Origin of the sequence: Kitasatospora sp. NPDC048296, assembly GCF_043201815.1 — a bacterium.
GTDB lineage: Bacteria > Actinomycetota > Actinomycetes > Streptomycetales > Streptomycetaceae > Kitasatospora.
In genome coordinates, this window is the sequence record NZ_JBICZB010000051.1 from 1 (window position 1) to 54775 (window position 54775).

58 protein-coding genes, 1 pseudogene and 1 riboswitch (1 of these 60 cut by a window edge) are annotated in these 54775 nt (G+C 72.9%); of the genes and pseudogenes, 32 read left to right on the top strand and 27 right to left on the bottom strand.

The features are described from left to right. Positions 1-120: 120 nt before the first annotated feature. The 7 genes from ACGF12_RS26125 to ACGF12_RS26155 form a co-directional block, all read right to left on the bottom strand. Positions 121-420, bottom strand: coding sequence for a hypothetical protein (locus ACGF12_RS26125; RefSeq protein WP_380612222.1), 300 nt, complete (start codon positions 418-420; stop codon positions 121-123). 234 nt (positions 421-654) lie between these two features. Continuing rightward, a complete protein-coding gene (locus tag ACGF12_RS26130) occupies positions 655-975 on the bottom strand; it encodes a multidrug efflux SMR transporter (RefSeq protein ID WP_355672618.1) in 321 nt (106 codons plus the stop codon). A gap of 7 nt (positions 976-982) precedes the next feature. Continuing rightward, the gene (locus tag ACGF12_RS26135; protein ID WP_393034720.1) at positions 983-1687 is read right to left on the bottom strand and encodes an HAD family hydrolase; all 705 of its coding nucleotides are present in this window, start codon (positions 1685-1687) and stop codon (positions 983-985) included. Positions 1688-1781: 94 nt separating this feature from the next. Beyond that, a complete protein-coding gene (locus tag ACGF12_RS26140) occupies positions 1782-2867 on the bottom strand; it encodes an ABC transporter ATP-binding protein (RefSeq protein ID WP_393034723.1) in 1086 nt (361 codons plus the stop codon). 31 nt (positions 2868-2898) lie between these two features. Beyond that, positions 2899-3708 carry an ABC transporter permease gene (locus ACGF12_RS26145; RefSeq protein WP_380612306.1) on the bottom strand — a complete coding sequence of 270 codons (810 nt, stop codon included), beginning with the start codon at positions 3706-3708 and terminating at the stop codon, positions 2899-2901. Further along, positions 3708-4703: an ABC transporter permease gene (locus ACGF12_RS26150; protein ID WP_393034726.1), complete on the bottom strand. Its 996-nt coding sequence runs from the start codon at positions 4701-4703 to the stop codon at positions 3708-3710. The genes ACGF12_RS26145 and ACGF12_RS26150 overlap by 1 nt, the downstream gene beginning before the upstream one ends. Positions 4704-4709: 6 nt before the next feature. Next, positions 4710-5876, bottom strand: a complete 1167-nt coding sequence (locus ACGF12_RS26155) for an ABC transporter substrate-binding protein (protein ID WP_393034729.1) — start codon at positions 5874-5876, stop codon at positions 4710-4712. A 327-nt stretch (positions 5877-6203) separates the two neighbouring features. On the opposite strand from ACGF12_RS26155, the gene ACGF12_RS26160 reads away from it, so the two are divergent. Beyond that, complete coding sequence (locus ACGF12_RS26160) at positions 6204-7013, top strand: GntR family transcriptional regulator (RefSeq protein ID WP_393034731.1); 810 nt, start codon at positions 6204-6206, stop codon at positions 7011-7013. A 34-nt stretch (positions 7014-7047) separates the two neighbouring features. Here the strand turns inward: ACGF12_RS26160 and ACGF12_RS26165 are convergent, their stop codons facing one another. Beyond that, positions 7048-8631, bottom strand: coding sequence for a phosphonate degradation HD-domain oxygenase (locus ACGF12_RS26165; RefSeq protein ID WP_393034734.1), 1584 nt, complete (start codon positions 8629-8631; stop codon positions 7048-7050). A gap of 179 nt (positions 8632-8810) precedes the next feature. Here ACGF12_RS26165 and ACGF12_RS26170 point away from each other — a divergent pair, with 179 nt between their 5' ends. Continuing rightward, positions 8811-9446: a hypothetical protein gene (locus ACGF12_RS26170; RefSeq protein ID WP_393034737.1), complete on the top strand. Its 636-nt coding sequence runs from the start codon at positions 8811-8813 to the stop codon at positions 9444-9446. A 69-nt stretch (positions 9447-9515) separates the two neighbouring features. On the opposite strand, the gene ACGF12_RS26175 is transcribed toward ACGF12_RS26170, so the two are convergent. Both ACGF12_RS26175 and ACGF12_RS26180 read right to left on the bottom strand, forming a co-directional pair. Then, positions 9516-9725 carry a hypothetical protein gene (locus ACGF12_RS26175; protein ID WP_393034739.1) on the bottom strand — a complete coding sequence of 70 codons (210 nt, stop codon included), beginning with the start codon at positions 9723-9725 and terminating at the stop codon, positions 9516-9518. Next, positions 9722-10321 carry a hypothetical protein gene (locus tag ACGF12_RS26180; RefSeq protein WP_393034742.1) on the bottom strand — a complete coding sequence of 200 codons (600 nt, stop codon included), beginning with the start codon at positions 10319-10321 and terminating at the stop codon, positions 9722-9724. Before ACGF12_RS26180 ends, ACGF12_RS26175 begins: the two co-directional genes overlap by 4 nt. A gap of 105 nt (positions 10322-10426) precedes the next feature. Here ACGF12_RS26180 and ACGF12_RS26185 point away from each other — a divergent pair, with 105 nt between their 5' ends. The 5 genes from ACGF12_RS26185 (at position 10427) to ACGF12_RS26205 (ending at position 13845) form a co-directional block, all read left to right on the top strand. Next, complete coding sequence (locus tag ACGF12_RS26185) at positions 10427-11260, top strand: helix-turn-helix domain-containing protein (RefSeq protein WP_393034745.1); 834 nt, start codon at positions 10427-10429, stop codon at positions 11258-11260. Continuing rightward, entirely contained in the window at positions 11253-11456 is a 204-nt protein-coding gene (locus tag ACGF12_RS26190) for a DUF397 domain-containing protein (RefSeq protein ID WP_393034748.1), read from the top strand. The genes ACGF12_RS26185 and ACGF12_RS26190 overlap by 8 nt, the downstream gene beginning before the upstream one ends. A 17-nt stretch (positions 11457-11473) precedes the next feature. Further along, positions 11474-11680, top strand: a complete 207-nt coding sequence (locus tag ACGF12_RS26195; RefSeq protein WP_393034751.1) for a DUF397 domain-containing protein — start codon at positions 11474-11476, stop codon at positions 11678-11680. Positions 11681-11788: 108 nt separating this feature from the next. Beyond that, entirely contained in the window at positions 11789-12112 is a 324-nt protein-coding gene (locus tag ACGF12_RS26200; protein WP_393034753.1) for a DUF6087 family protein, read from the top strand. A gap of 92 nt (positions 12113-12204) precedes the next feature. Continuing rightward, on the top strand, positions 12205-13845 hold the full coding sequence (locus ACGF12_RS26205) for an APC family permease (RefSeq protein WP_393034755.1): 1641 nt from the start codon (positions 12205-12207) through the stop codon (positions 13843-13845). Positions 13846-13900: 55 nt separating this feature from the next. Here ACGF12_RS26205 and ACGF12_RS26210 read toward each other — a convergent pair whose 3' ends face one another. After that, positions 13901-14524, bottom strand: a complete 624-nt coding sequence (locus ACGF12_RS26210; protein WP_393034758.1) for a TetR/AcrR family transcriptional regulator — start codon at positions 14522-14524, stop codon at positions 13901-13903. Between the two features lie 107 nt (positions 14525-14631). On the opposite strand from ACGF12_RS26210, the gene ACGF12_RS26215 reads away from it, so the two are divergent. After that, positions 14632-15750, top strand: a complete 1119-nt coding sequence (locus ACGF12_RS26215) for a Gfo/Idh/MocA family protein (RefSeq protein ID WP_393034760.1) — start codon at positions 14632-14634, stop codon at positions 15748-15750. Between the two features lie 52 nt (positions 15751-15802). On the opposite strand, the gene ACGF12_RS26220 is transcribed toward ACGF12_RS26215, so the two are convergent. Further along, complete coding sequence (locus ACGF12_RS26220; RefSeq protein ID WP_393034763.1) at positions 15803-16888, bottom strand: pyridoxal-phosphate-dependent aminotransferase family protein; 1086 nt, start codon at positions 16886-16888, stop codon at positions 15803-15805. Between the two features lie 174 nt (positions 16889-17062). On the opposite strand from ACGF12_RS26220, the gene ACGF12_RS26225 reads away from it, so the two are divergent. The 8 genes from ACGF12_RS26225 to ACGF12_RS26260 all read left to right on the top strand — a co-directional run bounded on the left by ACGF12_RS26225 (position 17063) and on the right by ACGF12_RS26260 (position 23921). Beyond that, positions 17063-18154 carry an amidohydrolase family protein gene (locus tag ACGF12_RS26225; RefSeq protein WP_393034766.1) on the top strand — a complete coding sequence of 364 codons (1092 nt, stop codon included), beginning with the start codon at positions 17063-17065 and terminating at the stop codon, positions 18152-18154. Positions 18155-18201: 47 nt separating this feature from the next. Then, a complete protein-coding gene (locus ACGF12_RS26230) occupies positions 18202-18879 on the top strand; it encodes a uracil-DNA glycosylase (protein WP_393034769.1) in 678 nt (225 codons plus the stop codon). Between the two features lie 143 nt (positions 18880-19022). Further along, entirely contained in the window at positions 19023-19991 is a 969-nt protein-coding gene (locus tag ACGF12_RS26235; protein WP_393034771.1) for an SCO1860 family LAETG-anchored protein, read from the top strand. 219 nt (positions 19992-20210) lie between these two features. Next, the gene (gene glnII / locus ACGF12_RS26240; protein WP_393034773.1) at positions 20211-21233 is read left to right on the top strand and encodes a glutamine synthetase GlnII; all 1023 of its coding nucleotides are present in this window, start codon (positions 20211-20213) and stop codon (positions 21231-21233) included. 296 nt (positions 21234-21529) lie between these two features. Further along, positions 21530-21985 carry a cupin domain-containing protein gene (locus ACGF12_RS26245; protein ID WP_393034776.1) on the top strand — a complete coding sequence of 152 codons (456 nt, stop codon included), beginning with the start codon at positions 21530-21532 and terminating at the stop codon, positions 21983-21985. Positions 21986-22045: 60 nt separating this feature from the next. Beyond that, positions 22046-22579, top strand: a complete 534-nt coding sequence (locus tag ACGF12_RS26250) for an HAD domain-containing protein (protein WP_393034779.1) — start codon at positions 22046-22048, stop codon at positions 22577-22579. Further along, positions 22576-23112, top strand: a complete 537-nt coding sequence (locus ACGF12_RS26255; RefSeq protein WP_393034782.1) for a hypothetical protein — start codon at positions 22576-22578, stop codon at positions 23110-23112. The genes ACGF12_RS26250 and ACGF12_RS26255 overlap by 4 nt, the downstream gene beginning before the upstream one ends. After that, the gene (locus ACGF12_RS26260) at positions 23106-23921 is read left to right on the top strand and encodes an MOSC domain-containing protein (protein WP_393034785.1); all 816 of its coding nucleotides are present in this window, start codon (positions 23106-23108) and stop codon (positions 23919-23921) included. The genes ACGF12_RS26255 and ACGF12_RS26260 overlap by 7 nt, the downstream gene beginning before the upstream one ends. Here the strand turns inward: ACGF12_RS26260 and cobC are convergent. Together cobC and ACGF12_RS26270 are read right to left on the bottom strand one after the other, a co-directional pair. After that, positions 23908-24954: an Rv2231c family pyridoxal phosphate-dependent protein CobC gene (gene cobC, locus ACGF12_RS26265; RefSeq protein ID WP_393034788.1), complete on the bottom strand. Its 1047-nt coding sequence runs from the start codon at positions 24952-24954 to the stop codon at positions 23908-23910. The two genes, ACGF12_RS26260 and cobC, sit on opposite strands and share 14 nt — an antisense overlap. Continuing rightward, complete coding sequence (locus tag ACGF12_RS26270; protein WP_393034790.1) at positions 24951-26210, bottom strand: cobalamin biosynthesis protein; 1260 nt, start codon at positions 26208-26210, stop codon at positions 24951-24953. Before ACGF12_RS26270 ends, cobC begins: the two co-directional genes overlap by 4 nt. A 262-nt stretch (positions 26211-26472) precedes the next feature. Here ACGF12_RS26270 and ACGF12_RS26275 point away from each other — a divergent pair, with 262 nt between their 5' ends. The 4 genes from ACGF12_RS26275 to ACGF12_RS26290 all read left to right on the top strand — a co-directional run bounded on the left by ACGF12_RS26275 (position 26473) and on the right by ACGF12_RS26290 (position 30759). Then, complete coding sequence (locus ACGF12_RS26275; protein WP_393034793.1) at positions 26473-27408, top strand: alkaline phosphatase family protein; 936 nt, start codon at positions 26473-26475, stop codon at positions 27406-27408. A gap of 5 nt (positions 27409-27413) precedes the next feature. Beyond that, the gene (locus ACGF12_RS26280; RefSeq protein WP_393034795.1) at positions 27414-28733 is read left to right on the top strand and encodes an MFS transporter; all 1320 of its coding nucleotides are present in this window, start codon (positions 27414-27416) and stop codon (positions 28731-28733) included. Positions 28734-28752: 19 nt separating this feature from the next. After that, positions 28753-29778, top strand: coding sequence for a TolB family protein (locus ACGF12_RS26285; RefSeq protein ID WP_393034872.1), 1026 nt, complete (start codon positions 28753-28755; stop codon positions 29776-29778). A gap of 93 nt (positions 29779-29871) precedes the next feature. Then, positions 29872-30759 (top strand): hypothetical protein, encoded by an 888-nt coding sequence (locus ACGF12_RS26290; protein WP_393034798.1) that lies wholly within the window; start codon positions 29872-29874, stop codon positions 30757-30759. 94 nt (positions 30760-30853) lie between these two features. On the opposite strand, the gene ACGF12_RS26295 is transcribed toward ACGF12_RS26290, so the two are convergent. Then, complete coding sequence (locus tag ACGF12_RS26295; RefSeq protein WP_393034801.1) at positions 30854-31804, bottom strand: EamA family transporter; 951 nt, start codon at positions 31802-31804, stop codon at positions 30854-30856. A gap of 128 nt (positions 31805-31932) precedes the next feature. Here ACGF12_RS26295 and ACGF12_RS26300 point away from each other — a divergent pair, with 128 nt between their 5' ends. Then, on the top strand, positions 31933-32445 hold the full coding sequence (locus tag ACGF12_RS26300; RefSeq protein ID WP_393034803.1) for a MarR family winged helix-turn-helix transcriptional regulator: 513 nt from the start codon (positions 31933-31935) through the stop codon (positions 32443-32445). A gap of 61 nt (positions 32446-32506) precedes the next feature. Further along, the gene (locus ACGF12_RS26305; protein ID WP_393034806.1) at positions 32507-34063 is read left to right on the top strand and encodes an SMI1/KNR4 family protein; all 1557 of its coding nucleotides are present in this window, start codon (positions 32507-32509) and stop codon (positions 34061-34063) included. Here the strand turns inward: ACGF12_RS26305 and ACGF12_RS26310 are convergent. Then, the gene (locus tag ACGF12_RS26310; protein WP_393034808.1) at positions 34056-34262 is read right to left on the bottom strand and encodes a DUF397 domain-containing protein; all 207 of its coding nucleotides are present in this window, start codon (positions 34260-34262) and stop codon (positions 34056-34058) included. The genes ACGF12_RS26305 and ACGF12_RS26310 overlap by 8 nt on opposite strands. Beyond that, a complete protein-coding gene (locus ACGF12_RS26315; protein ID WP_393034811.1) occupies positions 34259-35089 on the bottom strand; it encodes a helix-turn-helix domain-containing protein in 831 nt (276 codons plus the stop codon). The genes ACGF12_RS26310 and ACGF12_RS26315 overlap by 4 nt, the downstream gene beginning before the upstream one ends. Positions 35090-35215: 126 nt before the next feature. On the opposite strand from ACGF12_RS26315, the gene ACGF12_RS26320 reads away from it, so the two are divergent. The 3 genes from ACGF12_RS26320 (at position 35216) to ACGF12_RS26330 (ending at position 36404) form a co-directional block, all read left to right on the top strand. Then, a complete protein-coding gene (locus ACGF12_RS26320) occupies positions 35216-35416 on the top strand; it encodes a hypothetical protein (protein WP_393034814.1) in 201 nt (66 codons plus the stop codon). Between the two features lie 16 nt (positions 35417-35432). Next, positions 35433-35873 carry an NUDIX domain-containing protein gene (locus ACGF12_RS26325; RefSeq protein ID WP_393034817.1) on the top strand — a complete coding sequence of 147 codons (441 nt, stop codon included), beginning with the start codon at positions 35433-35435 and terminating at the stop codon, positions 35871-35873. 78 nt (positions 35874-35951) lie between these two features. Then, positions 35952-36404 carry a hypothetical protein gene (locus ACGF12_RS26330; protein WP_393034820.1) on the top strand — a complete coding sequence of 151 codons (453 nt, stop codon included), beginning with the start codon at positions 35952-35954 and terminating at the stop codon, positions 36402-36404. A gap of 7 nt (positions 36405-36411) precedes the next feature. On the opposite strand, the pseudogene ACGF12_RS26335 reads toward ACGF12_RS26330, so the two are convergent. Beyond that, a pseudogene (locus tag ACGF12_RS26335) lies at positions 36412-37067 on the bottom strand (class I SAM-dependent methyltransferase). 116 nt (positions 37068-37183) lie between these two features. Between ACGF12_RS26335 and ACGF12_RS26340 the strand changes: the two are divergent. Both ACGF12_RS26340 and ACGF12_RS26345 read left to right on the top strand, forming a co-directional pair. Beyond that, complete coding sequence (locus tag ACGF12_RS26340) at positions 37184-37645, top strand: prevent-host-death family protein (RefSeq protein ID WP_393034822.1); 462 nt, start codon at positions 37184-37186, stop codon at positions 37643-37645. Then, positions 37642-37998, top strand: coding sequence for a hypothetical protein (locus ACGF12_RS26345; RefSeq protein WP_393034825.1), 357 nt, complete (start codon positions 37642-37644; stop codon positions 37996-37998). The genes ACGF12_RS26340 and ACGF12_RS26345 overlap by 4 nt, the downstream gene beginning before the upstream one ends. Before the next feature lie 41 nt (positions 37999-38039). Here ACGF12_RS26345 and ACGF12_RS26350 read toward each other — a convergent pair whose 3' ends face one another. After that, positions 38040-39215 (bottom strand): FAD-dependent monooxygenase, encoded by a 1176-nt coding sequence (locus ACGF12_RS26350; protein ID WP_393034827.1) that lies wholly within the window; start codon positions 39213-39215, stop codon positions 38040-38042. Positions 39216-39358: 143 nt separating this feature from the next. Here ACGF12_RS26350 and ACGF12_RS26355 point away from each other — a divergent pair, with 143 nt between their 5' ends. Then, positions 39359-39952, top strand: a complete 594-nt coding sequence (locus ACGF12_RS26355; RefSeq protein ID WP_393034829.1) for a TetR/AcrR family transcriptional regulator — start codon at positions 39359-39361, stop codon at positions 39950-39952. A gap of 51 nt (positions 39953-40003) precedes the next feature. Continuing rightward, entirely contained in the window at positions 40004-41674 is a 1671-nt protein-coding gene (locus ACGF12_RS26360) for a serine/threonine-protein kinase (protein ID WP_393034832.1), read from the top strand. Positions 41675-41692: 18 nt separating this feature from the next. Here the strand turns inward: ACGF12_RS26360 and ACGF12_RS26365 are convergent, their stop codons facing one another. From ACGF12_RS26365 to ACGF12_RS26395, 7 genes are all read right to left on the bottom strand, one after another. Beyond that, on the bottom strand, positions 41693-42169 hold the full coding sequence (locus ACGF12_RS26365) for an OsmC family protein (protein ID WP_393034835.1): 477 nt from the start codon (positions 42167-42169) through the stop codon (positions 41693-41695). A 65-nt stretch (positions 42170-42234) separates the two neighbouring features. After that, positions 42235-42777: a chloramphenicol phosphotransferase CPT gene (gene cpt / locus ACGF12_RS26370; RefSeq protein WP_393034838.1), complete on the bottom strand. Its 543-nt coding sequence runs from the start codon at positions 42775-42777 to the stop codon at positions 42235-42237. Positions 42778-42786: 9 nt separating this feature from the next. Beyond that, positions 42787-44172 (bottom strand): cobyrinate a,c-diamide synthase, encoded by a 1386-nt coding sequence (locus ACGF12_RS26375; protein WP_393034841.1) that lies wholly within the window; start codon positions 44170-44172, stop codon positions 42787-42789. 10 nt (positions 44173-44182) lie between these two features. Further along, complete coding sequence (gene cobO / locus ACGF12_RS26380) at positions 44183-44788, bottom strand: cob(I)yrinic acid a,c-diamide adenosyltransferase (RefSeq protein WP_393034845.1); 606 nt, start codon at positions 44786-44788, stop codon at positions 44183-44185. A 6-nt stretch (positions 44789-44794) separates the two neighbouring features. After that, positions 44795-46915 (bottom strand): putative cobaltochelatase, encoded by a 2121-nt coding sequence (locus tag ACGF12_RS26385; RefSeq protein ID WP_393034847.1) that lies wholly within the window; start codon positions 46913-46915, stop codon positions 44795-44797. Further along, a complete protein-coding gene (locus tag ACGF12_RS26390; protein WP_393034850.1) occupies positions 46912-48426 on the bottom strand; it encodes a cobyric acid synthase in 1515 nt (504 codons plus the stop codon). Before ACGF12_RS26390 ends, ACGF12_RS26385 begins: the two co-directional genes overlap by 4 nt. Next, positions 48423-49544 carry a cobalamin biosynthesis protein gene (locus ACGF12_RS26395; RefSeq protein WP_393034853.1) on the bottom strand — a complete coding sequence of 374 codons (1122 nt, stop codon included), beginning with the start codon at positions 49542-49544 and terminating at the stop codon, positions 48423-48425. The genes ACGF12_RS26390 and ACGF12_RS26395 overlap by 4 nt, the downstream gene beginning before the upstream one ends. A gap of 98 nt (positions 49545-49642) precedes the next feature. Beyond that, positions 49643-49774, bottom strand: a riboswitch (cobalamin riboswitch). 206 nt (positions 49775-49980) lie between these two features. Between ACGF12_RS26395 and ACGF12_RS26400 the strand changes: the two genes are divergently transcribed. The 3 genes from ACGF12_RS26400 to ACGF12_RS26410 all read left to right on the top strand — a co-directional run bounded on the left by ACGF12_RS26400 (position 49981) and on the right by ACGF12_RS26410 (position 53960). Beyond that, complete coding sequence (locus ACGF12_RS26400) at positions 49981-50673, top strand: helix-turn-helix domain-containing protein (RefSeq protein ID WP_393034856.1); 693 nt, start codon at positions 49981-49983, stop codon at positions 50671-50673. Positions 50674-50787: 114 nt separating this feature from the next. Further along, positions 50788-51942 (top strand): alpha/beta hydrolase family protein, encoded by a 1155-nt coding sequence (locus ACGF12_RS26405; RefSeq protein WP_393034859.1) that lies wholly within the window; start codon positions 50788-50790, stop codon positions 51940-51942. Between the two features lie 692 nt (positions 51943-52634). Beyond that, positions 52635-53960: a hypothetical protein gene (locus tag ACGF12_RS26410; protein ID WP_387618198.1), complete on the top strand. Its 1326-nt coding sequence runs from the start codon at positions 52635-52637 to the stop codon at positions 53958-53960. A 97-nt stretch (positions 53961-54057) separates the two neighbouring features. Here the strand turns inward: ACGF12_RS26410 and ACGF12_RS26415 are convergent, their stop codons facing one another. Next, positions 54058-54775, bottom strand: partial view of a phosphatidylcholine/phosphatidylserine synthase gene (locus ACGF12_RS26415; protein WP_030285592.1) — the 3' portion only. It continues 161 nt past the right edge of the window; the window shows 718 of its 879 coding nt (coding positions 162-879); the start codon falls outside the window, past its right edge — the gene reads right to left on this strand; its stop codon occupies positions 54058-54060.

Below are 54775 nucleotides of genomic sequence, written 5' to 3' on the forward strand. Positions count from 1 at the left end.
GGTAGGCCGGACGCGTCCTTGGCACGATGAACTCCTCCTTGCGGGACCCAGTGTCCCAAAGCGGAAGGTTGTCCATCAAACCGGGGCAACTTCAGCCGGACCAGTCGGGCTTGGGGTCGGTCACGACTGCCCCGCCGCCGGGGTGAGGGCCTTGGTGATGCTCTTCTCGGTGCCGTCGTAGGACTGCGCGACCTTGTCCAGGCCGTCGTCGAGGACCTTGACGCACTCGCGGACCTTCTTGAGGCCGTACTCCCACTTCTCCTGGAAGTGCTTGCCGGCGTCCTCCAGGAAGTCGAAGCCGAGTCCGTCGCGGCTCGCCTCCTTGAGCGCCTTCAGCCCCTGGTCGAGTTCGTCGCCACAGCCCTTGAGGTCCTTGGCGAGCTTGGCCAGGAATTCGGGACTGACCGTGAAATCGGCCATTTTCTCCCCCGATGCGTCGGTTGTCGGACCGGCCGAGCATAGCGCCGTTGGTGCGTGGGCGATCCGCGCTGCCGGGTCTCGACCCGTATGCACACGGGATCCTTGCGCGGAGGAGGCGTGGTCTTGACGTCGGCGGCGCGAGATGCCGCGCTCTGCGGCAACGAACGGGCCGGGATGGGAAGTCGGTGCGTCCGACTCCCACCCCGGCCCGGTGGAACGTGATGTGACGATTCGTCAGTGACTGCCCTTGAGGTTGAGCACGACCACCCCGACGATCACCAGCGCGAGGCCCAGCCACTGCAGCCGGCCCAGCGACTCCCCGAAGGCGACCACGCCGATCCCGGCGACCGCCGCCGTCCCGGCGCCCGACCAGACCGCGTACGCGACCGAGACCGGTATGTGCTTGAGGGCGCGGCCGAGCAGGAAGAAGGAGAGTGCGTAGCCGATCCCGACCCCGATGCTGGGCCAGAGACGGGTGAACCCCTCGGTGAGTTTGAGGCAGCTGGTGGCGCAGACCTCGCTGATGATGGCGAGGGCGAGCAGGAGGTAGGACATGTCGCTGTCAAACCGCCGGCGCGGCGCAGAGCTTCCCGAGCAGCGCGAGGTCGACCTGCTCCAGGCTGGTCAGCAGGGTGATCCGGTCGCCGTCCGGCATCGGGACGGCGGTGGACGGCACGGCGAGCACGGCGCAGCCGGCCGCGGTGGCGGAGGCGACCCCGGTCGGGGTGTCCTCGACGGCGACGCAGACGGCCGGGTCCAGGCCCAGCCGCTCGGCGGCGGCCAGGTACGGGTCGGGCGCGGGCTTGGTGCGGGCGGTGTCCTCGGCGGCCAGGGTGACCTCGAACCAGTCGCGGCCGATCGCCGAGAGCACCAGGTCGACCACCCGGCGCGGGGAGGCGGAGACCAGTGCGGTGGGCACCCGGGCCGCGCGCAGCGCGGCCAGCAGGGCGAGCGCGCCGGGGCGCGGCACCGTCTCGGCGGCGACCTTGGTGGCGAAGGACTCGCCCAGCCGGGCGGCGAGTTCGGCCTCGCCGAGGGTGGTGCCGCTGACCTTGTGCAGGTGGGCGGCGGTGTGCTCGACGGCCTGGCCGAGCACCTCGGGGGCGTCCTGGTCGGTGAGCGGGCGGTTCAGCTCCTCGGCGAGCTCGGCGGCGGCCTGCCACCACAGTTGCTCGGTGTCGACCAGGGTGCCGTCCATGTCGAAGAGGACGGCGGAGGGGAGTGCGGGCACGGTTTCGGGCGTTTCGGGCATGGCGGTTTCAGGCATGGCGGTACCTTCGGTGCTTCTTCGGACGGTGCAGGGGCGGTGGAAGACCCTCGGCGGCGGGACCCTTCGCAGGGGATTCTCCCGTAGCGGGGGCTCAGGCGGTACGGCGGTCCACCAGCACCGGGCGCTCCGGCAGCGTGAGGTCGGCGCGCGAGCCGGCCGGCAGGGCGGCGGCGGCCTCGGTGGGCAGGTCGGCCTTGACCTCGGTGCCGTCGTCCAGGCGGACGGTGAGCCGGGTGACGGCGCCCAGGAAGGACGCGGTGATCACCAGCGCCGGGCCGTCCTCGGACGGGGTGAGGGTGACGTTCTCCGGGCGGACCAGCACCTGCAGGTCGCCGTCCGCCGGGATCGCGCCGTCCACCGCGTGCCGGCGGCCGAGCACCTCGACGCCGTCCGAGGTGCGGGAGCACGGGATGCGGCTCATGGTGCCGACGAACTCGGCGACGAAGGCGGTGGCCGGCCGGCCGTACAGCTCAGACGGGGTGGCGCACTGCTCCAGCTTGCCGGCACGCAGCACCGCGACCCGGTCTGCCATCGACAGCGCCTCCTCCTGGTCGTGGGTGACGAACAGGGTGGTGATGCCCAACTCCTGCTGCAGGCGCCGGATCTCCTCGCGCAGCTGGAGGCGGACCTTGGCGTCCAGCGCGGACAGCGGCTCGTCCAGCAGCAGCACGCGCGGCTGCAGGGCGAGCGCGCGGGCCAGCGCGATGCGCTGCTGCTGACCGCCGGACATCTGGTGCGGGTAGTGCCCGGCGCGGTGCGGCAGGCCGACCAGCTCCAGCAACTCCTCGGCGCGCTTGCGGCGTTCGGCCCTGCCGGTGCCGCGCATCCGCAGCCCGAAGGCGATGTTGTCCAGCGCGGTCAGGTGCGGGAAGAGGCTGTACGACTGGAAGACCATGCCCGCGTCGCGCTTGTGCGCCGGGATCGAGGTGATGTCCTGGCCGTCGACCAGGACCTCGCCCGAGTCGTGCTGCTCGAAGCCGGCCAGGATGCGCAGCGCGGTGGTCTTGCCGCAGCCGGACGGGCCGAGCAGGGCGACCAGCTCACCGGGGTGGACGGTCAGGTCGAGGCCGTCGAGCGCGGTGGTGGCGCCGAAGGAGCGGCGCAGCGAGCGGAACTCGACGGTGGCGCTGCCCGGGGCGAGCGCGACGCCGGTGACGGGGGCGGTGGCCGTGGTCATGACTGGTGACTCCTGGAAAGCGTGGGGTGGTTCAGGACCGGGCGGTCTTGCGGCCGCGGCCGACGGCGGACATCAGCAGCAGGACGAGCCAGACGATCAGCAGGCTGAGCATCGAGACCGCGACGGACATCTGGCCGTCGCTCTTGCCGTTGGAGTTGATCCACACCGAGAAGGGGGCGAAGCCGAGGATCGAGGCGGTGGTGAACTCGCCGAGCACCAGGGCGACGGTGAGCACGGCCGCGTTCAGCAGCGAGCTGCGCAGGTTGGGCAGGACGACGGTGAACACCGCGCGCAGCCAGCCGGCCCCGCAGTTGCGGGCGGCCTCGACCAGGGTGACCACGTCCACGCCGCGCAGGCCGGCGTCGATCGCCCGGTAGGCGAACGGCAGCGCCATCAGCACGTAGGCGATGACCAGGACGATCGGGAACTTCGGGTCCTGGATGGCCACGATGGTCTGGAAGAGCGGGGTGTCCTGGAGGTAGTCCGGGCCCCAGCGCAGCACGCCGATGATGCCGGTGGTGAGCGCGACGACCGGGACGACCAGCGGCATCGAGCACATCACCTCGATCACCGGGCCCAGCTTCGGCGCGCCGAGCCGGGCGGCGAGCACCGCCGGGACGAGCAGGAGCAGCAGCACCGCGACGGTGACGGCGGCCAGTTCGAGGCTGAGCACCAGGCTGTCGGTGAAGCCGGGGGCGTTCAGCAGCTCGGTGTAGGCGCGGAAGGTGGTGCCGCCCTTGTTGTCGTCGATGCTGAACCACAGCGAGGCGGCCATCGGCACCGCGAAGTAGATCCCGCAGATCAGCAGGACCAGGCCGCGGCCGAAACGGATGCGATTGATCAGGCGAGCCACTTGGCACTCCGGCGCTGAAGGGGCAGGTACAGGGCCATCACCAGGCAGGCGACCACGATCATGTCGAGGCCGAGGGCGAGGGCGAGGTTGCCCTGGCCGACCAGGACGTTGCCGGACAGCGCGTCGCCGATCTGCATCGAGATCAGCGGCACCGAACTGCCCACCATGGCCTCGGCGGTGGCGTACGCGGCAAAGGAGGCGCCGAACAGCAGCACGAAGCCGCCGAGCAGCGAGGGCAGCAGGACGGGCAGTGCCACGTGCCGCCAGTACTGCACTGAGGTGGCGCCGTTGTTGTACGCGGCCTCGCGCCACTGGGCCTTGAGGCCCTCCAGGGCCGGGGTGATGGTGATGACCATCAGCGGGACCAGGAAGTAGAGGTAGACCACCGACAGGCCGGAGAAGGTGTAGAGGTTCCAGCCGTGCTTGGTCAGGCCGAGCTTCTTGGTGACCTCACCGGCGTTGCCGAGGGTGGCGACGAACATGAAGGCCAGCGGGACGCCGCCGAAGTTGGCGAGCACGCCGGAGGCGGACATCACGGCCTCGCGGAAGGCCCGGAAACGGGAGGTCGCCACGGCCTGGGCCAGCGGCAGGCCGACCACGGTGGCGATCAGCGCGGTCAGCAGCGAGAGCTTCACGCTGCCCCACAGGGCGGTCCAGTACGCGCCCTGGAGGGAACCGGTGAGGTTGTCCATGGTGAAGGTGCCGCCGCCGTCGGGCGCGTCCGAGGAGGTGGTGAACGCGCCGATGGCGATCGCGACGGCCGGCAGGCCGAAGCCGATCACGAAGAAGAGCAGCAGGGGGAGGGCGGCGAGCCAGGCGCGGCTGCCGCCGGCCCGGCGCTTGGCCGGGCGGGGGGCCTTGGCGGTCGCCGCGGTGGCGGCGGTGGCCGGGGCCGGGGTGGGGGTGACGGGGCCGGCGGTGGCGCCCCCGCCGCTGTGAGCGGCGGAGGCGGTGGCCGGCACCGGGGTGGGAGCCGTGGTCATCTCAGGTCAGCCCGCGATCGCCTTGGCCCAGTTCTCGGTCACGACCTTCTTGGCCGCGTCCGTCTGGTCCTGGGTCGGGAAGGTGGTGAAGGGCTTCTCGACGGCCGGCAGCTTGGCGGCGGCGGTGGCGTCCAGGGTGCCGGCGGCCTTCATCGAGTCGAACAGGGCGGGGGTGGCGTAGCCGCCGAGGAAGCCGTTCTGGCCCTGGGCGCTGTAGAGGTACTCCTCCCACAGGCGCGCGGCGGCCGGGTGCGGGGCGTCCTTGTTGATCGCCTGGTTGTAGTACTGGGCGTAGGAGCCGTCCGAGGGGATGGCCACCTGCCAGTCGATGCCCTTGTCCTTGAACTTGTCGCTGTAGCCGGCGTTCAGGTACGACCAGTCGATGCTGATCGGGGTCTCGCCCTTCTCGATGGTCGCCGGGGTGACCTCGACCGGGTTGAAGTTGCCGGCCTGCTTGACCTTGCCGAAGAAGTCGATGCCGGGCTGGATGTTGTCCAGCGAGCCGCCGTTGGCGAGCGCGGCCGCGTAGACGGCGCCGAAGGCGGCACCGGCCTTGGTCGGGTTGCCGTTCAGGGCGACCATGCCCTTGTAGTCGGGCTTGAGCAGGTCGGCGAAGGTCTTCGGGCAGACGGACACCTTCTTGGCGTCGCAGCCGATCGACATGTAGCCGCCGTAGTCGTTGTAGCTCAGGCCGTTGGCGTCCTTCATGGTGGCCGGGATCTTGTCGAAGTCGGTCACCTTGTAGGGGGCCAGCAGGCCCTGCTTGCCGGCGCTGATCGCGAAGGCCGAGCCGAGGTCGACGACGTCGGGGGCGCGGTCCTGGCCCTTGCGGGAGGTGATCGCGTTGATCTCGTCCTGGCTGGAGCCGTCCGGGTTCTCGTCCTCGATCTCGATGCCGTACTTCGCCTTGAAGTCGTCCATCAGCTTGCCGTAGTTCGCCCAGTCGCGCGGCAGCGTGATGACGTGCAGCTTGCCCTCCTTCTTGGCGGCGGCGACCAGGGCGTCCATGCCGCCGAAGTCGGCGACGGAGGTGGCGGTCTTGGCGCTCTTGCCGCCCGCGGCGTCGCCGGACTTCGCGGAGGAGGAGCCGGCGGAACCGCAGGCGGTGAGGGACAGCGCGGCGGCGGTCAGGACGGCCGCGAAGGCGGCGGAGCGGGCGCGGTGCACGGACACGGGTCAGTCTCCTGAGAAGGGGGAACTGCAAGCGGGTGTCTTGATCGGGGGATCAGGCGAGCGGCGGTTCGGAACCGTCCGAGGTGAGTTCGGATCCGTCCGAGTTGACTAGCCAACTTCGCTGACGGGGGTAAGTACGCCGGAGTTCGGTGACGGGAAGGTGAACGGACGACTCAGAACCGGGGTCGGCTGCGGGAACGGTGGAATCCGGCCACCGGAGCGTGATCCGTTCGGTGCGATGCTCTGAATGCGCAGCGGGATACAGTCGGGACTGTCCGCGCCGGCACGGCTGCGCAGGACACCGCCCCAGGAGGGACATTGACTGACGTGGCAGTAGAGCCCGGGCGCCCCGCCGAGCGCGCTGCCGGCGACGAGCAGCCGCCGACCGAGCGCGCCGGAGCCCTGTACCGCAAGGTGGCCGCCGATCTGCGCGAGGCCATCACCACCGGCGCGTACGGCGAGGCGGGCCGGCTGCCCGCCGAGGGCACGCTGGCCGAGCAGTACGGGGTCTCCCGCGGCACCGTCCGCCAGGCGCTCGCCGTCCTGCGCTCGGACGGGCTGGTCACCTCCCGTCGCGGCACCCGCCGGGTGGTGCTCGGGGGCGCCCGGGTGCAGAGCTTCTCCGAACTGCTCAGCTTCACCCACTGGGCGTACTCGATGGGTGAGGAGCCCGGCGGCATCCTGGACTCCCTGGTGCGCCGCCCGGCCGGCGCCGCCGAGCGCGAGCAACTGCGCCTGGAGCCGGGCGCCGAGGTGTACGTGACGGTCCGGCTGCGCACGCTCTCCGGCACGCCGGTGATGGTCGAGCGCACCATCTACCCGCCACGGGTCGGCGAGATCGTCGCCGAGCTGCCGCCGGACGTGGTCTCGCACACGGAGGTGCTGCGCGAGCACGGCATCCTGTTCACCGACGCCGACCACACCATCGACATCGTCGCCGCCAACGCGGAGGACGCCCGGCTGCTCGGCTGCCGCCGGGGCGGCCCGCTGCTGCGCGAGCGGCGGCGTACGACGGACCCGACCGGCACGCCGGTGGAGTGGTCCCAGGACCGCTACCTGCCCGGGACGGTGGCCTTCAGCGTGCACAACTCGCTGGCCACGTCCGCGCTTTCGCGGCACGCCCGGGAGATGGACTGAGGTCCCGCTCCCGGGCGTCCTTCGCGTACCGGCGCTAGCGCATGAGCGCGGCGAGCAGCGGGCGGTAGTGCTCGAAGTCCGGCGTGCTCGCGCCGGCCTCCTTCGCCTGCTCGTCCCAGCGACGGACGGCCACCGCGTCCACGGCGCCCGGGAGCTCGGCGAAGGCGGCGGCCTCGCGCTCGTCCATCGGGCCGCCCTGGACCTGCAGGGTGTACTCGGAGGCCTCGGAGAGCCGGGCGCGGTAGCCGTCCTCCACCGCGCACAGGTAGCGCTTGGCGGCCACGTGCAGCCGGACCGGCTCGGTGACCTCCGGGCCGAACCAGCGGGCCAGCCAGTCGGCGCCGGTGTGGCTGTGCCGGTTGTCCTGGCCGCGCATCAGGTCCCTGCCGTGCAGGGCCCCCTGGAAGTGGCCGATGTCGTGCAGCAGCGCGGCGGCGACCAGGTGGTCCGGCGCCCCGGCCGCCTCGGCCGCGGCGGCGGCCTGCAGCATGTGCTCGGCCATGGTCACCGCCTCGCCGAGGTACTCCCCGGCGCCCTCGCCCGCGAACAACTCGGCGATCCCGTCCAGGGCGGCGGTGCGGCGGTTCAGCACGGCGAGGGTGCTGGCGAGTGAGTCGAGGTCGGCGTAGCAGCCCTGGAGGTGCCTGTGGCCGTCCTGCTGGAAGGCCGTACGGGCGTGCAGCAGGCGGGTGTTGTCGAAGACCAGGCAGTCGCCCGGGTCGAGCCGGAAGGTGAGCTGGAGTTCGGGGCGCAGGGTGATCGCGGCGAAGCGGCGGTAGGCGGCGTAGAAGGCCTCCAGGTCGCTCCCGCTTCCGCGCAGGGTGCCGATCGAGCGGTTGTTGAAGCGCACCTCGCGGATCCGGCCCAGCGGGTCCACGTCGATCAGCGGGCGGTCGGCACGCAGTTCGGTGCGGCGGTCGCGGAAGACGAAGGGGACGGGGGTGCGGGTGAGGGTTTCGAAGTCCTCGGGGGACTCGTCCCGGAGGACCGCCGCCGCCTTGAAGCCGTCCACCAGGCCGGAGTCGCCGCCGGTCGCCGAGTTCTCCAGGCAGTGCAGCAGCTGGAGGGTGGGCACCGGGTCCCGGTACGGGTTGTCGGTGTGCGGGGCGATGGCGGCGCTGGTGAAGGCCAGGTTGTTCGGGTCCGGCTCGACCCGGACGTCGAACAGCTCGCCGTAGTTGGTGACCCGGACGTAGCCGAAGCTCTCGGCCACCCGGAGGACCTGCCGCTCCACGGTCGGCACCCCGCGCAGCACGGCGAAGCCGCTGCGGCGGACGGCGGCGAGGACGGCGGCCTGCTCGGTGGGGTCGGCGAGGTAGGCCGCCCAGTCGGCCTCGGGGATGCCGCGCGCGAAGTCGGCGGCCGTCCAGAGCCGCTTGTCCAGCTCGGTGCGGCCGTCGCCGTCGGCTTCCTCGTGGAGCCAGGTGAGCGGGTAGCGGGAGCGGTGCCCGTCGGACCAGAGGACCTCCAGGTTGCCGTCGAGCTCCTTGCTCGCCGCGATGGTGAGGTCCGACGGCAGGTCGTTGATCTGGAACAGCTTCTGGCCGTTGCGCGGGTCCCGGCACTCGGCGCAGGGGCAGTTGTCGCGCAGCCAGTAGGGCGGCGGTTGCTCGGTCATGGGGATCTCCTCGGCTGGCGGTCCGGGTTGAGTTGTATAGCCAACTTCACCCGCTGGGGCGGAGCCTGCCGGGCCTCGGTGAGGTCCGGGTGCCCGTCGGATGAACGCCCGGGGAACTGTCCGTCGAGACCGCCGTCAAATCCCTTGCGTCCGCAGCCCTGACCTGCTCGGATATGCCGGTGCTCGATCAAGATCAAACCCCGGCCGACGACGTCCTGGTGGACATGACTCCCGTCGCCCCGATCCCGACCCTGCCCCCACCGCCGGGCTCGCGCAGTCGGCTCTGGCTGACTCTGGCCGCCTTCGGGTTCGCCGCAGTCATCGCCCTCGCGCTCGCCTTCGCCCACGACACGGCCGACCTCCGTGCGTACCACTACAGCCCGCCGGAGGAGTTCCTGGGACTGCCGAGCACTCCCGCAGAGCGGCTCCCCAAGGCGTCGCCGCCCCTCGGCAACGCGAAGATCAGCGGCTACCAGACCGAGGACAGGTCGCGCAGCGTCTTCATCACCGCCCGTGAACTGCCCATCATCTCGCCCTCGGCCGTGATCGACAGCCTGGTCACCCAGGCGACCACCGGCTGGCACGTCGAGGGCCTGCGTACCGTCGACCCGGGCGAACGTGGCGGCGTCATGAAGTGCGGCCACACCACCGACATGAAGAAGGCCGGGAAGCCCCAGGACATCGCCTTCTGCGTCTGGGCCGACGGCAGCATGTGGGCGGTCTACGTGGAGCACGGCGACGACATCACGCTCGACACGGACGACCTGGCCAACGACGCCCGCAAGTTCCGGCATCTCGCCGAGGTGCCGTCCTGAGCGAGTCGGCCTTGTTGAGTGGCCCGTCCTGCTCGGCAGGACGGGCCACTCAGAGACCCGGTGTGCCCGCTACGGGGGGCCGTCAGGTACCGAGTGGAGGTAGGCCTCGGCGGCGGCCTGGGTGTAGAACCGTCTGATCCTGCCCGAGGCGCCTCGCACGCGGAGGTACTGATGCTGGTCCGGGTCCCACAGGCCCCAGCACTCCATCAGGAGGAAGTGCGGGCTGCGGGAGTTGATCAGGCGGATCTCGTATCGCTTGCGGGAGAGGGTGGTGGTCATCGGGCGACCTCCGGGTCCGGGTGAGGCTGCTCGTTGGCGCTCACCCATCGCTCCGCCCGGTCGTACGAGTAGAACCGCAACGGTTCGGGGCGGGGTGGCAGCGCCTTCACCAGGTGGCCGGTCTTGCGGTCCCGGATGACCCAGACCGGGAACGAGGCCTTGTTGGGGGCATCGGCGGGAACGATCCCGTATCGGTTGCTCCATCGACGGGCCACCTGGACGAACCCGCCGGCCTTCTCGACCTGGCTGGCGAAGTCGTCGAACTCGCCGTCGATGGGGGAGACGGCCGTTTTGGAGGGGACCAGGATGGCTTCGGCGGCCTTGTCCTTGATCGTCTGCAACGCGGCCAGGAGCAGCGGGCGTTGCTCCGGGGGCTTCTCCGTCTCGTCGTCCACGACGGTGAGGGTGACGTCCCAGTTGTGGGTGAGCGCGTACTCCTCGCAGCTGCGCATCTCCAACTCGGGGAAGGCGGGGCTGGTCTTGGCGAGGTAGATCACCACCTGGAAGCACTCGGTGGGGGTCTGGCGCGAGGGAACCGTGTTGGCCTCGCGGAGTCGGGGGGAATGTGGGGCTGCCGGAGTTCGGTGCAGCTTCATAGCCAGTTCCTCTCGGTAGCGAGATGGCTACCCGGAGTCCCAACTGTGGTCTAGGATTTGGAGTACTTCAACCTTTCTTCCCGGAAGGAAGGGTCTCCAGCGATCATGAATCGCAAGGAACTTGATCCGGATGCTTCGCCCGCCGCCAAGTTCGGCGCAGAGCTTCGCGCGTTGCGAGAGGCGAGAGGCTGGACGCAGGAACGCCTGGCGGAGCTCACTGGGTACTCGGCTGTTCATGTGTCCGCCGTTGAAACTGGTCGCAAGCCTCCAACCCATCCATTCTCCAGAAGACTTGATATCGCGTTCGAGACGCCTGAGCGATTCGAACGGGAGTGGCGCAAGTCGGGGCAGAGGTTTCTGTTCGAGGGCTTTGCCGAGTACCTGCGCAGCGAGGCGGACGCGGTGGCGCTGCGGCTGTTCGAGATAAACGTCATTCCAAGCCTCTTCCAGACCCCCGCCTATGCGAGGACCTATCAAGAAGCGCGAGTTCGCCGAGGGTGGGCGACTCAGCATCAGGCCGAGGAGCGGCTCTCGCTGTTGTTGCATCGGCAGCAGCGCCTTGATCAGCATCCGGCGCCCCGAGTCCACGCCGTCATAGACGAGGGTTGCCTGCGCCGGGCCGTCGGGGGCCGTGACGTCATGGTGGAGCAGCTCCTGCATCTGGAGGAACTGTCCGCTCAACCGCAGATGGTCGTGCAGATCAGCCCGTTCTCGCTCGGCGAGGACCGGCCGCTCGCACATCCAATCACCTTGCTGACCATGCCAAACAGGACCATCGTGGGGTATGGCGAGACTCAGCGACGGGGCTTCCTTGAGCGGGAACTAGACGTATTGGCCGAGTGGGCTGGTGAGTACGATCAGCTACAAGTCGAGGCGTTGTCCCGGGCAGCGAGTCGAGAGTTCATCCGACAGGTTCGGAGAGGTTTTGAGCATGGATGACCTGACAAGCGCCTCATGGCGCAAGAGCAGCTACAGCGCTCAGGAAGGGCAGTGCGTGGAGGTTGCGGACGACTTCCTCCACCGGGTGCCTGTACGGGACAGCAAGGATCCCTACGGCCCTGCTCTGATCTTTCAGGCTGACGCCTGGTCGGCCTTCGTCTCCGCCGTGCGGAGCGGGGAGTTCGGCATCATCTGATCAAGGGGGGACCCGCCGTGACCGCCACCGAACCCGCGTGGTTCAAATCCTCGTACAGCAGCAACGGCGGCAACTGCATTGAGGTAGCAGGGAACTTGGTCGCCTCCGACACTGTTCCCGTCCGTGACTCGAAGGACCCCGAGGGCCCCTTCCTGGTCTTCCCCGCCGATGCCTGGTCGGCCTTCGTCTCCGCCGTGCGATGCGGGGAGTTCGGCACCGTCTGACCGAGCGGATGAACCGCCCCGGCCTCGTCGGCCGGGGCGGTTTGTTCTGAGGTTCGAGTGAGCGCAACGGGCTAACCTCGGGGCGATGCCGAGCTGGAGGATCAGGACGTGGTCTTTCCCGAGGACGAATCGCTCACTGAGTGGTACGGCGCCCGGGCCGGTCGGGAGCGGCCGCCGGGGACGCGGGACGCGCTGGTGCTCGCGCCCGAGGATCGGCAGGGGTTGCATCCGTTCCAGGACGTCCCGCGGCTGGTGGTCGAGTGGGACGGGCGTGCCTGGCGGCCGGTGGCCGTTGCCGCGGACTTCTCGGAGGCGTATCCGCTGATCATGCGGCGCGACGGCGAGCTGATCGAGCCGCAGGACGATACCCCGGTGGCGTTGCTACGGAAGGGGGCCGGGCGGCACCGCAGGCCTCTTCCGCCGTCTGGCTGACAGGGGTGGGCCGGAGCGCGTTGCGGCGTGGGGAGTCCAGGGTGCTGCGGCACTGTCGGGAGGATTCCCCCCGAGGTGAGAGGCGCTGTGCCATGGCCCGTCCCAATACCGCGACCCCGCCCTCTCAAGGGCAGGCCGGGCTCAAGCGCGAGGTCGGCCTCGTCGGACTGCTCTGGGCCTCGGTCGGGGCGATCATCGGCTCCGGTTGGCTGTTCGGGGCGCAGAAGGCGGCGGTGGCGGCCGGGCCCGCCGCCCTGTTGTCCTGGGGCATCGGCGCGGTGGCGATCGTCCTGCTGGCGATGATCCACGCCGAGCTGGGTGGGCTGTTCCCGGTGGCGGGCGGTACGGCGCGGTATCCGCACTACGCGTTCGGCGGGTTCGCGGGGATGTCGTTCGGGTGGTTCACCTGGCTGCAGGCGGCGACCATCGCGCCGATCGAGGTGCAGGCGATGATCAACTACGCCCGGCACTGGACCTGGGCGAACGGCCTCCTGAACGAGGACCTGACGTTGACCGGGGCGGGTTTCGTGGTCGCGGCCGTCCTGCTCGGGGTGTTCGTCGCGATCAACTTCCTGGGGGTGAGGCTTCTCGCCCACACCAACAGCGTGGCCACCGTATGGAAGGTCGCGATCCCGATCCTGACCATCTTCGCGCTCGGGTTCACCGAGTTCCACGTTTCCAACCTCACCGTCCACGGCTTCGCGCCGGGCGGGGCCAAGGGTGTGCTGGCGGCCATCAGCACCAGCGGGGTGATCTTCGCGCTGCTGGGCTTCGAGCAGGCCATCCAGTGGGCGGGGGAGAGCCGCAACCCACGCCGGGACATCCCCCGGGCCGTCATCGGGTCGGTGGTGATCGGCACGATCGTCTACGTGATGCTCCAGGTGGTGTTCATCGGTGCCCTGCCGCCGTCGGCCTTCGCGGGCGGCTGGGCCGAGCTGGACTACCCCGGCATCAGCGGCCCCTTCGCGGGCCTCGCGACGCTGATCGGCCTCGGCTGGCTGGCGACGGTCCTGTTCATCGACGCCGTCATCTCGCCGGCCGGCACCGGGCTGGTCTACATCACCTCCAGCTCCCGGGTCACCTACGGCCTGAGCCGCAACGGGTACGCGCCGCCCGCCCTGCAGTACACCGACCGCAACTCGGTGCCCTGGCCCGGCCTGATCACCGCCTGGGTCGCCGGCGTGCTCTGCTTCCTGCCCTTCCCGAGCTGGCAGCGGCTGGTCGGCTTCATCACCTCGGCCGTCGTGCTGATGTATGCGGGCGCGCCGCTGGCCTTCGGGGTGCTGCGCAAGCGGCTGCCGGAGATGGAACGCTCGTACTACCTGCCCGGCGGCACGGTCATCTCCCCGTTGGCGTTCGTGGTGGCGAGCCTGATCATCTACTGGTCCGGCTGGGACACCCTGTGGCGGCTGGGGCTGGCGATCATCATCGGGTACGTGCTGCTCGGCGGGTACTCCGCGTACGCCGCGTCGAAGGGGGCGCCCCACGCGCCGCGGATGGACTTCAAGGCCGGGCAGTGGCTGCCGGTCTACCTGGTCGGGATGGGGATCATCTCCTGGCAGGGCACCTTCGGCGTGGGCGCCCGGGGGAACCTGCCGCTGTGGTGGGACATCGCGGTCGTGGCGCTGTTCTCGCTGGTCGTCTACTACTGGGCGCTGTCCGTCTCGCTGCCGGCCGAGGACATCGAGCGGAACATCCGCGGCGTCGAGGTGGTGGACGCGGGCGGGCACTGAGCCGCTCGGGACACAGCGGCCCCGGGGATTGCTCCCCGGGGCCGCTCGGTGTTTCCTAGATGACCGACGCCAGGGGCTCGCTGGCGCGCAGGCCGTCGAGGATGATCCCCAGGTTGCGTTCCCACTGGCGGTCATCCGCCCGGAGGCCCAGCGTGTGATCGCCCGTCGCCGCGGCGGCGAGCAGGAACGCCACGTCCTGCCAGGCCACGTCCACTCGCATGGCGCCGACCACCTGCGCACGTTCCACCAGCTGCCGGATCCGCTCTCGCATACCCGTCAGCCGCTCGGCGAGGCCGTCCGGGCAGGCACCGCCGAGCGCTTCACTGATGCCGCAGCTCTCGGCCCGCAGACGTACGTAGCCCGCAGCGAACTCGCCCAGCCCGTGCCACGGGTCGGGGTCGGCCAGGGCCCGATCGGCCAGCTGCGTGATCTCGTCCAGCACCTCGTCGAGCACCGCCTCCAGCAGTGCTTCCAGGGAGGGGACCCGCCGGTAGAAAGTGCCCACGCCGACGCCCGCCCGGCGGGCGATCTCGTGGGAGGACACACCGACGCCGACCTCGGCGACCGCGATCCGGGCCGCGGCCACCAAGCGCTCGACGTTGCGCCGGGCATCGGCGCGCGGGCTGCGCCCCGACTCGTCGACCAGCAGGCGGTCCACGGCACTTCGCGGTTGGTTCATCGGCCGATTCTAGCAATAACTGGACGAGAGTTGTCCGGTTGGCTATCGTCATGCACTCAGTCAACCGGACAGACCTTGTCCGCTTAGGTCGTCGAGGAGTCGCGGGCGTGGAAGCGAAGAAGATCCGCGTGGGCATCATCGGTGCGAGTCCCGACCGGGGCTGGGCCGCGCGGGCGCACATCCCGGCGCTGCTGGCGCTACCGGACTACGAGATCGCCGCGGTCGGCACCAGCCGCCCCGAGAGCGCCCGCGCGGCGGCCCGGCTGTTCGGAGCCCCGTACGCGTTCACCGACGCCCGGCAGCTCGCCGAGCACCCCGAGGTGGATCTGGTCGTCATCACCGTGAAGGTCCCGGCACACGCCGGACTGATCGAGGCCGCACTGGCCGCCGGCAAGCACGTGTACTGCGAGTGGCCGCTGGCCCGGACCTCCAGCGAAGCCGAAGCACTGGCGAAAACCGCCCGTGGCGCGGGAGTTCACCACGCGATCGGACTGCAGGCGCGCTACGCGCCGGCGGTCGCCTACGCCCGCGACCTGATCGCCGACGGCCGGCTCGGGCGGATCACCTCGGCGACCGTCCACGCCGCGCGCGGCAAGGGGGCCGGAGAGCAGATACCCGCCTGGGCGGCCTACACCCTCGACCGCGACAACGGTGCCGGCCTCCTGGAGGTCGCGGGCGGGCACACCCTCGACGCGCTGCAGCACGTGCTCGGCGCCTTCCGCGAGCTGTCGGCCGAGCTGTCCGTCCAGCGCTCCTGCTACACCGTCGCCGAAACCGGCGAGACGGTCGAGGCGACCAGCCCCGACCACCTCCTGCTCAGCGCGACCCTCGTCGACGGCGGCGTCGTCTCGGCGCACATCCACGACGGCAAGGTCACCGAGGCCCGGACCCGGCTGGAGATCTCCGGTACCGAGGGAGACCTGGCCGTCGTCTCGACCGGAGCGGGCGGCCCGGCCGGCATCCAGATCGGTGAACTCGGCCTGCGTGGAAGCTCGAACGGCACCTTCCGGGATCTCGCCGTACCGGAGCGGTACCGCTGGGCTTCCGGCATCGCCCCGGACGCGGAGGGCTTCAACGTGGCCCAGCTGTACGCGCGGCTGGCAACCGACATCCGGACCGGTTCCCCCAGTGTTCCCGGCTTCGACGCAGGCCTGCGGCTGCACCGGCTACTCGATGCGATCAGGCGCTCCGCCGAGACCGGAACCCGGCAACACCTGGGCGGATAGGCAGAGTTGGGGGCAAATGACGGGGCCCACTGAACCCCTTGGCATCAGTCGTCTAGGCTCCGACGGTGGCTCGCCAGGCGGCCTCGGCGGCCAGCAGCGCGGGCTCGGCGTCGGCCTTCGTGGCCGTCGCGAGGGCGGTCAGGCAGGCGCCGACCGTCTCCAGCGAGGCCGCCGGCCCGTAGTGGTTGATCCGCAGCATCTCCGCGGCCAGCGCCCCGCCGCCGGGCTGGACCGGCAGGGCCGGGTCGAGGGCGGCGGCGAGTTCGGCGGCGTGCAGGCCGGCCGGGGTGCGCAGGGTGGTGGCGACCGGGGCCGCGTGGGCGTCCTCGTGGACGTACGGGGTGAGGGTGCCGAGTGCTCGGACGCCGGCCCGGGTGGCGGCGGAGGCGGCGCGGTGGCGGGCGATCACGGCGGGCAGGCCGTCGGCGGCGATCCGGTCCAGGCAGGCGCCGAGCGCCAGCATCTCCAACTGGGCCGGGGCGTGCGGGAGTACGGCGCGACCGGCGTCGGTCCAGCGCTCCTTCCAGTCCAGCAGGGAGAGGTAGGAGCGGCGCGGGGCGGCCGGGTTGGCGGCGATCCGCTCCCAGGCGCGCTCGGAGACGGAGACTGCGGAGACCCCGGCCGGGCCGCCCATCGCCTTCTGGCCGCCGATCACGCACAGATCGATGCCCCACTCGTCGGTGAGCAGCGGCTCGGCGGCGACCGAGGCGACCGCGTCGAGCATCAGCAGGGCGCCGTGCTCGCGGACCACGGCGGCGATCTCCGCGACCGGGTTGGTGTTGCCGGTCGCGGCTTCGGCGTGCACCAGGGAGACGAAGTCGACGGCCGGGTTGGCGGCCAGGGCCTCGGCCACCTGTGCGGCGCTCACCGCGCTGTCGAAGGGGACGGCGAGGTCGACGACCTCGGCGCCGCAGGAGCGCAGCCAGTTGCCGAAGGTCTGCCCGTACGGGCCGGTGACGATGTTCAGCGCGGTGGAGCCCGGGTGCGCGGCGCCGCGGATCGCGGCCTCCAGCGGCAGGAGCGCCTCACCCTGGGTCACGATCACGTCGGCCTCGGTGTGCAGCAGCGCGGCCACCTGGTCCTCGATCGCCGCGAACCCGGCGGCGCTGAGCGGGGGGAGGTCGAGGAAGGGACTCATGCGCCCGCCTCGCTGTGCTCGGCAGGGGCATTCGCCCATGCGCACCTCTTGATGGTTCGCTCGCTACGCTCGCTCACTTCGGATGGCCTTTCGCGGGGCGGGTGGTGGGTGCGGAAACGAGTCTGCCGCATTCTCACTGCTTACACGGAACGTTCCCGTCGGTAGAGTGCGGCCATGAGTGAAGGTGCGGTGCTGCACGTCCGGGGTCGGGTGCTGGTCGGTCCGGAGGAGGTCCGGGACGAACTCTGGGTGGTGGACGGCCGGGTGACCTTCACCCGCCCCCCGACCGCCGGGGACGTCCGGACGGTGACCGGCTTCGCGCTGCCCGGCCTGGTGGACGCCCACTGCCACGTGGGACTGGACGCGCACGGCGCCGTGGACGCCGAGACCAGCGAGAAGCAGGCGCTCACCGACCGTGACGCCGGTACCCTGCTGATCCGCGACGCCGGCTCGGCCGCCGATACCCGCTGGATCGACGAGCGCGAGGACCTGCCCCGGATCATCCGCGCCGGGCGGCACATCGCCCGCACCCGCCGCTACATCCGCAACTACGCGCACGAGATCGAGCCCGGCGACCTCGCCGCCTACGTGCGGGCCGAGGCCCGGCGCGGGGACGGCTGGGTGAAGCTGGTCGGCGACTGGATCGACCGCGAGCGCGGCGACCTCGCCGCCTGCTGGCCCGGCGACGCGCTGGTCGAGGCGATCGCGGCGGCGCACGAGGAGGGCGCGCGGGTCACCGCGCACTGCTTCGCGGCCGAGTCGCTGCCGGACCTGCTGGCGGCCGGGATCGACTGCGTCGAGCACGCCACCGGACTGACCGAGGAGCTGATCCCGGCCTTCGCCGAGCGCGGGGTGGCGATCGTCCCGACGCTGGTCAACATCGCGACCTTCCCGGAGCTGGCGTCGGGCGGCGAGAAGAAGTTCCCGGCCTGGTCGGCGCACATGCGGCGGCTGCACGAGCGCCGGTACGACACCGTGGGCGCCGCGCACGACGCCGGCATCCCGATCTTCGTCGGTACGGACGCGGGCGGCTCGCTCGCGCACGGGCTGGTCGCGGACGAGGTGGCCGAGCTGGTGAAGGCGGGGCTGAGCCCGGCCGAGGCGCTGTCGGCGGCGAGTTGGGGCGCGCGGGAGTGGCTGGGGCGGCCGGGGCTGGTGGAGGGCGCCTCGGCGGACTTCGTGGTGTACGACGAGGACCCCCGGGCGGACGTCCGGGTGCTCGCGGACCCGCGGCTGGTGGTGCTGCGGGGACGGCCGGTGGGGTGATCACCGGCGGTGACGCTCTGTCGGTATCGGCCGATAGGGTGACGACCATGGCACCGCGTCCACTGAATGAGATCGTCGAGCCCGGTTGGGCCACCGCCCTGGAGTCGGTCGCCGGGCGGGTCGCCGCCATGGGCGACTTCCTGCGCGCCGAACTGGCCGCCGGCCGTACCTACCTGCCGTCCGGGCCGAACGTGCTGCGGGCCTTCCAGCAGCCGTTCGCGGACGTGCGGGTGCTGATCGTCGGGCAGGACCCGTACCCGACCCCCGGCCACGCCGTCGGGCTCAGCTTCTCGGTGGGGCCGGAGGTGCGGCCGATCCCGGCGAGCCTGATCAACATCTTCCAGGAGTACGGCAACGACCTCGGCCTGCCGCAACCGTCCAACGGGGACCTCACCCCGTGGACCGACCAGGGCGTGCTGTTGCTCAACCGGGCGCTGACCACCGCGCCGCGCAAGCCGGCCGCGCACCGGGGCAAGGGCTGGGAGGAGGTCACCGAGCAGGCGATCCGGGCGCTGGCGGCGCGCGGCGGCCCGCTGGTGGCGATCCTGTGGGGGCGCGACGCCCGTAACCTGCGGCCGCTGCTGGGGGAGATCCCGGCGATCGAGTCGGCGCACCCGAGCCCGTACTCGGCGAACGGCGGCTTCTTCGGCTCCCGGCCGTTCAGCCGGGCGAACGAGCTGCTGGTGCGGCAGGGGGCGCAGCCGGTGGACTGGCAGCTGCCGTAGGGGAGTTGCCGCCGTAGCAGACCGTGGTCGGCGCGGAGTGTCAAACTCACTCCAACGGGTGAAATGACGTTCCGTGTTGCTCATGTGACGGATAGTTCGAGAAGACTGGCGGCTCATCGTTTCAGCTGTGTGGGGGTACCGCCATGTCTTCTCGCCGACTCGTTTCCGCATCCGCCGCCGTGGCGGTGAGCACGTTGCTCACCACCGGGCCCGTCCAGGCCGCTCCGGCCCCGGCCACCACGCCATCCCCCGGGAAGGCGCGCGCCGTCACCGCCGAACTCGACCTGGACGTCAGCCTGTTGAACAAGGCGGTGGACGTACCCGTGAACATCGCGCTCAACAAGGTGGAGACACCGGAGCAGAGGGACGGATCGGTGCTCACCGCCAAGGTGGACGGGGTCGACCAGGCCGGCCCGGTCGAGCTGGTCAAGGCCGACATCGGCAAGTCCGTCACCCGCGCCGACGCCAAGGGCACCGCCGCCTCCGTCAAGCTGGTCAACGCCGACGTGCACGCCCCCGGCCTGCCCGCCACCGCGCTGCTCGGCCTGGAGGCGATGAGCGCCGAGGTGACCTGCCCGGTCGACGGGCAGCCGACCGCGAACGTGGTCGCGCCCGCCAAGCTGAGCGTGCTGGGCAAGCCCGTCACCGTCGGGCTGTACGGCCCGACCAAGGTCGACGTGCCGATGGTCGGCAGCGTGTCGGTGGAGTTCTCCAAGAAGACCACCACCACGAACACCGCCGCCGCCTCGGCACTGGAGGTGCAGGTGGAGGTGAACCCGCTGAACCTGAACGTCGCCAAGGTCACCGGGAAGATCACCGTCGCCTCGGTGAGCTGCGAGAAGCCCGCCGCACCGTTGGCCACCTCCTCCGCCACGGACACCCCGAGTGCCGCGCCCACCAGCGCGCCCGCCGCCCAGCCGGTGGCCGACGCCACCACCTCGCGGGCCGCCGTGCCGCAGGCGGCGGTGGAGAAGCCGCAGAAGCTCGCCGCCACCGGCGGCAGCAGCGCCACCGGCCCGTTGGCCGCAGGGGCCGCCGCCCTGGTCGCGGGCGGGGCGGCCGCGCTCTGGGCCACCCGGCGCCGCCGGGCCGTGCACGCCCGCCGGCACTGAGGTCGGCGCCGGCGGCCACCGGGCCGGTGGGCACTGAGGCCGGCACCGGGCGCGCGGGCACCCTTGAGGGCGGGAGTGCCGCACCCGGCACTCCCGCCCTGTGACCGTGCCAACGCGGACGGTTGGTTCACATGCGCGTTACATGAGAGGAACAACCGGGAAACGGCGGCTTGCGACGCTACGCGGGCACCCACCACCCAGCATTGCGAGGGACACGCCGTGGCTATCAAGGCCGAGTACATCTGGATCGACGGCACCAAGCCGACCGCGAAGCTCCGTTCCAAGACTCGCGTCCTGCCCAACGCCGACAAGATCCCCACCTGGGGCTTCGACGGTTCCTCGACCAACCAGGCCGAGGGCCACGCCTCGGACCGCGTGCTGGAGCCGGTGAAGGTCGTCAAGGACCCGATCCGCGGTGGTGACAACATCCTCGTCCTCTGCGAGGTCCTGGAGACGAACGGCACCCCGCACGAGTCCAACACCCGCGCCCTGCTGCGTGAGGTCGAGGAGAAGTACACCGCGCAGGAGTCGATCTTCGGCATCGAGCAGGAGTACACCTTCTTCAAGGGCTCCCGCCCGCTCGGCTTCCCGGAGGGCGGCTTCCCGGCCCCGCAGGGCGGCTACTACTGCGGCGTCGGCGCCGAGGAGGTCTTCGGCCGCGAGATCGTCGAGCTGCACCTCGACCGCTGCATCGACGCCGGCCTGGCCATCTGCGGCATCAACGCCGAGGTCATGCCCGGCCAGTGGGAGTTCCAGATCGGCCCGGTCGACGCGCTGACCGTCTCGGACGACCTGTGGATCGCCCGCTACCTGCTGTACCGCACCGCCGAGGAGTTCGGCATCGACGCCACCCTGGACGCCAAGCCGGCCCGTGGCGACTGGAACGGCGCGGGTGCGCACACCAACTTCTCCACCAAGGCGATGCGCGAGGGCTACGACGCCATCATCACCGCCTGCGAGTCCCTCGGCGCCTCCCAGGAGAAGGTGCTGGAGCACGTCAATCAGTACGGTGACGACATCCAGTCCCGCCTGACCGGCAAGCACGAGACCGCCCCGTGGAACGTCTACAGCTACGGCGTCTCCGACCGCGGCGCCTCGGTCCGCATCCCGTGGCAGGTCGAGGTGGAGAAGAAGGGCTACATCGAGGACCGTCGCCCGAACGCCAACATCGACCCCTACGTCGTCACCCGCCTCCTGATCAACACCTGCTGCGAGGCTCTGGAGAAGGCCGGCCAGGTCTGATCCGCCCCTGAAGCCCCCACGCCCGTAGGCCCTTCCCCGCCAGGGGGAGGGCCTACGGGCGTTCCGTCAGCCCTCGGCCTCGCCCTCGGCCTCGGCGAGGTGGGCGGCGCGGCCGGCACGGCGTTGCGGCGATCTCCTCGGTCCGGTGACGAAGTCGGCCGTATCCCCGTGATTCCGGCACGAGTTGGCTCGGCTCGTGATCGCGGTCGGGGTGTCGCGGGGGACCGGCCCCGAGGATACTGATCGGGAGAGGGCGTTCCGTTGCCGGTGGCCGCCCGCGAGCCGTGGAGCCGACAGTGACCGACGCCTTCCACCCCGATCTTCCCCCGGCCGCCCGGGTGCACCACGTGCCGGCCGGGGCGCTGGACGCCGGCACCACCCAGAGTTCGGGGATGCGCCGGCTGGCGGCGATCAGCGGGCAGAGTGTCGGTGCCGAGCGGTTGTGGATGGGCCAGACGCACGTCGGTCCCGGGGTGTCCTCGGGCAATCACCATCACGGCGACTCGGAGTCGGCGATCTACGTGGTGAGCGGTCACCCCGAGTTCGTCTTCCTCGGGGAGAACGGCGAGGAGGAGCGGATCCGCACCTCCCCGGGCGACTACGTCTTCGTCCCGCCGAACATCCCCCACCGCGAGGAGAACCCGGACCCGGCCGAGGAGGCCGTGGTCGTGATCGCCCGCTCGACGCAGGAGGCGATCGTGGTGAACGTCCCGGACCTGTCCGTCCACCGGCCGCAGCGACCGTCCGCGTAGACAGGCTGCGGTAGCGCAAATCGCTGGTCAATCACCGGTCGTCGCCGGACAATTCATGGCATGACCCAGCAGCCCCTGCTCCTGCTCGACGTGGACGGACCGCTCAACCCCTATGCCGCGTCCAGGTTTCGGCGGCCGGACGGCTACCGCACCCACGACCTGATGCCGACCTGGTGGGCCGAGCGGCAGACGCGGCGCTCGGACGGTGAGGTGAAGCCGCTGCGGGTGTGGCTGAACCCGGCGCACGGGGCGGAGTTGCTGGCATTGCCGTACGAGCTGGTGTGGGCGACGACCTGGATGGACGAGGCGAACACCCACATCGGGCCGAACCTCGGACTGCCCGAACTGCCGTACATCCGTTGGACGGAGCTGTTCGGCGAGGATCCGGACGGGCTGCACTGGAAGACCAGGGACGTGGTCGCCTGGGCGGCCGGGCGGCCGTTCGTGTGGGTGGACGACGAGCTCGGCCCGCAGGACGCCGACTGGATCGAGGCGAACCACCCGGGCCAGGGGCTCGTGCTGCACGTCAACCCCCGGATCGGCCTGCTGGCCGAGGACTTCGCGACCCTGCGGGAGTGGGCGGCCGCCGCATGACCGGACAGCCGTTGCTCCTGCTCGACGTGGACGGGCCGCTCAATCCCTATGCCGCGCCGAAGACCCGCCGCCCCGAGGGGTACGGCACCCATCGGCTGCTGCCCGAGTCGTGGGTGGCGCGCCATGCGCCGCAGCCCCGGGAGCGGGTGAAGCCGCTGCGGGTGTGGCTGAACCCGGCGCACGGGGCGGAGTTGCTGGCGCTGCCGTACGAGCTGGTGTGGGCGACGACCTGGATGGACGAGGCGAACACCTTCATCGGGCCGCGCATCGGGCTGCCCGAACTCCCGTACATACCCTGGACGGAGGTGTTCCGGGAGGATCCGGACGGGCTGCACTGGAAGACCAGGGAGCTGGTGGCCTGGGCGGCCGGGCGGCCGTTCGTCTGGCTGGACGACGAGCTCGGCCCGCAGGACATCGAGTGGATCGCGGCGAACCACCCGGCCCCGGCGCTGCCGCTGTGGGTCGACCCCCGGGCTGGCCTGCGGGAGCTGCACTTCGCGGCGCTGCGGGAGTGGGCGGAGGACGCGTGCTGATCGGCAGCGTCGAGCGGCTGCGCCGCTACCCGGTGAAGTCGCTGCTGGGGGAGGAGCTTTCGGCGGCCGAGGTGGACCGGCGGGGCCTGGCCGGGGACCGGGAGCGGGCGCTGCTCGACCTGGCGACCGGACGGGTGGCGAGTGCCAAGCACCCGCGGCTGTGGGCGGGCCTGCTCCGGTACTCGGCGGCGGCCACGGCGGACGGCGGGGTGGCGATCACCGGCCCGGACGGGCGTGGCGCCGACGAGACGGAGCTGTCCGAGGCGTTCGGCCGCAAGCTCGCCCTGATCACCGAGCGCCAGCCCGGCGCGACGGTCGAGCGGGCCGTGCCGGAGGAGGTGCTCGCGCGTGGCATCGAGGCGGAAGTGTCGTTCACCGTCAACGAGTTGGGGCGGGCCGCGCCGGAGGGCGGCTTCTTCGACTTCGCCCCGCTGCACCTGATCACCAGCTCGACGCTGGCGGCCGTCGACGCCGAGGCCGAGCGCTACCGGCCGAACCTGGTGATCCGCACCGAGGGCGAGGGATTCGTCGAGAACGCCTGGGTGGGGCAGGAGTTGATGATCGGCCCGACGCTGCGGCTGCGGGTCGTGGTGCCCACCCCGCGCTGCGCCGTTCCGACCCTGCGGCACGGCCCGCTGCCCCGCCGCACCGGGGCGCTGCGGATTCCGGCCGAGCGGAACCGGCTGGTCCCGCTGGAGGGCATGCCGGAGCTGCCCTGTGCCGGGGTGTACGCCCAGGTGCTGGTGCCCGGCCGGATCGAGACCGGCGACGCCGTCAGGGTGACCGACGCCGACGTCAGGGTGAACTGAGCACCGTGTCCAGGGCGTTGAGGAAGCGGTCGGTGGTCTCCTCGTCCCGGACGGCGATCCGCAGCCAGTCCTGGCCGAGCCCGGGGAAGGTGTCCCCGCGTCGGACGGCGAAGCCGTGCCCGCGCAGCCGCTCGCGCACGGCCGCCGCGCCCGGCAGCCGGACCAGGACGAAGGAGGCGGCCGGTTCGCCGTGGATCCGCAGCGCCGGGAAGGCGGCCAGGCCCTTCACCAGGTGCGCGCGCCAGAGGGCCAGTTCGGCGGCCGCGCGCTCCGCTTCGGCGAGTGCCGCCGGGCCGCTGCAGATCTCGGCGGCGGCCAGGGCCGGGGTGGAGACCGGCCAGAGCGGCTGGGCGGCACCGAGGGCGGCGATCAGCGGCGCCGGTCCGAGCACGTAGCCGATCCGCAGCCCGGCCAGGCCCCAGGTCTTGGTGAGGCTGCGCAGGACGACGACCTGGCCGGGCAGGTCCCGGACCGAGGCCAGGGACTCCCGCTCGCCCGGGACGGTGTCCATGAAGGCCTCGTCCACCACCAGGGTGCGCCCGGGGCGGGCGAGCGCGGCGACGGCCTCGGCGGGGTGCAGCACGGAGGTCGGGTTGGTCGGATTGCCGAGGACGACCAGGTCCGCCTCCTCGGGGACGGCGGTGAGCCGGAAGCCGTCCTCGGCGGTGAGCAGCACCCGGTGCACCCGGTGCCCGGCGTCCCGCAGCGCCGCCTCGGGCTCGGTGAACTGCGGGTGCACCACGACGATGTGGCGTACCGTCAGCACGCGGGCGAGCAGCACGAAGGCCTCCGCCGCCCCCGAGGTGAGCAGCACCTCCCCGACCGGGCGCCCGTGCCGGGCGGCCACCGCGGCGCGGGCGGCGCTCTGGTCGGGGTAGGCGGCGAGGTCGCCGAGGGTGGCGGCCAGGTGCTCGCGCAGCCAGGCCGGGGGCGTGCCGGTGCGGACGTTGACCGCGAGGTCGACCAGGTCGCGCCCGTCGGCGCGCACCTCGGCGTCGCCGTGGTGGCGCAGGTCGGGTTCGGGGGCGGTCATGCGGAGGCTCCTTGCTGGTCGACGGGAAGGCCGGGCACCCGGTGGACGTCGTACGGGCCCGGTGGCACGGCGAGCCCGGCGCCGTCGCCGAGCGCGGCCAGCGCCACGGCGTGCCCGTGGGCGGCGAGTTGGGCGGCTGCCCCGATGTGGTCGACCACCGTTCCGGCGCCGTCCACCGCCACGCAGGCCCAGGGCACCACCCGCCCGCTGGCGCTCAGCACCGTCCCGGGTGCCGCCACAGCGGCCTGCCGCGTCCCCGGCCGAAGCAGTTCGGCCACCGCCTCGATCGCCTGCGGCCTGCCAACCACCGCCGACGCGCTCCGCAGTTCCGTCAACGCGTGCGTCCCCAGCTGGTCAGGCTCGCCCGACCCGAGACCGATCACGGTCAGCCGTCCGCGCACTGCCGCTCGGGCGATCGCCACCGTCGCCGTCGCAGACTTCCGTTTGGCCACCAGGAGTTGACCGCCGGGTGCACTCGCGAGCGCCGCCGCCTCGGCGACGCTCGCGGTGCCGACAGCTGTACCGACCACGGCGGACGGGTTCGGCACTGGCACTCCCGCCAGCTTCGCCGCCGGGTGCTCGTCCACCGGTACGCCGGCGAGGCAGGACGCGGCCCAGCGCACCGCCGGATGGTTCGCCTTTCCGGCCACGGTGGCCAGCCGGGCCACCGAGGAACGGGCGAAGCCGTTCTCCTCCAGGGTGTCCACCAGCAGCCGCATCGCCTCGGCCCGCTCGGTGCCGCTGCCCGCACCGATCCCGACCACCAAGTTGCGCGGGAACACCAGGATGTCGCTGTGGCCCGGGTCCTCCTGGTCGATGACCCGCAGGATCGGGGTGTCCGCGGGCGTGTCGGGTCGGACGTTCGGGGGCGGCGTGGGCGCGGGGTGCTCGGGTTCCGGCGGGTAGCCGGTGAGCACTGGTGTGACGCCGAGGACGGCCTCCACCTCCCGGGCCAGTTCCTCGGCGGCCTTCCCGCCGGCCAGCGGGATCACCCAGCGGCGCTGAGGGTCCACGCAGAGCAGGGTCGTACCGCGCGGAACATCGACGTGCCAGTGCTGGAGCAGCGAGACGACCGTCGGCAGTGGCGCGAAGGCGACCACCCGCCGGTACTGGCTGAGGGCGAAGGACATTGCGTCAGGTGGCTGGAAGCAGTTGCCCATCGAGGCGCGGTGGACACGGCTGCTTTCCGGCCAGGCGGCGTGCAGCTCGTCGGCGAGCGGCCGGACGGCCCCGTCGATGGCGACCAGTCCGATCACGTACCGCTCTCCTCACCGTCCCCGGCCCCACACGGATGGGCCCCCGCGATCCCACCACGTGCGGCTGAAACGGGTCAATCGCGGCACGTGTGAGATCCGACGCGGACTCCGTCGCCCCGCGACGCCGACTCGATTGCTTCGTACGGGGACCGCGTCGCAGCTGTTCGTCTGTTCTTCACTTCTCTTGTGCGGTACACGACATGCCGCGATCCTACTGTTCTCGGCGCTCCCGCCCCGGAAGCCCCGACACACGGAGGACCCCATGGCCTTCGCACGACTCCGCACCCCCGGCACCCCTACCGCCGGCCCGCGCCCCGCCCGTCGTCGCAAGCTCCGTCCGCTCACCGCCCTCGCCACCGGCCTCGGCCTGGTCGCCGGCTCGCTCGGCCTGTGGGCCGCGGGCGGCAGCGCGGCCGCCGATACCGCCGTCGGCCTGCCCTCGCCCGACCACGTGGTCGTCGTCATGCTGGAGAACCACGCGTACTCGCAGGTCATCGGCAGCTCGAACGCGCCGTACATCAACGGCACCCTGGCGGCCGGCGGCGCGAAGCTGACCCAGTCGTACGCACTCACCCACCCCAGCCAGCCCAACTACTACATGCTGTTCTCCGGCAGTGCCCAGGGCATCGTCGACGACAGCTGCGTGGACGTCGGCGCGCTGCAGGAGCCGAACCTGGCCTCCGAGCTGCTCGCCGCCAACCAGACCTGGGCCAGCTACAACGAGGGCCTGCCCGCCCCCGGCGCCACCGACTGCAGCAGCGGCAACTACGCCCAGAAGCACAACCCGTGGTTCGGCTTCGGCAACGTGCCCACCTCCACCGCCTACGGCATGGACGCGTTCCCGACCGACTTCACCACCCTGCCCAAGGTCTCCTTCGTCATCCCGGACCTGTGCGACGACATGCACGACTGTTCGGTGGGCACCGGCGACTCCTGGCTGCAGACCAACCTCGACGCGTACGCCCAGTGGGCCAAGAGCAACAACAGCCTGCTGGTGGTGACCTTCGACGAGGACAACCGACTGGCCGGCAACCGCATCCCGACCCTGGTCTACGGCGCCCACGTCGCCCCGGGCAGCTCCACCGCCACCACCTACAACCACTACGACGTGCTGCACACCCTGGAGGACCTGGCCGGGGTCAACGCCCACGCCGGCAACTCCGCCGGTGCCGCGGACATCACGGGCATCTGGAACTGACGCCCGTGTACGTCGCGGACTCCCGCAGCTCCAAGGCCCCCGTCGCACCGGCCACCGGCCCGGTGCGGCGGGGCGCCGCCCTGCGCGCCGTGCCGGGGGCGGTCCTCGCCCTCGGCGCCGTCAGCATGGTCACCGACATCTCCTCCGAGATGGTCAGTGCCGTCCTGCCGCTCTACCTGCTCACCGGACTCGGCCTCTCCCCGCTCGGCTTCGGGCTGCTCGACGGCATCCAGAACGGCTTCAGCGCCCTCGTCCGCCTCGTCGGCGGCCACCTCGCCGACCGCCGCGGCCGCGACGGGGCCGCCCGCCACAAGGCCGTCGCGGCCGTCGGCTACGGGCTGTCCGCGCTGTGCCGGCCACTGCTGCTGTTCGTCCACACCGTGCCGCTGATCGGCGCCGTCATCGCCGTGGACCGCACCGGCAAGGGCCTGCGCACCGCGCCCCGGGACGCGATGATCTCGCTCGCGACCGAACCCGCCCACCGCGGACGGGCGTTCGGCGTGCACCGGGCGATGGACACGGCCGGCGCCCTGCTCGGCCCGCTCACCGCCTTCCTGGTGCTGCGCCTCGCGGGCGGCCCGCTGCTCGCCGACGGCGGCGAACGGCACGGCTACGACGCGGTGTTCACGGTCAGCTCCTGCGTCGCCGCGCTGGGCGTGCTGATCCTGCTGCTGTTCGTGCCGAACCGGCAGCAAGGTGACGCACCGTCAAGGTCGGCCCCTTCGCTGCGGGACAGCCTCACCCTGCTGCGCCTGCCCGGGCTGCGCCGGCTCACCCTGTGCGCCGTGCTGCTCGGGCTCACCACCGTCAGCGACTCCTTCCTCTACCTGCTGATCCAGCGCCGACTCGGCCTGTCCGTCAGCCTGTTCCCGCTGCTGCCGCTCGGCACCGCCGCCGCCTTCCTGCTGCTGGCCGTCCCGTTCGGCTCGCTCGCCGACCGGATCGGCCGCCGCCGGCTCTTCCTGCTCGGGCACGGGGTGCTGCTGCTCGCGTACGGGATGCTGCTGTCGCCGCTGCGCGGGCTGCCCGCGGTGATCTGCGTGCTGGTGCTGCACGGCTCCTTCTACGCCGCCACCGACGGGGTGCTCGCCGCCGCCGCGGCCGACACGGTGCCCGCCGAACAGCGCGGCGCCGGACTGGCACTGGTCGGCACCGGGCAGGCGCTCGCCCGGTTCGCCTGCTCGCTGCTGTTCGGCGCGCTGTGGAGCGTGGTGGGCGGCGCGACCGCCCTGGCCTGGTCGGCCGGGGCGCTGGCGCTGTGCGTGGGCGGCGCCGCGGTGGTGCTGCGTACGTCCGAACCCGTTGCCGCCGAGGAGACCGCGTGAACGAGGAGAGCGAGTGAACCTGCAGAACCGCACCAGAGTGATCGTGCTGCTGGTCGCCGTCCTGGTGCTCGGCGCGGTCGGCACCGGAGCCGTGCTCTACGCGGCCGACCGCACCTCCGAGCGCGACCGCACCCAGGCCGGCGGGCCGGTCGTCAACCCGGGGAAGGTCTCCCTGCAAGTGCCCGGCAGCGGACATCAGTTGCTGTTCCGCAGCATGGCCTGGGGCCCGCACCGGGACGAGATCACCACCGTCCCCGCCGACCGGCCGGACGGCCCGCGCACCGCCTCCGGCGTCCAGTGCCTGCGCTTCCACGCCGCCGCCGGCACCGGCATCTGCCTGCAGGCCCAGCACGGCGCGCTGGAGGACACCTACCGCGCCGTCGTCCTGGACGACCACCTGCACGAGCTGCGCTCCTTCCCCGCCGCCGGGATCCCCACCCGCTCCCGGGTCTCGCCGTCCGGGCACCTCGTCGCCTGGACGGTCTTCGTCAGCGGCGACTCCTACGCGGGCACCAACTTCTCCACCCGCAGCTCGATCGTGGACGTGCGGGACTGGAACCTGCGGGAGAACCTGGAGGACTTCACCGTCATCAAGGACGGCCACCCGTACCAGGCGCACGACATCAACATCTGGGGCGTCACCTTCGCGGACGACAACACCTTCTACGCCACCGTGGCCACCGGCGGGCAGACCCACCTCGCCCGCGGCGACCTCGCCGCCCGCACCCTCACCACCCTGCACGACAACGTCGAGTGCCCCTCGCTCTCCCCGGACGGTACCCGCATCGCGTACAAGAAGCGCGTCCCCGGCCTGCCCGCCGACTCCCCGTGGCGGCTCTACGTCCTCGACCTGGGCACGATGACCGAGACCGCCACCGCCGAGCAGCGCAACATCGACGACCAGGCGCTCTGGTCCGACAACGGCACCCTGCTCTACGCACTGCCCGGGGACTACGGCGCCGATCTGTGGACCGTCCCGGCGGACGGCTCCGGCAGCGCCCGGCTGGTCACCAAGGCCGCGGTCGCCCCCGCCTACCCGGGCTGAGGAACTCTGGGCTACGGTCCCACGTCGAGCAGAGTGTGACGTCCTGATCGGGTGTTCCGATCGGACGTCCTGATCGAGGGGGAGCGAGAAAGCGTGGACGGCATCCCACCCGAGCGGATGGTGACCGACTCCTGGCCCGCCTTGCACGGCCGCCCGGTCCTGCGGCGCACCGTCGCCGTCGGACTGGTGCTCGGCGTGTCCGTCGCCGCTGCCCTCGTGGTGCGCGGCGTCAACGCGCTCACCGTCGGGCAGGTCGGCAGGGAGACCGACCGCGACCGTGCCGAGCGCCTGGCCGGCCTCCACCCCTCCCAGCACCCGGGCGCGGGGCGGTACTACGTGCCGGTCAGCACGGTCTACACCCGGACGTCGGACGGCGCGCCGGTCGCGTACCTGCACTACCGGCTCGGGGGCGGCAAGGACCCGGGACTGGGCGACTTCCTGCGGGCGTACGACCTCCCGGCGCCCGGGCCGGCCGCTCCGCTGCCGCCGGACCTGGCGGCGGCGCTGGGCGGGGACGAGCCGGCGGAGGCGCCGGAGCTGCCGGAGGAGGAGCCTTCGGCGTCCCCTTCCGCGGCTCCGTCGGCGGTCGCGTCCCCGTCCCCGTCCGAGACCACCTCCGCCCCGGTCGCCATCGCGGCGCAGCCACCGGACGGCGGCTCCGCCGACGCGAGTGCCGACGCCGACGCCGACGCGGACGACGCGTCCGATGAACCCTCCGAGTCCTCCGCACCCTCCGTACCCTCTGAGCCCTCTGAACCCTCGGCCGAGCCGGACGCCAAGGCCGGGGCCGGGGCCGGGGAGGGCGGTCCGTCTCCGACCCCGGCCCCGCCGTCCCCGCCCACCTGGACGGCTACCCCGACCCCCGGTTGGACCCCTTCCGCCGTCCCCGTCCACCCGGCCGGCGCCCGCCGGATCTACGTCGCCACCATCCCCGGCGGCCCGCCGGGCTCCGCCGACATCTACATCCGCGCCACCGGCTGAGCCGCTCCGCGCCCCATGCCTCAGCCCCGCCGGTCGCGCGACCGGCGGGGCTGAGGGGGCGAGGGGGCGAGGGGGCGAGGGGGCGGGGGAGCCGTCAGCGGGCGGCTGCCGGCCGGGGTGTTGCCGCCTGGGGCGCTGCCGCCTCGGCCGCGGGCGCCGACTCGGGCTCCGGGCCCGCCGTGGCGGCCCGGCGGGCCGGGGACTGGCCGACGAGCATGGCGCCGAGCGCCAGTGCCAGGCCCAGGACCTGCCACGGGGTGAGGGTCTGACCGAGGACGACCAGGCCGCCGACCGTCGCCACCACCGGGTTGATCAGTCCCAGGAAGGAGGCCGGCCCGGCGCCCAGGCGCTCGATGCCGCGGAACCACAGCACGTACCCGAGCGCGGTGCTGAACAGCCCCAGGTAGGCGAAGCCCGCCAGGTTGGAGGCGCTCAGGGCCGGCGGCGCGCCCTCGACCAGTGCCGCGAGCGGGACCAGGAAGACCGACCCGGCGAGGAGCTGCCAGGCGGTGAGGTCGACCATGGTGGCGCCCTCCGGGCGGCCCCAGCGCCGGGTGAGGACGGTGCCCATGGCCATCAGTGCGATACCCGCGACCATCGCGGCGATCCCGAGGCCGTCCAGCTTCGCCCCGCTCTTGAGCACCAGCAGCGCCACCCCGCCGACTCCGGCCAGCCCGGCGAGCAGCGCCCGGCGCCCGGGCCGTACCCGGAGCACGCCGATCGAGAACCCGGCGACCAGCAGCGGCTGGATCGCCCCGATGGTGGCCGCGACCCCGCCGGGCAGCCGGTACGCGCCGACGAACATCAGCGGGAAGAACAGCCCGATGTTGAGCATCCCGAGCACCGCCGCGCGCCCCCACCAGCGCCCCTTGGGCAGTTTGCGGCCGATCAGCAGCAGGAGTAGCCCGGCCGGCAGTGCCCGCAGGGCGGCGAGCAGCAGTGGGCGGCCCTCGGGGAGCAGCTGGGTGGTGACCAGGTAGGTGGTGCCCCAGGCGGCCGGGGCGAGTGCGGCGGTGGCGGCGATCGTGGCGCGCTTGCGGTCCATGGCGTCCCCCTCAACGTTGACTATCTGAACGTTGAGATATTTCTACGCCCGGAGATCGGCGAACGTCAAGTATGTGAATGTTAAGATATCTACGACGACAGCGACCTGCCGTAGAGAGGCGGAGCACCATGCAGCAGCGCGACACCGTCGACGACATCGCCGAGCAGTGGAGGAGGGTCGACCCTGGCCTGGACCTGGAGGCCATGGCCCTGATCGGCCGACTCCGGCGGCTGAACGTCCGGGTCGACAACGCCCTGCGCGAGTACTTCGCCAGCTGCGGCCTGGACTCCTCCGAGTTCGACGTCCTGGCCACCCTCCGCCGCTCCGGCGAGCCCTACGAGCTCAACGCCCGTGCCCTGCTGAAGTCCGCCATGGTCACCTCCGGTGCCATCACCAACCGTGTCGACAAGCTCTCCGCCAAGGGTCTGGTCGAACGCAAGCCCTGCCCGGATGACCGCCGCGCCGTCCTGGTCCGCCTCACCCCGGCCGGCAAGGAGCTCATCGACGCCACCCTGCCCGGCCACCTCCGGAACGAGGAGCACATCCTCACCGCCCTCGATGCCGACGAACGCGCCCAGCTCGACACCCTGCTGCGCAAGCTTCTCGTCGCCCACGGCGACACCGAACCGCTCCTCGGCTGAGCCGCTGTCAGTGCCTCCTGCCATGCTGTCCCCCGGCAGCAGGCGCAAGGGGGGCAGGGCAGTGATCGAGCAGGCGGCGCGACGGATCGCCGAAGGCGTCGTGGCCAAAGCGCCCGAGGGCTGGACGGAAGCCGTGCTCTCCAGCCAGGTCGACCGGAGGAGCGCCTCGCTCGCCGGCCGCATCACCGTCCCCGGTGCGACCGGCCATTGCCCGCGCCCGGACGCCTCGTTCGAGGACCTGCGCCGGCTGGGCGACGCCGTGCGGCAGTTGCGCGGCTGGGACGGTACTGCCCTGGAGCTGCGCTGCCGCCGTTCCGGGGAACATGAGCTGCTCGCGTTCGAGGACTCGGTCAGCCGACTGAACGGCGTCCGGGGCGGCTTCCATGCCGTCCTGGACGGTGACTACCGGCTGCCCCAGCCCGGCGCCGACCAGGAGGCGGGCACGGCGGCACCGGTCGGTGACCCCGCTCTGGCCGTGGCGCGCTTCCGTACGTACCTGGAACGCCGCGCCGAGATCCGCAGCCGCCCGGACCAACTGCCGCCGCCCGCCCCCGAGTCCGCGATCGAGGAGGTCGAACGCCGCATCGGCCATCGCCTGCCCGCCGACCTGCGGGCGCTCTACCGGATCGCCGACGGCGACGCCGTCGGCCACGACCCCTGCCACCTGATCGGGACGTACGGCTGGCTGTCGCTGGAGAGCATGGTCGCCGTCCGCGAACGCCTGCGCACGCCCTTCTGGTACAGCTGGGAACTCGGCTGGGATTGGGTCGTCTTCGATGCCGACCCGCCGAACACGGTGCGCCGCTGCGGCGGACACCCGGCCTGGCTGCCCTTCGCCACCGGCGAGGACGGCAACTACCTGGCCGTCGACCTCGCCCCGGCCCGCGACGGCCGCCCCGGCCAGGTCATCCGGATCGGCGCCGACTGCCGCGATGGTCCGGAGTATGTCGCGGAGTCGGTGACGGCCCTGATCGGCCGGTACCTGGAGCAGCTGGAGTCCGCCTCGTACGAGTACGACGTCGAAGAAGGCTGGATCGAGCTGGACGACACGGAGGAGTGGGCCGGCCAGCGGCAGTTCATCGGCGAGATCCCGGACCCGGTCTCGCCCACCCTCCAGGCGCTGTACCTCCACGACCTGGCCGGGGTGGTGGACCTGTCGCCGCTGACTGCCGCGACCCAGCTGCGGCGCCTGTACGTGGGTCGCTCGGCGGTGGCGGACCTCTCGCCGCTGCGCGGGCTGCCCGTGGAGTCCCTGCGGGTCCCCCTGGAGGGCGGTGACCTCTCACCGCTGGAAGGCCACCCGACGCTCAGGTCGCTGGAGTTGGCGACGGTTGCGTCGGTCGACCTGGCGGTACTGCGAACACTGCCGAACCTGCACGGCCTCGACGTCGCCGACGCGACGGTCGGCGACCTGACCGTGCTGGCCGACCTCCCAGGGCTGCGCTACCTCGCCCTGAACCGCCACCAGTGGACCGAACTGCTGGCTGCGGACAACGTCCCGTCCACCCTCGCCGCCGCCGGCCTCATGGACCCCGAGGCCACGATGAGCGAAGCACTCGCCTGGGCCGCCCGCCTCGGCCACGACACGAGTGGCGCGATACGCCTGCGGTTCAGCTGACGCCGAACTCGCTGTCGCGGATGGCGGCTAGGAAGGATTCCCAGGCGGGGACGGGGAAAACGAGTGCCGGGCCCTGAGGGTCCTTGGAGTCACGCACGGGGACGACGCCCGGGAGGCCGGGAGCGATCTCGACGCACTCGCCGCCGTTGTCGGAATACGACGACTTCACCCAGCGCGCGTCGGACAGCTCAGGGTTCATACGGCCAGTTCCTCTCGGGCTTTGTGAATCAGCGCTAGGGATGCTGCCCTGGGCAAGGCCTCCACCACCAGCTGATCGTACTGTCTCTCCCAGGCCGTGACCGTTTCGCGGGTTCGCTCCAAATGTCCGCGCGCGTACGATTCGGCGTACCCGACGACAGAGCCGTCCGGCAGGTCCAGCAGCGTCACCGGCAGCTTGAACGGAAGGTTCTCGCCCAGGTCGAACGGTGCCACCTGGATGGTGACGTTCGGCTGTGCGGCGAGTTCCACGATGTGGTCGAGCTGCTTGAGCATCACAGCCCTTCCGCCGACAAGGCGGACCAGGCAGCTCTCATCAATGACCACGTGGAACAGCGGCGGCTTCTTCTGTTGGAGGAGTCGCTGTCGGCTGGCGATGAAGTCCACTCGCTCATCCGCCTCGGCCCGCGTGATCGCACCGCGCTGGAAGGCCGAGTAGGCCAGTGCTTCGGCGTACTCCGGGACTTGGAGCAGTCCCGTGACGATGGTCAGCGCCAGCGTGCGCAGCCGACGGCACCGGGCCTCGGCGTCGGCGAACTCGGCGAACCCCTCCAACAGACTGGCCTTCGCGTAGCGCCGCCAGAGCTCGTAGAACGTGCCTCCGGTCTCGAACACCTCATCGGCTTTAACAGCGAAGTTCCTTGTTGGAGGACGCATCGCTCGTTCGACGTACGAGACCATGGTGTTGGAGTACCCCATGCGCTTCGACAAGCCGACCTGGGACCAGCCCCTAGACCGTCGCAACCTGCGAAGTTCCTGGCCAAATCGAACGGCAGGGGATGCGGTCGGATCAACTTCCTGTTCGCTCATGGCAGCTGAGACCTTTCACAAGACGGAATGGTCAAGGTTGATGCTCTGGTCATCGTAGGTGCACTGGGGCCACCATGGCTACGCCTCGTGATGGATCGAGCGCGAAGAGCTATCCATGGAGTCCCCGTGCCCAACTCCCGCTTCCAGCCCCAACTCGGCGAGCTCGTCCTCGACTTCGCCCGCCGGGGCGCCGACGGTCGCCCCGTCGAGGGCGTCTACATGGACACCCTCGGCACCCTCGCCTACCTCCGCCCCGAGCACGGCGGCTGCGAGTGGACCGCCCGGCCCGAGAACCTCCGCCCGCGCTCGCGCGACGCGGCGGCGTGACGGAACGGAGCGATCGATGTTCAACTCCCTGCGCCCGCGCCCCCGGAGCCACCACCAGGCGCTCGTCCTGAACGGGGCCAAACAGGTACTGCTGATCGAAGCCGGCACCCGCCGATCCGTCCTCACCCTCCCCGGCGGCGCCGCCGGCCGCCGCGAACCGCCGCACCTCGCCGCGCGTCGGCACCTCGAAGCCTCGACCGGCCTCGTCCGCGCCCTCCACTGCCTGCTGATCGTGGACTTCGTCGGGGCCCGGCCCTTCCAGTTCGTCCACTGGGGCGGCCAACTCGACCCCGACCAGGCTGCGGAAGTCGCCCGCCGCAGCTCGCTGCACTGGGTGGACGAGGACAGCCTCCCGGAGGTCGTCGCCCCCGACGACCTCCGCCGCATCTCCCACGCCCTCGCGTTCCTCGCCTGGCAGGCGATGCTCCCCGCCCTCGTGCACGGCATGCGGCCGTAGTGGTGCGGTAGTTCGCGTGACCACGACCTCCCCGGCCGCGTTAACCCGTCGGGACGCCGGATCCGAAGGAGAGGCCCGATGAAGCGCAAGACCCCCAGGGAGATCGCCGTCGACGACCAGCTGCGGGCGGCCGGCGCCGAGGGCGCCCGGTGGCTCGGCAGCGTCGGGTGGGGCCCGCCGGTGACGGTGCCGCTGCAGAACGCGGCCAAGTGGCAGCGGGAGACCCGGTCCCGGATGCTGGCGTCGCAGGAGGACGAGTCCTGCACTTGGTGCGACCACCTATTGCACGGCGGTCCGCAGCCCGTCGTCGTGCACGCCGAGCACCCGACCCACCTGGTCTGCCGCGCCTGCTCCGTCGCCGCCCGCCCCCACCGCCCCTGCCTGGACTGCGGAAAGCCGGCCGACTCGCGCTCTCCGCTGGACGGCCGCGAGGACGTCTGCATGGGCTCGGTGGCGATCTACACCCGCCTCCGCTGCGCCGCCTGCTTCCGAGCCGACCCGCTCGGCGGCACCTTCGGCAGCGGCTCGTGACGTCCCACTACAGGTGCGCGACCAACGCGTAGCGTTCGTCATTCACGGGGCCACCCCACAGGGCGGCGTCCCCACTGAGCGGCTCGACGCGTAGCTCGGCCACCAACGGTCGTACCGCCGCCGCGAGTTCCTCGGAGGCGACGCCGCTGCCCCACGGCAGGTGCTCCGCGCCGGCGACGTACGGCGCCGTCTGCTCGCCCGCCTCGCGCCACCGTCCCTGACCAGCACCAGCCGCCCGCCGGGCCGGAGCAGCCGCACCCAGGCGCGCAGTGCCCGCTCCGGGTCGGGAAGCGTCCAGATCAGGTGGCGCGACAGCACGACGTCGAAGCCGCCCTCTCGCACCGGAGGATCGCCTGCATCACCCACCAGGAACCGTCCAACCACCCCGGCGGCCGCGGCCTTCTCCCTCGCCCGCGCCACCATCCGCAGAGCCAGGTCCACTCCGGTCACCCGATGCCCGTTGGCTGCGGCGAGCACCGACAACGACCCCGTTCCGCACCCGGCGTCAAGCACATCCGAAGGCTCCGACGGCAACCACTCCCGGACCCGCCGCGCCTACGCCTCCCGCGTCACCGCCTCCCGCAACCCGTGATCCGGCTCGTCATCGAAACCCGACGAAGCCGCGTCCCAGTAGTCGGCGATGGCCCGGCTGGAGTCAGTCATGCCGCCCGTCATCGCGCTCGGCACTGACATCCGGCCCGGCCAGGCCGGACCGGTCATTCACGCGTGCGCAGCAATCGCGATTGACTTCGGAACGTATTCCGAATTAGCGTCGAGTCATGTCGACTCTCACCGTGTCCTTCTCCGACCTGTCGAAGAACTCCAAGCGCGTCGCGGACACCGTGGAGCGCGCCCAGCGCGTGCACGTCACACGGCGGGACGGTGAGGATCTGTACCTCACCACCGAGCGCCACGACCGCCAGCGCGAGGAGACCGCGGACGTCACCGCGCGCCTGTTCACCGCGCTGATCAGCAGCGACGAGGGTGCACGGGCTGTCCTGCTGGCCCTTCCCGCCGTCTTCCCCTGGGTCAGGCACCTGTCGGCCGAGGAGGTGCGCGAGTTCGTCGTCGACCTTGTGGATGCGACGCGCGACGTCGTGGAGCTCGACGTACACGCCAATCTGCATCGCGTGATAGTGGAATGGCGCGCCACCGCCAGAATCCTTGCGGACCCGGAGCTGACCGCGGAGCTCACCAGCCACCTTCCCGGTGGCGATCACGGCGAGGTGGTCGCGCCGTGAGCCCCAAGCGTGGTGATGATGTCGCGCCGCCACCGGTCGGTGACGAGTGGCGGGTGCGCTTCGGCACGACCGAGGCGGCGAAGGGGTGGGGTGAGCTGTGCGCCGAGGCGCCGGGCAACGCCCGCCGCTGCTTCGAGGCGTTGCGGGCGAACCCGCTCGCCAGGACGGATCCCGACCGTCAGCATCGGCTCCGAGGTCGCTTGGCGACCCGGATTCTCGGGGGTGTGGAGCTGTCGCAGTGGGAATACGAAGTGACTGCTGGCGGGCGGGTGCGATACGTGGTGGAGGAGGCGACTCGTACCGTGTACGTCGTCCATGCCTCGCCCCGGCACCCGAAGGACACCGACGCGTAGTCCTGGAGTCTCACGCCGGCGGCGCGCCCGACCTCTCCCTTTCATGCCCCGGCGCGCACCGCCGGGGGCCGCCAGTTGTAGATCGTCGCCGACCGGCTCAGCAGGGCCCGGGTGGGGAGGAGGCCGACGAGGGTGAGGGCGGTGTCGCGGAGCAGGGTGGTGGTGGGGGCGCGGAGGGCGACGAGGGTGCCGATTCGGCGGGAGGCGGTCACGACGGCGGTGGCGCGGGGGAGGCGGGTGGCGGTGTAGGCGGGCAGCGGGGCGGCGAGGTCGCCGGAGGGGGTGAGGGGGGAGGCGAGGACGACGGCGTCCTCGATGGCCTGGCAGGCGCCCTGGCCCAGGAAGGGGCACATGGCGTGGGCGGCGTCGCCGAGGAGGGCGACCCGGCCGTGGTGGTAGGCGGGCAGGGGGTCGGCGAGTTCCCGGACGTCGTGGCGGAGCACCCGGTCGGGCTCGGCGAGGTCGAGCAGTTGGGGGACGGGCGCGCACCAGTCGCCGAACAGCCGTTGGAGTTCGGCGTGTTCGCTGGCGGCACGGGTGCCGGCCGGGGCGAGGGCCGCGCCGTAGAGGTAGACCCGGCCGTCGGCGAGCGGGACGATGCCGGCGAGGCGGCCGCGGCCCCAGATCTCACCGGCGGCGGCCGGCTGGCGGCCCGGGGAGACGATGGTGCGCCAGGTGGTGAAGCCGCTGTAGCGCGGGCCGGGGTGCTGGGGGAAGAGCTGGGAGCGGGTGGCGGAGCGGATGCCGTCGGCGGCGACGACCAGGCCGGCGGGCTGCTCCCCGTCGGTGGTGCGGACGACGGCGGGCTCGTCGGTGTTGCCGGGGGCGACCAGGGTGGCGGGGGAGTCGGTGCGGACGGTGCCCTCCGGCAGGGCGTGGACCAGGGCGGCGATGACGTCGGCGCGGGCGACGGCGGCGATCGGGTCGCCGAACTGGGCCTCGACGGCGGCGGTGCTGGTGCGGGCGAGCCAGCGGCCGGAGGGGTGGCGTACGCCGATGGCGGGGTGCGGGGTGGCGAGGGCGCGCAGTCGGGGGCCGACGCCGAGCCGGTCGAGGGCTCGCAGGGCGTTGGGGGCGAGGGCGAGGCCGGCGCCGACGGGTTCCAGGGAGGCGGCGCGTTCGTGGACGGTGACGGGGACGCCCTGCCGGTGGAGGGCGAGGGCGGCGGCGAGGCCTCCGATGCCGCCGCCGATGACGATCGCCTGGTGCATGCCCATGGTGGGCTCCTCTCCTCGCACTACAGGTGTAGTGCCCAATGCTCAGCACCGTACTGCATGTGTAGTGAGGAGTAAACTACGGCTGTAGTGAGTTGGGGAGCCCCAGTTGGGGGAGCCCCAGTGGAAAGGCCATGATCGGACCCATGACACCCCCGCGCCCGACCCTGATCGCCGACGCCGCCATCGACCTGATCGCCGACGCCGGCCTGCGCGGGCTCACCCACCGCGCCGTGGACGACGCGTCCGGCCTGCCCGCCGGCTCGACCTCCAACCTCGCCCGCACCCGGGCCGCCCTGCTCGATCTCGTGCTCACCCGGATCGTCGAGCGGGAGACCGCCGACTACCCGGTCTTCACCGAGGGGGAGGGGTTCGCGCCCTCCACGACGGCGCGCGAGCTGCTGGTCGAGGTCGGCGCCGACATGCTGTACCGGGCGCTCACCACCGGGCGCCGGCTCACCCTGGCCCGCCTGGAACTCGCCCTGGAGGCCACCCGCAGGCCCGAACTACGCGCCGTCTACGACCGCCTGGGCGCGGGCTTCGCCGACCTCGCCGCCGCCCTGCTCGCCCGCTCCGGCTCCGCCGACCCGACGGCCGACGCCCGCCGGCTGATCCGCTGGTGCGAGGGCGTGCTGTTCAACTCGACGGCCGGCAGCGGCCACTGGTACGTGCCGATGCCGGAGGAGCTGCGCGAGGAGGTCGCCCGCTACCTCGCCGCGCTGCTGGATCGGGAGGGTTAGGAGCCGGGCGTGCCCCCTATACTCCGTGTGCTCGATCAGCCAGGGGGAAGCATGCTGAACACGTTGGAGATCGCCGTACTGACCACGATCGGTGCGGCGCTGCTGCTGCGGTTGGCGACACTGTCGGTGCTGGTGCGCGCCCAAACGGCGACCCGCCGACGGGCGTTGGCGGCCACGGGCGCGGACGCGACCGCGGGTGCGCCGGGCGGCGTCGGCGCGACCGTCGGCGAGCTGGCGGTGGGCCTGCTGGCCGTCGTGGGGCTGCTGGCTCTCCTGCGCGTCTGGAGCAACGTCCTCTACGAGGGACTGGGGCAGCCGTTCGACCTCAACAACGTGAGGTACCTCGCCTTCCAGACGCACATGTCCCTCGTCGTGGTGCGGACCTGGTACATCGCGGGCTTCGTCACGTGCCTGCCGCTCTGGCTGCTGCTCTGCTACCTGACCCAACGCAAGCTGCTGACCAGCGGCCTGCCCCCGCAGGCGTGGTCGGCCGGCCGGACCCGGGCCCAGGTCATCGGCCTGCTCGTGCTCCGCGCGGTGATCGGCGTGTTCGTCCTGCCGGTCGGACTGCTCCTCGCCGCCGTGGTGTTCCAGATCGTCGCCGTACTTGTGGGCCGCCACCCCAAGCCGGTCGGCGCGGAGGGGGCGAGCGCGCAACCGGCCCAGGCGTTCCAGGCGCCCCTGGCAGTGCCGAACCCGTACGCACCCACCGTCCCGCCGCAGGCGTCGTACGCCCCGCCCCAGGCGTCGTACGTCCCCACGCAGTTCGCCCAGCCCGCCCCGCCGCCCCCGACCGCCCCGCCCGTGCAATCGAGCCCGCCCCTCGGTAGCCCGCTCAGCCCCCACGAGCCCCGCACGATCGGCGGCTACCAGCTCCTCGGCCGGATCGGCTCCGGCGGCATGGGCACGGTCTACCTCGCCCAGCGCCAGGGCTCCGCCACCCAGGTCGCGCTCAAGACCATCAACCTCGAACTCCTGGGCGACGCCGAGCTGTTGCGCCGCTTCCAGCGCGAGTCCGAGGTGCTGGCCATGGTCCCCGGTGCGTACACCGCCCGGGTGCTCGACGCGGGCGTGGACGCCGGACGCCCTTACCTGGCCATGGAGTTGCTGGACGGCCGCCCGCTGGACGTCCACCTGCGCGAGCAGGGCCCGATCCGCTCCGCCGAGGCACTGCGCGCCCTCGCGCTGGCGCTGGCCGTGGCGCTGTCCGGGGTGCACCGGCTCGGGCTGGTCCACCGGGACCTCAAGCCCGCCAACATCATGCTGACCACGGCCGGCCCGCGCCTGCTGGACTTCGGCATCGCGGCGATCGTGGACGGCACCCGGCTCACCGCCACCGGCGGCGGGCCGGGCACCCTGACGTACATGGCGCCCGAGCAGTTCGGCGAGGAGCGGGTCGGCACGCCCGCCGACGTGTGGGCCTGGGCGTGCTGCGTGGTGTGCGCGGCGCACGGCGCCAGCCCGTTCGCGGCGACCAGTACCGGCGCGGTGATCCGGCGGATCGTGGACACCGGGCCCGAACCGGCCGCGCTGGCGGCGGTCCAGGCCCTCGACCCGGGCCTCGCCGGCGTCGTCACCCGCGCGCTGGCCATCGACCCGGCACAGCGCCCGACGGACGGTACGGCCCTGCTGGCGGCGCTCGCGGCGGCCCAGCCGACGGCGCCGGACCCGGCGGGCGTCCACGACCAGATCACCCGGGGCTGGCAGACGCTCGCACTGTAGCCCCGGCCCGCCGGTTCCCTACGCCTGACCCGCGACCGTCACCTCGGGCTCGTTCCGCACCGGGAAGTTGACCGAGTTGGCGATGAAGCAGGCCCGGTGCGCCTCCGCGTGCAGGGCGAGCGCCTTCTCCGCCATTCCCGCCTCGGCGACCTCCAGCCGCGGGTGCAGCACCACCGAGGTGAAGTGTCCGCCCTGCGGCGTCACGGCCATGGTGCCCACCGGCCGGTCGACGTACGAGGTCACCACGACCCCGTTCACCGCGCACAGGTGCAGGTACGAGAGCAGGTGGCACTGGGAGAGCGAGGCGAGCAGCAGTTGCTCCGGGTTCCAGCGGGCGGGGTCGCCGCGGAAGACGGGGTCGGCGGAGCCGGGGATGGTCGGCAGGCCCTCGGCCGACACCTCGACGTCGCGGGAGTAGGAGCGGTAGTCGCTGGTGCCGGTGCCCCGGTTGCCGGTCCAGCTGATCTCGGCGGTGTACGTGTGCTGCCTGGCCATGGGCGTACCTCCGTGGGAAGCGGGTTGCTGCCTGACAGTCAACCGCAGGAGGCTGCCGCGCGGGCTCAGTGCGGCGCGGTCACCCGCGCGAGGATCGCTTGGGTGCACTCACCCGGTGAGGCCTGCGAGGTGTCCACGACCAGGTCGTACGCGACGCCCTTGTGCACCGCCTCGGCCTGTGCGGCGGCCATCCCGGCGACCCGGTCGCCGCGTGCGGCCTCCCGGGCGGCGGCCACCTCGGGGGCGCAGTGCACGCCGACCCAGAGCACGTCCAGCCCCTCCAGCGCGCTCCGCCAGCGCTGCTGCGAGGCGGCCCCGCCGAGGAACACCTCGTCCACCACGATCCGCGCCCCGGCCCGGGCCATCGCCGCCACCCCGACCGTCCAGGCGGCGTCCAGCGCGGCGAAGACCGGCCCGACCTCGACCGTGCCGTCCCCGTCGTCGAGCCCGCCGATGCCCTCGCCGCCGGCCAGCAGCCACGGCGGCAGCGCGTCCACCATGGTGTCCGCGCCCAGGTGCAGCCAGGGCTCCGGCAGCCGTTCCTGAAGGGCGCGGGCGAGGCTCGACTTGCCGGAGCTGGAGCCGCCGTTGAGGACGATCACATGCATGCGCGCATCCTAGGAGCGCGTGCCCCGTCCTGTCCCGGCGTTAAACGCCGCCGCGGCCGCCGCGAACGAGGCGGCCAGTTCGGGCGCTCCGGCCCAGTGCAGGTGCAGGTACGAGGCGTGCACCCGGCCGCCCGTGAAGCCCTCGGTGCGCGGCCCGGTCGGAAGCCGCCAACCCCAGGCGGGGAGTTCGCCCGCGCCCGGCTCGCAGACCGTCCGGTGGAACTCGTGCCCGCGCACCCGGGTGCCGGCCGCGGCGAGCGGGGAGTCGTGCAGGGCGACGGCCTCGCGGTAGCCGAGGGTGAGGCGTTCGGTCATCCGGGCGGTGGTGTCCAGCACCCCGCACATCGGCAGTCCGTCCAACTCCCGTCCCAGATAGAGCAGTCCGGCGCACTCGGCGGCGACCGGCCCGCCCGAGGCGGCGAACTCCGCTATGGCCCGCCGCAGTTCGGCGTTCCCGCTCAACTCCCGTACGTACAGCTCGGGGAAGCCGCCGCCGATGACCAGCCCCGCCGTCCCCTCCGGCAGCGCCGAGGCGTGCAGCGGGTCGAACGGGACGACCTCCGCGCCCGCCGCGCCGAGCAGTTCGGCGTTCTCGGCGTACGAGAAGGAGAACGCGGCACCGCCCGCCACCGCGATCCGCGGCCGCCCGGCCACCGGCGCGACCTCGGCCGACGGATCCCAGGGTTCGGCGTCCAACGCCGGTGCCGTCCGGGCGAGTTCCAGCAGGGCGTCCAGGTCGACCGAGGAGGCGACCAGCTCGCCCATGTCCGCGACGGCCTTCAGCGCCTCCGCCGAGCGCTCCACCGCCGGGATCAGCCCCAGGTGCCGGGACGGCGTGGCGACCGCCGCCGATCGGCGCAGCGCGCCCAGTACCGGTACGCCGGAGCCCTCCTCCAGGGCCTCGCGCAGGAGCTGCTCGTGCCGGTCGGAGGCGACCCGGTTGAGGATCACCCCGGCGAGGCGCACCTGCGGGTCCCAGGAGGCGAAGCCGTGCACCAGCGCGGCCACCGACCGGGACTGCGAGGAGCCGTCCACCACCAGCACCACGGGTGCCCGCAGCAGCTTGGCGACGTGCGCCGTGGACGCCAACTCCCCGCGCCCGGAGGCCCCGTCGAACAGGCCCATGACCCCCTCGACCACCGCGACGTCCGCCCCGGCCGCGCCGTGCAGGAACAGCGGCGCGATCCGCTCCGGCCCGCACATGAAGGCGTCCAGGTTGCGGCCCGGACGCCCGGCGGCGAGCGCGTGGTAGCCCGGGTCGATGTAGTCCGGGCCGACCTTGTGCGGGGACACCGCCAGCCCGCGCGCGGCGAGCGCCGCGATCAGGCCGGTGGCGACGGTGGTCTTGCCCGCGCCCGAGGAGGGTGCGGCGATGACGAGGCGGGGGATGTTCACGTGCGCAGGCTCACCACTCGATACCGCGCTGGCCCTTGCGGCCGGCGTCCATGGGGTGCTTGACCTTGGTCATCTCGGTGACCAGGTCGGCGAAGTCGGTCAGCGCCTCGGGCGCGTACCGGCCGGTGATGATGACGTGCTGGCTGCCCGGGCGGTCCTTGAGCACCGACACCACCTCGTCCGGGTCGATCCACCCCCAGTGCATCGGGTAGGTGAACTCGTCCAGCACGTAGAAGCGGTAGGTCTCGGCGGCGAGGTCGCGCTTGACCTGCTCCCAGCCCTCCTTCGCCGCCTCCTCGCTGGACATCTCCTGCTCGGCGGAGCGCTGGATCCACGACCAGCCGGAGCCCATCTTGTGCCAGTCGACGGTGCCGCCCTCACCGGAGGCGCCGAGGGCGCGCAGCGCGTTCTCCTCGCCGACCTTCCACTTGGCGGACTTCACGAACTGGAACACCCCGACCGACCAGCCCTGGTTCCAGGCCCGCAGCGCCATGCCGAACGCGGCCGTGGACTTGCCCTTGCCGGGGCCGGTGTGCACGGCGGTGATCGGCTGCGTACGGCGCTGGCGGGTCGTCAGGCCGTCGTCAGGAACGCTCTCGGGGACACCCTTGGGCATGTCGGCTCAGGCCGCCTTTCGCATCGCGGTGGTGGATCGGTTCACGGAACGGCTCACGGAACGGCTCGCCGAACGGTTCTCGCGGACGAGCGAGGCCACGCCCTCGGCGCGCAGCTCGTCCAGACTGACGGCGCTGCCGCCGAGCAGCCCGGCCAGGGTACGGGCCAGGCCCAGGCGGACCGGCCCGGACTCGCAGTCCAGCACCACGCTCGCGGTGCCCTGCGCCGCGAACAGCGCGGCCGCGCGCTGCGACTGCGCGAGCGCGTCCCGCCCGCCGGTGGCCCGGCCGTCGGTCACCACGACCAGCAGCGGGCGCCGGTTCGGGTCGCGCAGCCGCTCCACCCGCAGCACCTCGTGCGCGCGCAGCAGGCCCGCGGCCAGCGGGGTCCGCCCGCCGGTGGGCAGCGACTCCAGTCGGGCCGCGCCGACCTCGACCGAGGAGGTGGGCGGCAGCGCCAGCTCGGCGCCCGCGCCCCGGAAGGTGATCATGCCGATCTTGTCCCGGCGCTGGTAGGCGTCCATCAGTAGCGACAGCACCGCGCCCTTGACGGCGGTCATCCGCTGCCGGGCGGCCATCGAGCCGGAGGCGTCCACCACGAACAGCACCAGGTTGGACTCCCGTCCCTGGCGCACCTGTTCGCGGAAGTCGTCCTTGTGCAGCACCAGCGCCCGGCCGTCCCGCCCGCGCGCCACCTGGTGCGGCGCGGCGGCCTGCAGGGTCGCGGTCAGGTGCAGCCGGCTCAGCGGGCCCTGCGGCCGCCGGGCGCGGATGGTGTGCCCGCCGGAGGTCTCGGCGGGGGAGCGGCGGCCCTGTGCGCCGTGGCCGGTGCCCCGTACGGTGAACAGCCGGGTCCGGTACGGATCGCCGGCCGCGACCGGCGCCGACTCCCGTGCGGGGGCGGGGTGCTGGGCCGGGACGGGCGGCTGCGCGGGCGCCTCGGCGTCCTCGGGGGCGGACGCCTCCGGGGTGCCGCCGTCGGACGGCTCGGGCGCGCCACCGCCGTCGGGCCCACCGCCGTCGGGGCCGCCGTCCGGGCCCTCCCCGTCCGGACCCGGGCCGTCGCCTTCGGGCTCCGGGCCGTCACCCTCGGGCTCCGGCTCCGGGTCCTCCGGCTGGGCGTGCTCCTCCAGCGTCCGGTCCAACTGCTCCTCGTCCAGCCCCGGAGCGTCGAACGGGTTGCGGCGGCGCCGGTGCGGCAGGGCCAGCTGGGCGGCCTTGCGGACGTCCTCCTCCAGCACCTCGGTGCGCCCCGCCCAGGCGGCCAGCGCGACCGCCGTGCGGGCCATCACGATGTCCGCGCGCAGCCCGTCCACCTCGAACGCCGCGCACACGGCGGTAATCTGACGCAGTGCCACATCCGTCAGCTCGACCTTGGGCAGCAACTCCCGGGCGGCGGTGATGTGTTCGGCGAGCTCCCGCTCCTCGGCCGCGAACCGGGCCGCGAAGCCGGCCGGGTCCGCGTCGTACGCGAGCCGGCGCCGGACCACCTCGGCGCGCTCGGCCGGGTCCCGGGTGGCGGCGATCTCGACGGTCAGGCCGAAGCGGTCGAGCAGTTGCGGCCGCAGCTCCCCCTCCTCCGGGTTCATCGTGCCGACCAGCAGGAAGCGCGCCGCGTGCCGCACCGACACGCCCTCGCGCTCCACGTACGAGCGGCCCATCGCGGCGGCGTCGAGCAGCAGGTCCACCACGTGGTCCTGGAGCAGGTTCACCTCGTCGATGTAGAGCACGCCGCGGTGCGCCTTGGCGAGCAGCCCGGGCTCGTACGCCTTGACGCCCTCGGCGAGCGCGCGCTCCAGGTCGAGCGAGCCGACGATCCGGTCCTCGGCCACGCCGACCGGCAACTCGACCAGCTGGGAAGGGCGTTCGTGACTCCCAAGGGAGGTGTGCGGCCCGTCCGGGCACTGCGGGTCCGGCGCGGCCGGGTCACAGGAGAAGCGGCAGCCGTCCACGGCGGCGATGGAGGGCAGCAGCCCGGCCAGCGCGCGCACCATGGTGGACTTCGCGGTGCCCTTCTCGCCGCGCACCAGCACGCCGCCCACGGCCGGGGAGACCGCGTTCAGCAGCAGCCCGAGCCGCAGGTCGGCCATGCCGACGATCGCGGTGAACGGATAGCGGACGTCAGTCATGCGTCACTCCCAGGTGCCCCGGGCGCCAGGAACGGCAGCGACCCGGCTGCCGGCACCCCGCCCTCGATCAGCTTCCACAGCGCGTCGGTGTCCGCGTGTTCCTCGATCAGGTCGCCCAGCCGGTCCAGCCGGGCCTCGCGTGCCTCGGCGAAGCAGGTGTCCGGCGCCGGGACGAACGCCCGGCCCGCCGACTCGGCGACCTCGCGCAGGAGTTCGCGGCGGAAGCCGTCGTTCTCCAGCGCGCCGTGCCAGGTGGTGCCCCAGACCGAGCCGACCCGGCAGCCGTCCAGGAAGGGGGTGCCCCCGTCGACGGCCACCACTCCGTGGTGGATCTCGTAGCCCTCGACCCGCTGTCCGTACGCCTCGCCGACCGGCCGCGCCAGCACCTTCTCGGCGCCGAAGCGCACCCTCGTCGGCAGCAGCCCGAGCGCGTCGACGACGCCCGCCCTGGACTCCACCTCGTCGTCGATCGAGCGCGCCAGCATCTGGTACCCGCCGCAGACCCCGAGGATCGGCAGCCCGGCCGCCGCCCGCGCCTTCAGCGCCGGCTCCAGGCCGCGTTCGCGCAGCCAGGCGAGGTCCGCCACGGTGGCCCGGGTGCCGGGCAGCACCACCAGGTCGGCGTCGGCCAGCTCCTCCGGCCGGGTCGCCCAGCGCACCAGCACGCCCGGCTCCTGCGCCAGCGCGTCCACGTCGGTGAAGTTGGACAGCCGGGGGAAGCGCACCACGGCCACCCGCAGCACGTCCGCCCCGAGCGGCCCGCGGCTGTCGACCCGGTCCACCACTGTCGACAGGTCGAGCGAGTCCTCGGCGTCCAGCCACAGGCCCGGCAGCATCGGCAGCGTGCCCAGCACCGGACGGCCGGTCAGCTCGTGCAGCATCTCCAGCCCGGGCGCCAGCAGCCGCGCGTCGCCGCGGAACTTGTTGACGAACCAGCCCGCCACGTGCCGCTGGTCCTCGGCCGACAGCAGCGCCAGCGTCCCGTACATCGCGGCGAAGACCCCGCCGCGGTCGATGTCGCCGACCACCACGACGGGCAGTCCGGCGGCAGTGGCCAGGCCCATGTTGGCGATGTCCCGGTCGCGCAGGTTGATCTCGGCGGGCGAGCCGGCGCCCTCGCAGACCACCACGTCGAAGCGGCGGCGCAGGTCCGCCAGGCACTCCAGGGAGCGTTCCAGCAGGACGGGCTTGCGCTCCCGGTAGTCCAGCGCGCCGACCTCGGCCACCGGCCGGCCGAGCAGCACCACCTGGCTGCGGCCGTCCGCGCCGGGCTTGAGCAGCACCGGGTTCATCGCCGCCTCCGGCTCCACCCGGGCGGCCTGGGCCTGCATCGCCTGGGCGCGGCCGATCTCGGCACCGTCGGCGGTGACGAAGGAGTTCAGCGACATGTTCTGCGCCTTGAACGGCGCGACCCGCACGCCCTGGCGGGCCAGCCAGCGGCAGATCCCGGCCGTCACCACACTCTTGCCCGCGTCCGAGGTCGTCCCGGCGACCAGCAGCGCGTTCGTCATGCCCCACCCCTCTTCATCAGGAGCCGCAGCAGGACGTGCCCCGCGACCGTCGTACCCAGCGCCAGCGCGCCCACCCGCCGGGACAGCGTGCAGGCCCGCTCGATGTCGTCCACCGTCACCGGCCGCAACTCCGCGCCCAGCACCGGCCGGTGCTCCACCCTTTCCCGTGGCTCCGCACTCGCCTCCGGGCGCTCGTGGTCCGGCGCCGACGTTCGCCCTCCTTGCCCGCCCTCGGGCAGGAGGGGCCCACCCTCCGGCGCTCTCTCCTGCGTCGGTCGCTTGTCGTTCGTCGCTTTCGGCACCGGCGCGCCCTTCGGCTCGTGCGGGTACCGGAGCGTGCCGCCCAGCCGCACGCCCACCGCGCCGGCGAAGGCCGACTCGGCCTGGCCCGCGTTCGGGCTCGGGTGCGCGGAGCGGTCCCGCCGCCAGACCCGCCAGGCGGTCCGGGGCTCGGGTGCGGCGGCCACCGTCAGCAGCGCGGTGAGCCGGGCGCCCGGCCAGCCGGCCACGTCGTCCAGCCGGGCCGAGGCCCAGCCGAAGCGGGCGTAGCGGGGCGAGCGGTGGCCCACCATCGCGTCCAGGGTGTTCACCGCGCGGAAGGCCAGCAGGCCCGGCGTGCCCGCCAGGGCGCCCCAGGTCAGCGCGTTCACCACGGCGTCGGCGGTGTTCTCGGCCACCGACTCGACCACGGCCCGGGCGATCTGCTGTTCGTCCAGCGCGCTCGGGTCCCGCCCGCACAGGTGTGGCAGCCGTTCCCGGGCAGCCGTCAGATCGCCCGCGGCGAGGGAGCGGCCGATGGTGCGCGCCTCCCGGGTCAGCGAGGTGCCGCCGAGTACCGTCCAGGTCGCCGCCGCGGCCAGTGCCGCCCGCCCCAGCGGACGGCGTCCCACCGTACGGTCCAGGGCCAGCGCGCCGGCCGTGACCGCGCCCACGCACAGCGCCGTGTACGCCGTCCCGGCCGTGCGGTCGTCGCGCCACAGGCGCCGTTCGAGGCGGGTCGCGGCGCTGCCGAAGAGCGCGACGGGGTGGCCGCGGCGGGGGTCGGCGAAGCGGGCGTCGACGGCGTAGCCCGCGACGGCGCCCAGCGCGAAGGCGGCGGCGCGGGTCAGCGGGCGCACGGCGGTGGGCAGCTCGGGGTCCGACGGGGCGGGGCAGGCTGCATCGCGTGCGTGTCCTCACTCAGGGTCCGCGCCCTGGATCGACGTACCGGGGGCGAGAGTCTCCTGGCTTCCGGGTCGGACGCACCCCCGGGCCTTCCAGCGGCTTCTGACGGCCCGCCGTGACACCTTCCGAGCGTGCTCCCCGGTGACAGTGGCGGGACCGCGCCGGATTCGCACCGGCTTCCTCTCCATGCCTCCGTTTGGCGCAAGGATCCCATCACGCGGCCGATCCACGCGTCAACCGAGGTCACGGAGGGGTTGGTCACACGGCGGCCGCACGGCGGCCGGGTGCCGTCACTGTGCGATCGCCCAGCGCGGCGGAGGGCCCGTCAGTCCCGCTTCGTGCGTTCCGGGGCTGGGGGCGCGCCGAGGGCCGCGCCTACCGTTCGGTGCCATGCGCCGCAGAAAGACCCCCGCCGCCGCCCCGCCCCCGGTGCCGTTCTCGCCCGAGGCCGCACGCGCCCACCGGGTCGGCCTCGGCCTGACCCCCGAACAGGTCGCCGAGGGCATGGCCGCCCACGGCGTACGGCTGCTGTTCGGCCACGTCCTCGCCTGGGAGAACGGCGACCTGAGGCCCGGCGAGGCCGAGCTCATCGCCCTCGCCCGCGCCCTCTGGTGCCCCGCCGCCGACCTGATGGGGGCCCGCCCGACGCGCCTGCGGGACCACCGCATCGCCCGCGAACTCGGCCAGGAGACCGTGGCCGAACGCGTCGGCATGTCCCTGCCCGCCTACCAGCAGGCCGAACTGACCGGCCACTGGGACGGCGACCCGGACCAGACCCACGCCCTCGCCCAGGTCCTCGGCCTGCGGCTGACCGAGCTGGTCGAGGCCACCGGCCGCGCCGAGGCCCTGGACCGGCTGCTGCGCCAGTGCGTCGCCGGCCGCTGGCAGCCCCATCTGCGCGCCCTCGCCCGTCTCGTCCCCGTCCCCGAGCCGGACCTCGCAGCCGTCCTCCCCGTCCTCCACCAGGAACACCACGTCCCCACCCACTGGGGCACCCCCAGCGTGCCCAGCGCCCCCGCCCCGCCGCTCACTCCCCGGTTCTGGCAGCTGCTCGCGGCCCAGCCGACGGCCGTTCCGGTCTGAGGCTCCTCTTCCCCCCGTGCCCCGGATGGCCCATTCCGGTGGCCTGGGGAGCACGACCCTGGTGAACTGGTGTACGAACACCGTCCGGGTCCGTGAAGCAGAGCGGGGAACGATATGCGTTGGCGAACCGCAGCGGTCGTGGCCGCCGCCGCCGTCGGGGCCGGGGCCGTCGTCCTGGTGATCGGCCGCCGGGCCTCCGAGCGGATGGTCCATCCGGGCGCGGGGCCGGGTGCGGGACCGGGTGCGGGGCCGGGGGTGGGGGTGGCCGTGCAGGAGTCCGGGCCCATCCTGGTGCAGAGCCTCGCCGCCGGCCGGGTCACCTTCACCCGCCGCCCCGAGAGCCTGCGGCGCGGCCGCTGGGCCGTCGAGTGGGAGGGCGGCGGGCACGCGGTGGTCGAGGAGATCCTGCACAGCGACGAGCAGGGCGTCACCCGGCGGCTGGTCCGCGCCGACCGGGGCACCCTCACGCCCGGCACCGAGGTGCACTTCACCCCCCGCGTGCTGCTCGGCGACCCCTCCGAGGCGCTCGGCCTGGCCTTCAGTGACACCAGCGCCGACGGCGAGCTGGGCGCCCTCCCGGCCTGGCACCTCGACGGCAAGCGCGGCACCTGGGTGATCCTCGTCCACGGCACCGAGGCCGACCGCCAGCAGACCCTCCCGGTCCTGCCCGTCCTCGACCGCCTCGGCCTGCCCGTCCTCGCCGTCACCTACCGCGGCGACGCGGGCGCCCCCGCCTCCCCGGACGGGTTGAGCCACTTCGGCGCGACCGAGTGGCGCGACGTCGAGTCGGCGATACGGCTGGCGCTCGACCACGGCGCGGGCCGGGTGATCCTGTACGGCTGGTCGTTGGGCGCCACCATGGTCCTGCACGCGGCGGCCCGCTCCGCGTGGGCGAACACCATCAGCGGGCTGATCCTCGACTCGCCCGTCCTCGACCTGCCCGCCTCCGCCCGCCGCGACGCCGCCCGGGCCGGCTTCACGGGCGTCGCCGCCGAGCTGGGCGCCCTGGCCGCCGAGGGTCGCACCGGCGTCGACCTCGCCGACTTCGCGCGGCTCGCCGAGGGCGCGGACCTGCACGCCCCCACGCTGGTGCTGCACAGCCCCAGCGACCGGATAGCCCCCTTCGGCGCCGCCCAGCGCCTCGCGGCCGCCCGCCCGGACGTGGTCAACCTGCAGGCCTTCCCGGGCGCCGACCACGCCGCCCTGTGGAACTCCGCCCCCGACCACTACACCGAACTCCTCCGTCGCTGGCTCACCCCCCTGCTCTGACCGCGCCTGCCCCGGCTTCGGGGGCCAAATCTTGGCCCTGTGGGTGAGGGTCGGCCCATCCGACTTCCCCCGCGACAGCCCACCCGACCGCCCGTTGCCGCCCCGGGAAGCACCACCGGCCCGGGGCGGCCGCGGCTCCGCCCTGCCGTCCGCGCGACCCCCGTTCGATTCGCTGTCCGGATCGCGCCCCCGGCGCGGCTCCCGCTCGCGCACCAGAAGTCGGCCCGGTCGACTTCCCGTGCCGAAACCTCCGTCCCCCGGCACATGCCGCCTGGCCGGATCCCCGCCCACCGCGCCTCCGCACACCCTCCGTACACGCCCGTCCGACACGCAGCGTGACCGGCCGAACGAGCACCGCGACGCCCGGCCGCAACCCTGGCATGGTCCCGCCACACGTTTCCAGCCAGGCGGTTTGCCACTGTTGCCCGATCTTGCGGAGGTGCCGTCCACGGTCTCCCGGTCGTACGGACAACCGGATGTGACAGAAGGCCGGTACAAGGGGAAGACTGCTCGACGTGACGTCTCGGAACCCGCGCGACCGTGATGCCCCGCTCCCGCCGACGATCGGTACCGGTGCGACGGTGACCCGTCTCCCGGGTACACCCCACCGGCCCTCCGGTGGCAGGCCGGGCGGGGCCGGTGTACCCCGGCGACGAGGGCCCGCGCCGGCGCCAGGGCGGGGCCGGGTTCCCGTGCCGGACGGCTTCCCCGCGCCGGCCGAGCTCGCACCGCTGGCCCGCCGGATGCTGGTGGACGCCGTCCGGATCGCCCGCTGGGCCGGGGAGCTGGACGAGGTCGACAAGCGCGGCGAGCTGCTCCCGGAGGACGCCCGCGCGGCGGGCCGGGCGCTGGCCATGACGGTCGGCGCCGCCGCCAAGGCCTGGGGGCAGGCGCTGCTGGTCGGCCTGGTGGAGGCCCGGGACGGCGGCGCTGGCCCCGGCTGGCGCCTGCACGCCTGGGAGCACGACGACGAGGCCGTGGTGCGCGGCTGGTCCGGGCTGTTCGACGCCTGGACGCTGCTCGCCCCGGTGCCGCCCGCCGCGCTGCGCGGGGTGTTCGCCGTCCTGGCCGGCCAGGCCGTGGACCAGGCCCCGCAGCTGCTGTCCTTCCTGCACCTGGTGGACGGCCCGGTGGCCGAGAGCGAGCTGCTGGAGCTGCTGCGCCGCGGCCTGGACGAGCGCCGGGTCGGTACCGGCCTCGGCGGCCCCGGCCTGTCGCCCGTCCCGCACGCCGCCTCGGCCGTCTCCGCCGTCCGCGGCACCTGCCGCGAGCCGCAGATCGACACCCCGGCCTCGCCCTCCGACGTGGCCGCCGTCCTGGACTGGATGCTGGACGGCCTGGCGGCGGTCGGCGCCGTGGTGCGCAGGAACGATGCCGCTGAGCTGTCCCCGCTGGGCCACTGGGCGGTGCGGGCGAAGCTGGAGGAGATCTGCACGGTCGCCCAGACCGCGGCCGGGCACATCGAGCAGAGCGCCTTCGAGCTGCTGAACGCCTGCGCGGACTACTCGCCGGGCCCGGCCCGGGCCGAGTTCCGCGCCTGGGTGGCGGCCCGTCCGGCGGACCGCGCGGTGGCCGAACTCCTGGAGGCGGCCCAGGGCGACGACGCGCTGGTGCGCGGCCTCGCCTTCGAGGCGCTGCGGGTGGCCGGGGGACCGGCCGAGCAGGCGGTGCGGGCCTCGGTGGACGAGCCGGTGCTGCGCCCGTACGCGCTGCTGTGGCTGGCGGAGCGCTCGGACGAGGGCGTCTCCCCGGCGGACGTGCTCGGTGCCGAGGACGCCGCCTGGCTGTGGGTGGACACCGCGGCCGCGGTGCTCGACCACGGCGAGACGGAGCTGCTGGTGGGCCACGTCGAGGGCGCCTCGGCGGGCGACCCGGTGCGGCTGTTCGCCCGGGCCCGGCAGTCGGGCCACCCGCGGGCGGCCTCCGTGCTGACCGCGGTCTCGGGCGTGCACCCGGACCCGGGCGTGGCCCGGGCGGCCCGCCGCTCCGCCTTCAGCGTCCACACCGGCGGTGCGTAGCCGCTCCGCCCACACCGGCGGTGCGTAGCGAACCCGGAAACGAGGAAGGGCCCGGAACCATCAGGTTCCGGGCCCTTCCCGTACGTCACGAAGCGGCTCAGCCGAGCCGCGACTCCGCCCGTCGGGCACGGACGTCGCCGACCTTCTGCCCGACCTTGCGCCGGATGACCAGCAGCGGCGCCATCGCCGCGAGCGTGATCTGGGCGAAGGCGCCGACGTGCATCAGGGTGTCGCCGCCGGGCAGGCCGGTGGCCCAGGCCGCCAGGCAGCCGATGGCGACGACCACCCAGCACAGCGTGGCGGTGGCCAGCAGCCCCTGCGGCTTCGGGTACTCGATCCGGCTGACCATGAGGTACGCGGCGCCGAAGATGGCGAGCAGACCGGGCAGGAACGGCGGGTCGAGCAGCACGATGGCGATGACCGTCATCGCGCCCATCGGGCAGGGCATGCCCTGGAACACCCCGGGCCGCATCTTGACGGCCGAGAACCGGGCCAGTCGCAGGACCACCGCGAGCAGCACGGTCAGTGCGATCAGCGCCGAGAGCGTCCGGTTGGACCCCTGCGAGACCATGCCCCAGACCGCGACGAAGTAGGCCGGCGCGATGCCGAAGCTGATCAGGTCGGCCAGGTTGTCGAGTTCCGCTCCGAGGGCGGAGGAGCGGAGCTTCCGCGCCACCAGGCCGTCGAAGAGGTCGCACATCGAGCCGATCAGCAGCAGCGTGACGGCGGTGGCCGCGCTGTGCCGGTCCGGAGCGGCGTCCGGGTTGGTGATGTGCGGGATCAGGACCCCGGTGGTGATCGAGTAGATCGCCAGG

Coding starts and splice junctions, on each gene's coding strand:
- ACGF12_RS26325 (WP_393034817.1), top strand. CDS start 35,433: ATGTTCAACTCCCTGCGCCCGCGCCCCCGGAGCCACCACCAGGCGCTC.
- ACGF12_RS26330 (WP_393034820.1), top strand. CDS start 35,952: ATGAAGCGCAAGACCCCCAGGGAGATCGCCGTCGACGACCAGCTGCGG.
- ACGF12_RS26135 (WP_393034720.1), bottom strand. CDS start 1,687: ATGCCTGAAACCGCCATGCCCGAAACGCCCGAAACCGTGCCCGCACTC.
- ACGF12_RS26400 (WP_393034856.1), top strand. CDS start 49,981: ATGCGCCGCAGAAAGACCCCCGCCGCCGCCCCGCCCCCGGTGCCGTTC.
- ACGF12_RS26360 (WP_393034832.1), top strand. CDS start 40,004: ATGCTGAACACGTTGGAGATCGCCGTACTGACCACGATCGGTGCGGCG.
- ACGF12_RS26165 (WP_393034734.1), bottom strand. CDS start 8,631: ATGACCGAGCAACCGCCGCCCTACTGGCTGCGCGACAACTGCCCCTGC.
- ACGF12_RS26255 (WP_393034782.1), top strand. CDS start 22,576: ATGACCGGACAGCCGTTGCTCCTGCTCGACGTGGACGGGCCGCTCAAT.
- ACGF12_RS26340 (WP_393034822.1), top strand. CDS start 37,184: ATGTCGACTCTCACCGTGTCCTTCTCCGACCTGTCGAAGAACTCCAAG.
- ACGF12_RS26140 (WP_393034723.1), bottom strand. CDS start 2,867: ATGACCACGGCCACCGCCCCCGTCACCGGCGTCGCGCTCGCCCCGGGC.
- ACGF12_RS26210 (WP_393034758.1), bottom strand. CDS start 14,524: ATGAACCAACCGCGAAGTGCCGTGGACCGCCTGCTGGTCGACGAGTCG.
- cpt (WP_393034838.1), bottom strand. CDS start 42,777: ATGCATGTGATCGTCCTCAACGGCGGCTCCAGCTCCGGCAAGTCGAGC.
- ACGF12_RS26250 (WP_393034779.1), top strand. CDS start 22,046: ATGACCCAGCAGCCCCTGCTCCTGCTCGACGTGGACGGACCGCTCAAC.
- ACGF12_RS26295 (WP_393034801.1), bottom strand. CDS start 31,804: ATGGACCGCAAGCGCGCCACGATCGCCGCCACCGCCGCACTCGCCCCG.
- ACGF12_RS26365 (WP_393034835.1), bottom strand. CDS start 42,169: ATGGCCAGGCAGCACACGTACACCGCCGAGATCAGCTGGACCGGCAAC.
- ACGF12_RS26125 (WP_380612222.1), bottom strand. CDS start 420: ATGGCCGATTTCACGGTCAGTCCCGAATTCCTGGCCAAGCTCGCCAAG.
- ACGF12_RS26185 (WP_393034745.1), top strand. CDS start 10,427: ATGAATCGCAAGGAACTTGATCCGGATGCTTCGCCCGCCGCCAAGTTC.
- ACGF12_RS26385 (WP_393034847.1), bottom strand. CDS start 46,915: ATGACTGACGTCCGCTATCCGTTCACCGCGATCGTCGGCATGGCCGAC.
- ACGF12_RS26230 (WP_393034769.1), top strand. CDS start 18,202: ATGGCACCGCGTCCACTGAATGAGATCGTCGAGCCCGGTTGGGCCACC.
- ACGF12_RS26190 (WP_393034748.1), top strand. CDS start 11,253: ATGGATGACCTGACAAGCGCCTCATGGCGCAAGAGCAGCTACAGCGCT.
- ACGF12_RS26405 (WP_393034859.1), top strand. CDS start 50,788: ATGCGTTGGCGAACCGCAGCGGTCGTGGCCGCCGCCGCCGTCGGGGCC.
- ACGF12_RS26220 (WP_393034763.1), bottom strand. CDS start 16,888: ATGAGTCCCTTCCTCGACCTCCCCCCGCTCAGCGCCGCCGGGTTCGCG.
- ACGF12_RS26315 (WP_393034811.1), bottom strand. CDS start 35,089: ATGAGCGAACAGGAAGTTGATCCGACCGCATCCCCTGCCGTTCGATTT.
- ACGF12_RS26355 (WP_393034829.1), top strand. CDS start 39,359: ATGACACCCCCGCGCCCGACCCTGATCGCCGACGCCGCCATCGACCTG.
- ACGF12_RS26300 (WP_393034803.1), top strand. CDS start 31,933: ATGCAGCAGCGCGACACCGTCGACGACATCGCCGAGCAGTGGAGGAGG.
- ACGF12_RS26175 (WP_393034739.1), bottom strand. CDS start 9,725: ATGACCACCACCCTCTCCCGCAAGCGATACGAGATCCGCCTGATCAAC.
- cobC (WP_393034788.1), bottom strand. CDS start 24,954: ATGACCGCCCCCGAACCCGACCTGCGCCACCACGGCGACGCCGAGGTG.
- ACGF12_RS26235 (WP_393034771.1), top strand. CDS start 19,023: ATGTCTTCTCGCCGACTCGTTTCCGCATCCGCCGCCGTGGCGGTGAGC.
- ACGF12_RS26225 (WP_393034766.1), top strand. CDS start 17,063: ATGAGTGAAGGTGCGGTGCTGCACGTCCGGGGTCGGGTGCTGGTCGGT.
- ACGF12_RS26180 (WP_393034742.1), bottom strand. CDS start 10,321: ATGAAGCTGCACCGAACTCCGGCAGCCCCACATTCCCCCCGACTCCGC.
- ACGF12_RS26390 (WP_393034850.1), bottom strand. CDS start 48,426: ATGACGAACGCGCTGCTGGTCGCCGGGACGACCTCGGACGCGGGCAAG.
- ACGF12_RS26350 (WP_393034827.1), bottom strand. CDS start 39,215: ATGGGCATGCACCAGGCGATCGTCATCGGCGGCGGCATCGGAGGCCTC.
- ACGF12_RS26150 (WP_393034726.1), bottom strand. CDS start 4,703: ATGACCACGGCTCCCACCCCGGTGCCGGCCACCGCCTCCGCCGCTCAC.
- ACGF12_RS26205 (WP_393034755.1), top strand. CDS start 12,205: ATGGCCCGTCCCAATACCGCGACCCCGCCCTCTCAAGGGCAGGCCGGG.
- cobO (WP_393034845.1), bottom strand. CDS start 44,788: ATGCCCAAGGGTGTCCCCGAGAGCGTTCCTGACGACGGCCTGACGACC.
- ACGF12_RS26130 (WP_355672618.1), bottom strand. CDS start 975: ATGTCCTACCTCCTGCTCGCCCTCGCCATCATCAGCGAGGTCTGCGCC.
- ACGF12_RS26275 (WP_393034793.1), top strand. CDS start 26,473: ATGGCCTTCGCACGACTCCGCACCCCCGGCACCCCTACCGCCGGCCCG.
- ACGF12_RS26310 (WP_393034808.1), bottom strand. CDS start 34,262: ATGAACCCTGAGCTGTCCGACGCGCGCTGGGTGAAGTCGTCGTATTCC.